Genomic DNA, 57,671 nt, shown 5'->3' on the forward strand with positions numbered 1-57,671 from the left:
AGACAACGGAACCGGAGGAAACCCAGGAGGCGGAACGGGAACAGACAACGGAACCGGAGGAAACCCAGGGTGCGGAACGGGAACAGACAACGGGACCGGAGGAAATCCAGGAGGCGAAACGGGAACAGATAACGGTAAAGTTACTGAAAGTACAACGAATCAAGTAGTACATCAAAAAGCAGAAGTATTAACAAAAAATATATCTAGTGTATTAATAAAAGAAGCAGTAGATACAGTCGAAAGTTATCAAGGTTTAATGAGCCTTTACGAAATGTATTATGGGATTGATTTAAGAACGAAAGATGTAGGTCCTAAGTTAGAAGAGGGAAGTTTAGATGCAATTGCGACGGATCAATCTTTGTACTACGTATTAAATAAACAAAGTTTAATTGATTTAATTTCAAATCTTGTTTCATCAAGTATTACTACAGAAATAAAGCAAGATATGTCAGGTTTAAAACAAAAAATAAACTCTTATCAACAATCTATTACTAGTGCGGATCAAAATTCTATGCTACTAGCGGAGAAATTAAATGGAACGACGCAACAAGCAACTAGTATGAATGAAAATTTAGGAGAGTATTTAAAAGGTTTAGCGAAATGGCGTGAGAATAGCTTAAAGCTAGTTGAAGAGCAGCAAGTATTAACAACAAATCATGCTGGTGAGCAAACAGCTATTTTATCGTTAGATTCTGGTATTAAATCATTAATGATGCAAAGTCAGTCATTGGTCGAAAGTTCGAAGCATAGTTTAGCAACTTCAGACGATGTATATAAAACATTTGATCAAATTAATGGACAAGCAAAAGAAATTCAAGACAGCGGAACGACAATTGTTTCAAAAGCTGATCTATTATTAAATGACTTTACGAAGAAAATGGAAGATGATAAATCATTCTCCAAAAACTTTACGAAAATTTTAGCGAATAGCCGTATTGGAGATCGTCAAAATGAGATGCTATATGACTTTTTAGCTAGTCCAGTTCAAAAGCAAAATGATGGAGTAATTGTAGCAGGAAATGCTTTTACACCGTACTTAATTGTATTAACTTGTTTCATTGTTGCATTATTTACAGCATACGCAATTGCGAATCAAGAAAAGAAACGAATGCAATCAGATCATTTTGAAGAGAAATTCTCATTAATTGATATGAATGTACCAACTACAGTAGTAGCTTTCGGTATATCAATTGTGGAAGGGATTAGTATAGGTATCATTTCTGGGCGTCTTTTAAAGTTCGGTCAGGATCAAAGTTTACTATGGATTGCGTTCATCACATTTATTATGATGGCGTTTGTATTGGTCTCAACCTACTTATTACGACAAATAAAAATGGTAGGAATGTTTATACTATTAGTATTTTTAAGCATGTACCTATTTTTAACTGAGGCAGTTGGAAGTAAAGTAGATCAAATGTCGTCTGTCGGAAAGATACGTCAATTCTCACCGCTTCAGTATATAGAAAGTTTTCTAAATGATTTTATTAGTGGTAAAGATACTGGGAAAGTTATTTTTGTCGTATTGTTTGTAATTGCCATTATTGGATTGGTTAGTAATCTATTTGTATGGCATAAGAAATGGGAGGAAAAAGAAGTAAATGATCAAACAATGGAGCATAGTGGCTAAGTTATCATTTCTCTCTATCCTTTTACTGTTTGTCGCGCTACCGATAAGGAGCGCGGCTGACAGTTATCTTGGTGATGATGGGAAGATTAAGTTTAAAGTGGATCGACTTGAAGAAAGCGACCAAGAAAAAAATAAAAAGGAACATAAAGAAACAGAATTAGATAAAGCATCGATTGAGTTATTTAACAAAGATATTGAGGAAGAAATTGAGAAAAAGAAAAAGAAAGAACAAAAAGATATGGAAGCTTTGCGAGATTCTCTTTTTACAAAAACAAAAGAGAATAATAGTGTTAAAGATACGAAAAATAGTTTGTTTAGCAGTGAATACATTGTCAGAAAAAGTGCAGATGAAGTAGCGAGTAATGAAACAATGAATGAAGAGCCAATTAGTATAACAATAATATTATTATTTGGCGGCGGCATTCTACTTATTTGCATCGGTATTTATACAGTTCTTCGTAAAAGTTGGAGGTAAAGCGATGGCAATACAAACACATATCAATGTGACAGTAGATTTTAGTAAATGGAATGGAAATACATATGATTTGCGTATTCCGAATCATCAATCTATTAAATATTTATTAAAAAACTTATTAGATACGCTAAAGATTGATAATCATGAAGGTTCACATTTTGTAATTAAAGTGAAAAATAAGTCAATTGTTTTAACAGATAATGATCGTTTAATTGATCACCAAATAACAGATGGAGATATTTTGCAAGTTTTATAAAGAATATTTTTTACTTTTAGTTATTTGAAAATAAGTTATTACGGGTTATAAAGAAAAGGAGAAGAGGATAAACATGACGGAAAAAATAATTCAAATTGATGCAATGAACTATCAATTTCAAATAGAAAAAGAAAATTGGAAATTGGAGATGACCAAATCTCAAACACGTATAAAAGACTTCCGTCAATTCGATATAATTACGGGCGAATCATCTGAATTTGTACCATTAACAATAGAAGAAACGGATGATATGTTTACGTTTCTATATCAAGTAGATAAAAAATTATATAAGTGGGACGATCTTAGCCGTTTTGGAAGAAATGAGAAATTAAGACTACTTCGGAATGTTGCGCAGTTTCGTAAATATTTAAATAAACGAATCACGTTCTTTTTACATCCAGACAATATAGTTTTTAATGCTAATTTAATACCAAGTATTATACATAGAGGAATTCGAGATATTGTTCCGCCAACCCCGTTATTAGAAGAGCAATTTTTAACACAATATAAGTGTCTAATTATTGCTTTATTCTCCCAAAAACATAACTTTGATGATTTGTATGCTGGGTTACTAAAAGATGCAAAAGAAACAACATTTGAACAGACCGTTGCTCAAATGGAAAGCTTAGATGCATTACTGCAGTTTCTTGATGACAGCTTTGAGAAGGAACAAACAAAAACAGAAAAAAATATGCAGTTAGTACCTAAAAAAAGCTATAAATCGTTTAAATACTTAGCTTTTTCCTTCATAGCGGCGACAGTTATTTTAGCTGCTCCTTTAATATATTTCACTTTTATAAAATTTCCTTACCAAAATAAATTGTTAGAAGCAAATGCAAGTTTTATAGCAACTGATTATGACAAAGTCATTACGCAATTGAATGAAGAGGAGTTTGAATCATTACCGATTGCATCTAAATATGAGTTAGCATTTGCATACATTACAGCTGAAAAACTAGGTGAAGCTCAAAAGAAATCAATTATGAAAAATATTAGTTTGAAAAGTGATGAAAAGTATTTGCTGTATTGGATGTATAACGGAAAAGGTAATTTTGATAAATCATTAGATTTAGCTAAGACACTTGATGATCCTCAGCTTATTATGTACGGCCTTGTTAAACAAATTGAATCACTGAAAAATAATCCAGATTTATCAGGGGAAGAACGTGATCAAAAGTTAAAAACATATGAGCAACAATTAGATGAATATAAAAAGAAATATGGCAATTCATCAAACGATAAAAATTTGTCGGACACAGAGAAAAAAGAGTAAGCAATTGATGAGACAGTTGAAAAGGAGCAGTGAACACGGATGGAGCAACTATTAGTATTGACTTATGGAGACAAAATATATAAGTGCACATTACATCCAAATGAGCAATCAATAGTGTCGATTGGAAAAGAGTGGACAAATGATATTACGAATCCAAGTTTAGAACAAGAAGTAGAGTTAAAGTGGAATAATGAAGTAAATGCTTGGATGGTACAGGATCAATTAATAGAATTCAATAAGGAAATTGAGATTGGGAAAACAAGAGATGTGAGCTTGAAAATCTTTATATCTATTGTTGGCACAACTAAAGTGTTTGATATTGGAACGAAACATTCTCTTACAGTGAGTCAAAACGATTACGATGATATTTCTATTACCGGGACTAGTGTAGATTTAATGCTATCTCGCGAAACGTTGTACGATTCTTTTAAAGTGAACGTGTATGGCGGGGATGTATTTCATAATTATACGAAGTTAAAAGATAGCGTTATGTTGGAATCAGGAGACGTATTATATTTTGATGGTATTTTATTGGAGATTGGTAGTGAAGACATTCAAGTACTTTCTTCAGAAGATAAAGTGAAATCTGCGTTACCTATTTTAGTAGAATCAGAAAAGAATTATCAAAGTGGTTATCCAGACTATCATCGTTCACCACGTATTATTTACCGTGAACCAGAAGAGAAAATGACAATTGCAAAGCCTTCAAGTATGCCATCAAAACCAACGGAGCATTTAGCAAGAATCATTGCACCTTCACTTGTCATGATTGTCGTAACTGTATTACTTGCTATTTTCATGAAATATGGAATGTTTATTATCGCATCGATTGCGATGACATTAGTAACAATCATTGTTTCTGTCACATCGTATATTAAAAATTTGAAGCAATATAAAGTCGACATTGTTGAACGAGATAAAAGCTATAGAGAGTATATAAAACAAAAAACGAAAGATTTACATGCAGAAAGTGAAAAACAGCGTCACGCATTACATTATCACAATCCAAATGTAGAAGTAATACGTAATATGGCAGTTCAAGTAAATCCTAGAATTTATGAAAAAACAATGTTACATCATGATTTCTTAACATTTAGCGTTGGAACAGGACAAGCTAATACGAGTTTTGAAATTCAATTTAATGAAGAAGAATTTAGTCAAACGAAAGATGAATTAATCGATATAGCACGTGAACTAAGACAGCGTTATCTATCATTGGAAGATGTACCAGTTGTAACAGATTTAATGAATGGACCAGTCGGTTATATTGGCCAACGCTCTTTAGTGTTAGAGCAATTACAATTATTAGTTGCACAAACGGCTTTATTCCATAGTTATTATGACTTGCAGTTTATTACTATTTTTCCGGAAGAAGAAAAAGAAAAATGGGATTGGATGCGCTGGTTACCTCATGGAAGTGTTCGCGATATAAATGTACGTGGATTTGTATACCATGATCGTAGCCGTGATCAAGTGTTAAATAGTTTGTATCAAATATTGAAAGAACGAAAATTAAAACTAGATGAAAAAAGTTCTACTAATGAAAAAATGTACTTTGCACCGCACTATGTCGTTCTCATTACAGATGAAAAACTAATATTAGACCATGTTGTTATGGAATTCTTTAATGATGATCCGAGTCAATTAGGTGTATCACTTGTATTTGTACAAGATGTTATGCAAAGTTTACCGGAGCATGTGAAAACGGTAATAGATATAAGAGATGCAAAACAAGGGAACATCATCTTAGAGCAAGGAGAGCTTGTTAACCGTCAATTTAAACTAAATCACGTACCGAAAGGGTTCAATTTAGAAGATATTTCACGGGCATTAGCACCATTAAATCATTTGCAAAACTTAAAAAATAGTATTCCAGAAAGCGTAACATTTTTAGAAATGTACGGCGTTGAAAAAGTAAAAGAACTGAATATCACAAGTCGTTGGGAGAAAAATGCAGCGCATAAATCTTTAGCTGTACCACTTGGATTACGTGGTAAAGAAGATATCGTAAACTTAAACTTACACGAAAAAGCACACGGACCACACGGATTAATAGCAGGTACAACAGGTTCAGGTAAATCGGAAATTATACAATCGTATATTTTATCTCTAGCAGTCAATTTCCACCCGTACGAAGTAGCCTTTTTACTAATTGACTATAAAGGTGGCGGTATGGCGAATTTATTCAAAAACTTACCGCATTTATTAGGAACAATTACGAACTTAGATGGAGCACAAAGTATGAGAGCGCTCGCATCAATTAAAGCTGAATTACAGAAAAGACAACGATTATTTGGTGAAAATGATGTAAACCATATTAATCAGTATCAAAAACTGTATAAAGAAGGCTTAGTAAGTGAGCCGATGCCGCATCTATTTTTAATTAGTGATGAATTCGCGGAATTGAAGTCAGAACAACCAGAATTTATGAAAGAGTTAGTTTCAACAGCGCGTATCGGTCGTTCACTCGGGATCCATTTAATATTAGCTACGCAAAAACCAAGTGGTGTTGTAGATGATCAAATTTGGAGTAACTCGAAATTCAAACTAGCACTAAAAGTTCAAAATACGTCAGATAGTAATGAAATCTTAAAAACGCCAGATGCCGCTGAAATTACATTACCAGGACGTGCTTACTTACAAGTTGGGAATAATGAAATTTATGAACTATTCCAATCAGCCTGGAGCGGAGCAGACTATGTAGAAAACAAAGAGGATAAAGAACATTTAGACGCAACAATCTATGCAATAAATGATCTAGGACAATATGAAATATTAAGTGAAGACTTAAGTGGACTTGGTAGCAGTAAAGAAGTAATAAGCGTACCATCTGAACTGGATGCTGTTATTGACTACATTCACGATTACGCAGAAATAAATGAAATTGAAGCGTTAGCTAGACCGTGGTTACCACCACTTCCAGAAAGCGTATATTTACAAGACTTACACGCTATTCAGTTCAAAGAAGCATGGACGAAAGAAAAGAAACCATTACAAGCAACAGTTGGTCTACTAGATCAGCCTGAATTACAATCACAAACACCATTAACACTAGATATTGGTAAAGACGGACACGTAGCGGTCTTCTCAAGTCCAGGCTACGGAAAATCAACATTCTTACAATCAGTCATTATGGATGTAGCTCGCCAGCATAGTCCGGAGCATTTGCATGTGTATTTATTAGACTTCGGAACAAATGGCTTAATGCCATTAAAATCCTTACCGCATGTGGCAGACATCATTACATTAGACCAAGTTGAAAAATGCGAGAAATTTCTTCGTCGCATAGAAGACCTATTAAAAGATAGAAAGCAATTGCTAAGTAAATATGGTGTTGCGAGTCTTGAAATGTATGAGAGAGCTAGTAAAGAAGTATTACCAACAATATTAATTACGTTAGATAACTATGATGCTGTTAGAGAAGCTGGATTTGTCGAAGACTTTGAACGCATTATTGCACAAATTGTACGTGAAGGGGCAGCAGTAGGAATTCATTTAATGCTTACGGCTACACGTCAAAATGCATTGAGAGTACAAGTAAATACAAATATTAAACTACAAATTGCTCTATATATGATAGATGAGGCAGAATCTAGAGCTATTGTAGGAAGAACAGAGTTAAAAATTGAAGAATTAGCAGGCCGTGGTTTAGTTAAAATTGACGAACCAACAATCTTCCAAACAGCTTTACCGACAAATGGAGAAGATGTCCTTACTCGAATTGAAAATATACAAGCTGAAGGAAAAGAGATGGATTCCTTCTGGGATGGAGAAAGACCGAAAGCAATTCCTATGGTACCTGAAGTTCTAGAATACAAAGAATTTATTGCATGGCCAGAAACAAGAAGAATTATTGAAGCAGGCAAACTAACATTTGGTGTAGAAACAGAAAGCGTTACACCTCTCGAATTAGATTTAACGGAAGCGTCTAATATTGTTGTAGGGGGAATTAAGAAAGATGAAGTTGAAAATGTAGTTCATCAATTCCTTCAACAGTTAGCAGACAGTGGACACTTTGACCTAGGTTTAATTGATACAAGAACACGCAATTTCTCAAACTATAGAGAGAGCGCTGCTTTATATGTAGCTGAAAAAACAGGAATTGAGAAAACGATTAAACAAGTTACAAATGCTTATAAATCGAGAGAAGCGGCGTTTAAAGAGGAGCAGGAAGCATCAAGTGAAACAGTGAACCCAGCTGAATTTATTAAGAAATTTAAGCCGATTGTAATCGTAATTGCAGATGTAAATGATATTTTAAGTAATTTAGAAGATAGCGATATATATAGTTTAGCGGAATTAATAACAAATGGTGCATTTATGGGCATCCACTTCGTAATTGGCTGTGATGTTGATTCAATTGACAGTCGATACGACTTAGTTTCAAAAACAATAAAAACGCAATCTCATGTTATTTTACTTAGAAAATCATCAGGCCAAATGGTCTTCGATGTATCTAATAAAGATTTAAGTAGTACAAAATTAAATCCATTTGAAGGGTATTTTGTTGAAAATCGTTTTGCCACTAGAATTAAAGTGCCAACTATTTAAGGGGGGATTTGCATGGGGATAGAGGAATTAAATAGTCAAAAATCTGGTTTATTAAGTAGTATAAGTCATCAACAAGGGCAATTGGCTGAATTACAAATGAAACTACGAAGGCTAATAACTGCTAAGGGGAAATTTGTAAATAATCTTGAAGCAATTAAACAAAATCAAGAGCAATTTAAGTCTTTAGAAATAAACGAGAGTAGTTGGAAAGGGCAAAGAGCAACTACTTTTAAAGAAACGTATGAACAACAAGTCATTTCGAATTTGGGGAAGTTTATCGGAGAACTAGGGAGAGTGCAAGAAGACATCAATCAAGCCATACGGCGGCTTGAAAGAGAAATCGCTACATGTGAGTCTAGTATTCTTTCTCTAAGTAGAAGTGTTTCAATGGTTGACGCTAGTATTCAAGTAGAAGTACAGAAGGCGGGGAAATGATAAATGGGGGAAATTAAATTAAATAAAGGGGTATTTGATGCGAAAGTAAGTGATTTGAAAAGTGGTGCTAGTGATTTAGGGAAAACGAAATTTAATGATATGAAGTTGAGTCGTACGAATTTGACTAGATTAACTCAATTTTGTGAAGCAATCGAAATGTTATCTCAAAAGGTGCAGCAATATGAACAGTTATTAGAAAATGATTTAAATAACATACAACAAGCCGGGGAGAAAATAGTCGAACAAGATGAACAACTTGAAAAAAGTTTAAGCAGCATTCCGGGCCATTAATTTTGAAATAGGGGGGATGTAAGGTGGACAAAAATATTGAATTACAGGAAGTGAAAGAACTTCAAACGCGCTTTAATTCAAATGTTGAAGAGTTAAATCAACATTTCGAATCAGTATTACAAAAAATAATGGGTGTTACACAAATTAGCTCTTTTCAAGGGAAAACAGCTGATGGAATTAAAGGGTATTTAGCCATGGTTCATGGGAAAATTATTTCTAGTTATATGGAATCAGCTGAGTTATTAAAAGGTCAATTTCAAAAAACAGTGGAGGATTTCAGTTCTACGGTTGACAGTGATGCAGATGTCAAAATTTACGGAATTTATTTGGATGATGTAAAGAAAAGAATTAATGGATACAATGAAGGGTTTAATCACTCTAATGACGAAGCGAGACAAACGGTAGGATCCATTAGTGATATTATTGCAATTCAATATCCATCATCCTCAGGAATTACGGAAGGATCTGTAAAAAGCCAAAAAGAAATTAGTGACACGCTTGAAAAGTTAGAAACTTATAACAGTCAACAAAATGACCTGCAAGCGTTTCGTGAAATGATGCATGCATTAGACAGTGGAATGAATCAAATACGAACTAATAGTGGAGATTTTTCTAGTAGTTCAATAGAAAAAATTATGTCTAGCAAGTGGTACGGAACCATAAATAATAGCACTACGGGGGGGAGTAATGGAAATTCAGGAGATGGATTGAGCATTGGAGATATTCTTTTAATGCTTGCAACGAAAGGAACAGTTATAACTGGAAAAATGGGATTCGTATTAGGAGCATTAAATTTTGTTCAAAATGCTAAACCTAAACGTACTGATCTTATTGATATTCAAAAAGGTTTCTTAGCGAATGGAAAAATCGCGAATACATGGAGTAAATGGCTTAAAGGGGTAAATTCAGCGTTCTCTGTAGCAAGTTCTAAGAGTCTTTTTGGGAAAGGGCTAAAGGAAATTCCATTAGTCGGGAAGGCAGTTACAACTATGGGGAAAGTTGCACAAGAATTTTCCACAATTGAGAAAGTAGCTGCAAAAGTAGGGAATTTAAATCACTCATTACCTGAGAACAGTATTAAAGCAATTAATGTTCCAAAACATATAATAAAAAATTTGAAACCTTTTGGTATACCGGCGGTATTAATAAACTCTGCATTTGAAGTAGGTGAACTTCATACAGCTCTTAAATCAGACAAAACCGGGGTTGAGCAGGCAACCGACGTCACTTATTCTGTAGCAAAAGTTGCAGGTAATACTTACTTTTCGTGGGCTGGAGGTGTAGGTGGTGTAGAAGCGGGAGGTGCATTAGGTACACTAATTTGCCCTGGTATCGGTACTGCTGTTGGAGCTATTGCAGGTGGAATAATTGGAGCTACTGTAGGAAGTACAGTGTTTAGTAAAGCATTTGAATATATTGCACCACGAAAAAAAATGAAAGAATATGCATCGAATTTTACAAAATCTATAAAAAAATGGTTTGAATAAACTTATTAAAGAAAAGAGGGGAATAAAAGTCTTTTAACTAGACTTTTTAACAGTTATGGAAAAAAAATATACGTTTTCTTTAGAAGAATTAGCATTCCTATTAAATTATAAAGATAATCAACCCTTTGCCAAATCACTATTACAAATAGTTTATGATGAGCTTAAAGAAACGGAAACAGAAAAGATCTTTTTAACAGCAGCACATTCCTTATTAGCAAGGAATTTACTAACATTTGATGAACAAAAACAAGAAGTATTCCCAAAGCCTGATGTAGAAATATTATTTAATATTTTTAATCGTCCATCTATTTCTATTTTATTGCAAAAAATTGATTTTCAAAATGATATAACAATCACTGGTAATATTTATAATCAAGGTGACTTTAATATTTCATATCAAAGTACGAATGGAATTGTACATACAATTAAAAATTTATCAGATTATGAATTGTATGCAGAAGCAAAAAATCTATTGCAAATTGAGATTGAAAAACAAAATATAAATATTGATTTAGAAGAAACTTTACCAAATCATGTAGTACAAGAAATTGGTAATCTTATTACTTTGTCTATTGAAGAGGGGAAAAATATTTTAATTGAGAACGGTGTAAAACCTTCACATGCAGAAGTTTTCCTAAATGATATAAAAACAACAAAAAGTATATACAGTGTTATGCGACTTGATACACAAGACAAAGGTGAGGTTATTTCAGATAAAGGTTTCTTTATTATTGAAACAGCACATACACAATGGATATTATCTCATTTAGAAGATAGTACTATATTTGATTTATCACAACTAGACGATAATAGTACATTTACTTTATCTCAATTATCAAAAGGGAATTTTGAAAATGGAATGAAAACATTATTTATAAGTTAAATAGTAGAGAGAGGAATGTAACGCCTTGGATAAAGATCCTAAAACTGCAAAAACAGAAAAAGGTTTATTTGAAAGTGTAATAGCACCTATTATTGTCGGGATTATGTTTATTTTTTTAATTTTATATAAAGTAGCAGAGTTTCTGGGGAAATGGCTCATTATCTTGTCAATACCGAGCTTTATTGTTACTATGTTTATTTTTTTATATCAGAAAGAATATGGAGGTGTATTGGTTGGTGGGATAGGCTTAATAATAATGCTATCGATGTATTTTGTGTTTGTTAGAAAAAGTAAAAAGGGTTAATTCTATGTTGCAAACTAAAAAAGCTTTTTGTGTGGCGTTAAATTTATCTACAAAAATATAATTATTACATGAACGAAGTGAAAATAAAAAAAGTCTATTAAAAGACAGATAATCACCTATTATTTGTGGTTGATTATCTTCTTTTGTCTGTATATCGGTTTGGCTTTTAATCATTATTTAAAGTATGTCATACACCCTACTGTCCAGCTATACGTATCTGATCTCAGCCCGTTCCTTCATTTTTTATCTTAGAAATAGCATGGGCAGAAAGAGCGATAGTTTAAACATGTCGGGAGATTAAGTAGGAGTTACATGATGATAGGATAAATCAAGAACGTGTTGTGATGTAGAGGCACAAATCAAAATAGATTTATAATACCGAAATTAATAGGAGAATCATATGGAAAAATATTATATTTATGAATCGAAAGTTAAATTAATCAGAAGGTTTTTTTTATTCGTTGTAATTGAAGTTTTGTTGCTTATTTTTGTTATATTCACTTTCTCGTCTGAGGAAGCTTACTATGTAAGGGGGGCTATAGTTGGGATCGGTGCATTAATCATGTTAGTTGCTTTGTGGAAAATATTTAAGAAGATTATGAATAGAACACCAGTAGCCATTTTAGAATCAGAGTATATTACGGTTATTAATGATGCTAAATATCCTGTGAAAATCGCTTTAAAAGATGTAAATAGTATTTTACCCTATAAAATTCGCAGGCAGTCGTTCTTAGGAGTTTTGATAGAGGATGATGTTGAAGAGCAATATATAGCTTCTTTACCAACGAAAGCGCAACGGATGTATCGAATTAATAAGCGTACTGGATTTGTACCGTTTAATATTCATATGAACTTATTAGAAATAGACAGAGAAACATTAGTTGCTAAGCTAGAAGAATATCATATGAACGTTTTAGCTCCAGAAGATGAAGCGCAGTAATATAATAGGAGCAGTAACTTGATTTCATTTTTGAAAAATTTTTTATCTGTTATAAATGAAGCATCTCAAAAGAGATAGTTTTGAATAGTATAAAGCTATATGGTGCCAATAGAACCTTCTCTTTTCATGTAAATGAGAAGGTTTTTATTTTAAATCTACATGATTTAAGTAAAGGTAGTTAAAGGTGGGAAACTTGGATGTGGGATATAAAAGAAGAAGATTTAGATGAATTTAAAATTACATGTAGAAATCGTTTAAGTCCTGAGGCTGCTGTAGGTTTTATGTTAGGTTCAATCATATACACCTCATTAATAATGTTAGGTGTAATTTATGGTTTGGTGAAATTTGGTTGGTCCGTATATCCTAGTTTACTAGATGAAGCAATTATTAAAATAGAGTTATGTTTGTATAGCATACAAATCATTTTTCTTATTGTATATTTATTTCCCAAAACTCGTTTTAAATTGCAAAAGTTACAAGCTATAGTTATATTGCTATATGCACTTCAACTTGCGACTATAGGATTTGTAACAGTAGTTGTTTCGAGTATTTTCGGTTATTCAAATGATCGTGTTACATTGACTTATGGAGCCTTATTATTGTTAGGAGCCTTTATTATTCATATTTTTACAACAATTAATACCTTTAAGCAAGCTAGCGAAGGCGCATTTAGTAAGTGGGAAAATTCAGTTTCATTTTTTAGTAAGACAAAAGATTTATTAATGATTGCCTCTATACTATATGTATTAACTCTCTTAATCTTAATTTATATTAATAATGATTATACGATGGGGCAAATAGGTTGGTATGCCATATTGACCCTTATACTATATTCGGTAGCCATAGGCGCAGCTGAATTCCAATTATTAGCCTATTGTAGATTTAAATTTCCATCATTTTATATTTCGTGGGAGGAACATGAAAGGGAACGTCAGAAAAGACTAAAGCTTTATGAAGAGAAGGAAAAAAGAAAACTAAAGAAATAAAATAAGTTTTGTGTCGAAATGAGGAAAGATGAATGCTTAAAATAAAGGAAGAAGATTTAGGTTTTTTCAAAATTGAAAATAAAAATCGATTAAGTCCGGATTATATAAGAATCTTTTGTGGGGGAGTTTTTGCATATACTTCTATACCCATGCTTATTATGTTTTTAGCTTTTTTGTTGAACGGTGACAAGATTTCTCTAAATCCTTTTGAAAAGATAGTTGTACAAACTGAGGTTAAGTTGTATGTTTTGGAGTTCATTTTTTTAATATTATTCATGTCTAAAAAGATTGCTTTTAAATTACAGAAACTACAAACAATCGTAACTGTATTTTATGCTTTTCAGTTAGCGACATTACCTTTCATAGTTATGGTTGTTGAAGGAATATATGATTTTCCATGTGACAATAAAACATTGGTTTATATCGGTTTAATACTATTAGGAGCAATCTGTACCCACATTGTAGCAACGATCGATGTTTTTAGAAAAGCAAAGCATGGAGGATATAAATTAGAAGGACCGGCTGTCTCATTTTTTACTAACACGAAATTATATTTATTGATCGGAATAACGATCGGTGTAATAGTTCTACTTGTATTAATTTTTTTAAACCTTAATTATACATTTGATGAAATGGCAATTTATGTGACACAAACAATAATATTATATATATTCGCTGTAGTATCAGCAGAATTCGTCCTATTGGTGTATTGTCGCTTTAAATTTCCATCATTTAATATTACGTGGGAACAACATGAAAAGGAACGCCAAGAATTTATAGCAAATAGAAAAAGAATAAGAGAGAAAGAACAAAAGCGAAACAAAAACTGAAAAGAAAGTTATAAATGATACTCGTAAACTTATATTGAAGATAGAATGAATACATTATTCATAAATTAACTAGTAAAGGGAGGAATGTAATATCTTGAATAAAGATTCTAAAGCTGTAAAAAAAGAAAAAGGTTTATTTGAAAGTGTAATAGCACCTATTATTGTCGGATTATGTTTATTTTTTTATACCAGAAAGAATATGGAGGTGTATTGGTTTGTGGAATAGGCTTAATACTAATGCTATCGCTGTATTTTGTGTTTGTTAAAAAAAGTAAAAAAGGTTAGTTTAATATGAAATACCAAAAACATTTATTTACTCTCAGTTTGTCTACAAAAATAGAGTTATTACATGATTTTAGAAAAGATGGTGTAATTATATGTGGAATATAAAAGAAAAAGATTTAGATGAATTTAAAATAACATGTAGAAATCGCTTAAGCCCAGAAGATTCTATGGTGTTTATGTTTGGAGGAATAGTTTATAGTTCATTATTCATGCTTTTTATTTTGGTAGCATTAATTAAGATTGGCTGGGGTTACTATCCAACTCTCTTTGACAAAATAATTGTTAGTATTGAATTAGTGTTATATGGTTTGCAAGTAATCTTTTTCATTCTATATCTAATTCCAAAAGCTCGTTTCAAATATCAAAAGTTGCAAGCATTTGTGATATTATTATTTGCATTTCAGCTAGGAACTATAGGATTCACATTATTTATACTTCCAGAAATTTCAAATTATTCAATTGATCAAATTACATTATTGTATGTGGGTTTATTATTCCTAGGAGCAGTTTTTGTTCATCTGGTGACAACGATTGATACCTTTAAACAAGCAGAGAGTGGAGCATTTAGTATGGATGAAAGAGCAACTTCATTTTTTAGTAAAATAAAAAACAATACAATGATTGGTATTACGATATATGTACTAACCCTTCTTATTTTAATTTATTTTCATAATAATTATGAAACAGGGGTTTTAGTGGGGTATATGGCAGGAACCCTTGTAATGTACACAGTAGCCATAGGTGGAGCAGAGTTCCAATTATTAGCCTATTGTAGATTTAAGTTTCCGTCATTTTATATTTCGTGGGAAGAGCACGAAAAGGAACGTCAGAAAAGACTAAAGCTTTATGAAGAAAAGGAAAAAAAGCAAGCCAAAGAAATAAAATAAGTTTTGATTTCTGAAAATTCGAACGGAATATATAAACAATTAAGGATTGTATAAAAATCGATGCTATTAAAAATTAAAGTATCTTCAATATAATCTGTATGAGTTAATAAATACCGGTAAGTAAAGGTGAACTATATTACTATCAAAATGGGAATGTAATGAACCTAAAAATGCCTAGAGAAATCAAGGGGGTGTCAGTATGAAGTTAAAGAAGAAAGCTAGGATGATGATAGTTCTGTTAATAGTATCAAGTTTATTAAGTGGATGTAGTTTTGGGGAGACGAAGATAGATTATAAGCCATTTGTCAAAGCTTTGGATGAAGGTGACATGAGAAAGGTTATGTCTGCGAGTGATGATGGGTATGCGTATGTGAAACAAAGAGGTATATATAGTACATATGAACAAAAGGAAGATGGAGAGCATAGAAAAACAATCTATCAAACTTCGGAAGGGATATATAATACGAAAGATAAAAGTTTATATGGAAGTACAACACAAGCGGTTACTTCAGCAGTAGACAGCAAAGATAATAAAAAAGAAGGTGTTTATCGTACCAATATTATGTATAAAAATGGACAGGTGAAAAGTCCGGATTCAAATCTGGATGTTTCATACGTAAACTTAATTGTTAATCGTTTAAAAGGAATAGGGAAACTAAAGATGAAGCCCGGAGATGATATAAAAAAGTTTGATCAACCTAGTACAGTTGGATACAAATTAACTGAATTAGAGTTTCAGAGTATCATTAATGATAAGTTGAAAATACAATATGATGAATATGATGGTGGATCGATTGTACTGCATATAGATTCTAAATATGGTTCAGAGCAGATATTGGAAGTAAGTATTGTAGTGGATTATAAGAAGAGGAATGATGAGGGCAAGTTAGTAGAACACATATCGCAAATACATACATCTTTTGATAGTCACCAAGGTAATAATCAGGATGCGAAACAGGAATATATTGATTTTAAAGCACAGTATAATAAGAAGCAGTAATATTAAGGAGAGCATTTGCACGTAATGATAATAGCGACATAAGTGGAATAAATGTTTCATAAATATAGTGGGAAGAATTTGAGGATAAACGCCCCAATTGTTGGAGTAGATGCAACAATTGGGGCGTTTATCTATCTAAATTTAGCTTGAATACATAACATGTTTTAGTTAGAGTCATTGCTCCGCAAGTAGCTTCTTTCTCTTCATAATAACAGTATGAAATTGTGTATAATCTGCTTTTATTGTTAAGTTATAACTATTTCTGCTTATAAAGTACCCCTTATTATCGATACATCGTCCACATCCCAATGTCTTTAAATCCTAGACGTTTATAAATTCGTCCAGCAGCTGGATTGTTATAAAATAAACAAAGTGTTCGGCCTTCTTTCGTAAAGTCTTGAATCATTTTTTGTAGTATGAGTGAAGCGTAGCCATTTCCACGATAATTCGGGTGTGTACATACACCAACTACCATAGCGGATAATGAATTTTCAGCAGAAGTAGAGGCGGATGCGATGATTCCACCGTCTTTTTCAATATAATATGTACGTCCTGTATTTGTTTCGATAGCTTGCCTTAAAATTTTTTCTGATTCATGAGCAGTCGGGAATTCATCGATGCTACTTCTTAATTGCATAATTCGATCTACATCATCTATTGATGCAAGTTTAATCGTTTCATGAATAGGCGTGTCAGGTAAGTTGTTGCCATTTAGACATTCACAAAAATACATATCACTTTTGACACCTAGTTGAATAGCAGGAGAAGTTTCAAATTTTTTTACGATAGTTGACTTACCAGATAGTTTAAGCGGCTTATACGCTGAAAGAAGTGCCTCATAATCAGTGGTAACAAAGTCTTCTTTACTATAGGGTATAAATGAATCGTGGAATCGGAGTAGAATTGATTTTAATGTTCCATTCTCTTTAAATACTCCCCATAATTCTTGAAAATCTGTGTCATAACCGAAAGCTTCAATATCTCCAATAATAAACAAGTTAAGGGCTGCTTCTTCTTTTAGATAAGCGAATACTTGTTCATGATCTTTCTTTGTTAATTTTCGCATCATAACGAATCGACCTCTTTTTTATTTTTCTAAATATTACAACTTAAGTTTTTTGAAATCAATATAAAATTTTATGTTTAGTTCACAAACTTTCGGAAAAACTAGGAAAGATATGACAAAGGAGGTTATGAACGGTGGATCATCCAATTCAAGGGTTAATGAAAGCAGCAATGGAAAATTTAAAAGAAATGGTTGATGTAAATACGATTGTTGGAGAGCCTGTTCAAACGGCTGACGGTGGTGTGGTGTTAACGGTTTCTAAAGTAGCGTTCGGTTTTGGAGCAGGAGGTTCTGATTTCCAAACGAATGATGGACAAAGAGCGAACGGTAACGCTGCATTTGGTGGCGGTAGCGCGGGTGGTGTTTCGATTACACCAGTAGCATTTCTTGTGGTGAATAAAGATGGAGTAAATATTCTTCATCTACAAAATGCGACACATTTAGCAGAAAAAATGATTGAATTAGCTCCACAAACAATTGATAAAATTCAATCGATGTTCCAAAAAGAAGAAAAGAAAGAGGGAAATCATCATCCTCAAAACCCAGATGAAATCCTTTAAAAACGCCTGCTTATGAGCAGGCGTTTTTTCTTGTAATCACTATGTAATAAAACACATGAAATTGTAAATAGTTTTTGAAGTTTTTTCTATGTTTCTAAAATTTTTCATGTTAAAATATGCTATAGAATTGAAACATATAAAACGAAGGTGGCTAGGTGCTTTGTCTGGAGGATCTGACCAAGTAAAGAATATGATATATATTAATGGTAATCGTCGAGGTCATTGTTTTATTACATCAGGAATTACGTTTAAAGAGTTTGCGAGTAACATCCCTTCACCGCTTCATCAAGTGTTGCTTTTGAAGCACAACTTTGAATGGACGGATTTTCATTATCATACTTTATTTGAATATGTTGAGGAAGAAAATATACATAAGTTAATTCAAGCAGAGATTGATGAATTTGATGAATTTTGTTGGGTAGATTTTGATGATGCAAGCGATTTAGATGAATTAGAGCCGAAAGAAATTGCAGAATTATTATATTTGGCTCACAAAAAAGAACCACTTGCAAGAACATTCTTTCCGCTGTTGAAAAATCGATTTGTTTATTTTTCACATGATGACGGATGGTACAACAAAGTGTATTATCGTAGAATTGCTGATTTTGTAGGAATGTTAAGTAAAGTCATTCCGTATAAACTCGGTGCTTTCGGTAAGAAACGTTTTTCTTTCTTCCAAAAATCAAAAATTTTCCCAGCAATTTCAAAAGAATTGATCATGGGACTGATTCCACTAATGGAAGATGGTCTTTACATAGATCTAGCAGGGAAGATTGAGTCAAGAAGAGGTCTTGAAATTCCGGTATATGTAGTTGGTTCGTATGAAAGTACGGATGAGGTGTTAGATAATATCGATGAATTGAAAGAGGAAGCAACAGAAACAGGTTGGCTCATTTTTGATAAGAAAGAACAAGAGTGGCAATGGGTTGTTGACTAAGAAAACTTGGCGTATGAAGTCAAGTTTTCTTGTCATTTGAAAGGAGTACAAATGAAGAAATATTATACAATTGTGGGTATTATAAGTATTATTCTCGTGGCAATATTACTTATAACTTGTCCTAAAGAATCAGATTTTAAAGTGTATGTAGAGGATAAGTATGCGTTGAATTGTAATGAGAGTAGTTTTGAATGCACGCAAAATGTAGATGGTAAAAAAGAAAAACTACAATTTGAAAGTACAGATGCACGAAATGGTGTATTCTTTATGACTGTAAAGCAAACATTTAAAACAGAAGCTGGTGTTTCAAAAGAATATAGCGGAGTAGGAATGTTTGGTACATTTCTTTTTGTTTCAGAGAAGACTTTCTAGTAATAGAAGGTCTTTTTTTTATGCTTATGTTCATATAGATGAAGTAAGACAAGCATAGGAGGGATAGCGATGAAGAACACATGTATCGTTTGCGGTGGTGAGGAGTTTTTTTCCTCAACGTTATATGCACGTACGAAACAAGATTGGGCATATGCACCAAACATGTATCGATTTGAAAAAGTATTTATTGAGCATCGAGATGAAGAAAATTATCCAGTGTTTCAAGAAATTACAGCGAAACATTGTTGTGGATGCGGTCATATTATGTTGTATCATGAATGAACACACCAAGTATAACTTGGTGTGTTTTTTTAAAACGCTGACAAAGCAAGCGGATAAAGTAAAGTAAATAAAACAGAAAAACTACCAAAACCAATTGCTGTATATCCAAGTGTTCTTGCTCCGAAATTGACAGCTAATAGGCCAACTAAAATTGCTAGGGAGCCGAGCGTAACTGGATAAAAAGCAATGGAGAATAACGAAAGAAATAAAGCGACATAGCCTACCATTGTGCCGGTATTTGTACCTTCTATCTCATTTGCAATTTCTTTACGCTTATGTCTAATTGGAATGCCAGCTGGTGATATTTCAGCAGCATACTCTTCGTTTTTTTCACCACTTTTAAAATGATGATTTCTCTTTCTTCGCATGTACATCCCTCTCTTTCAATTGGGTGTATCTATAGTATCTTTCAAAATGAGAAGAGCATGAGTATGAGTTAAACCCAAGTAAAGCAAAAATTGGAGAATACGCATTCCATCGTTAACATATCCATCTCCTATTGAAGATAAAGTGTGGGATTTTTTCCACTAGGACTGATTATCAGCCAGCAACAATTGGATTTTTATGAGCAGTTCTCTCCCATTAACTGATCCGCATCCATTGAATTTTGAGGAAGGTGTCTTACTGCAAGCGGGATAAAACAGGAATTTTGGAAAATGATGTAGAATGAAATGAATGATAATACGTGAAGGTAGGGGAATGTATGACGAAATTTAATTGGCACGAGTCAGCGGAGAAGAAATGGGATAGTAGCGCAGAGTTTTGGAATCAAAATAGTCAGGAAATGTGGGACAGTGGTAGCAGAAGTACAATTATTCCGTTTTTTGAACAATACGTGAAGAAAGAAGCACAAGTGCTCGATGTTGGTTGTGGTGATGGCTACGGTACATATAAATTAAGTCGCGCAGGCTATAAAGCAGTGGGAGTAGATTTATCGGAAGTGATGATTCAAAAAGGTAAGGAACGCGGAGAAGGACCGAATTTATCTTTTATAAAAGGAGATCTTTCTGCATTACCATTTGAAAATGAGCAATTTGAATCAATTATGGCAATTAATTCTTTAGAATGGACGGAAGAGCCATTAAGAGCGTTAAATGAAATAAAGCGTGTGTTAAAGAAAGATGGATATGCATGTATTGCAATTTTAGGACCGACAGCAAAGCCACGAGAGAATAGTTATCCTCGCTTGTACGGAAAAGACGTTGTTTGTAATACGATGATGCCTTGGGAATTTGAACAGTTAGCGAAAGAACAAGGTTTTAAAGTTGTAGATGGCATCGGCGTATATAAGCGCGGAGTAAATGAGAAGATGTTAGGTCAACTACCTACAGATTTGCAACAATCGTTAACATTCTTATGGGTATTTATGTTAAAAAACGTATAAAGAAATGAAAGAATTTTTAGGAGGTAAATAAGTGCAGAAAATACAAAAAACTGATACAATATCATCAGAACCAATTAAAGGGGGACTAGGGTATATGACAACTACTACAACAGTGAAATCCGATATTGAAATCGCACAAGAAGCGAGTATGAAGAAGATTCAAGAAATTGCAGCTGATTTAAATATTTTAGAAGATGAATTAGAGCCATACGGGCATTATAAAGGTAAGTTATCTCTTGATATTTTTAAGCGCTTACAAGATGAGAAAGACGGTAAAGTTGTTTTAGTAACAGCAATTAACCCAACTCCAGCTGGAGAAGGTAAATCAACAGTAACAGTTGGTTTAGGTCAAGCTTTTAACAAAATTGGTAAGAAAACAGTAATTGCACTTCGTGAACCATCTCTTGGACCGACGATGGGATTAAAAGGTGGAGCAGCGGGTGGCGGTTTTTCACAAGTCGTACCAATGGAAGACATTAACCTTCACTTTACTGGAGATATCCATGCGATCACAACTGCCAATAACGCATTAGCAGCGTTTATTGATAATCATATCCAACAAGGAAACACACTTGGAATTGATACGCGTAAAATCGTTTGGAAACGCTGCGTTGACTTAAATGATCGTGCCCTTCGTAACGTAGTAATTGGTCTTGGTGGACCTGTACAAGGTGTACCACGTGAAGACGGTTTTGACATTACAGTAGCATCTGAAATTATGGCTGTGTTCTGCCTTGCAACAGATATTCAAGACTTAAAAGCACGTTTATCTCGCATCGTAGTTGCCTATAACTTTGCAAATCAACCTGTAACGGTTAAAGATTTAGGTGTAGAAGGTGCGTTAACACTATTATTAAAAGACGCATTAAAGCCGAACTTAGTACAAACGTTAGAAAATACACCAGCTATCATTCATGGCGGACCATTTGCGAATATCGCTCACGGTTGTAACAGTGTTATCGCTACAACAATGGCAGCAAAATTAGGTGATTATGTTATTACAGAAGCTGGATTCGGTGCTGATTTAGGCGCTGAGAAGTTTTTAGATATTAAAGCTCGTGCAGCTGGCATTAAACCAGAAGCAGTTGTTATTGTTGCGACGATTCGTGCGCTTAAAATGCATGGTGGCGTTGCAAAAAATCAATTAAAAGAAGAAAATGTAGATGCATTAGCAAAAGGTATGGAAAACTTACAGAAGCATGTTGAAACAATTCAAAGCTTCGGTGTGCCTTTCGTAATTGCAATTAATAAATTCATTACAGATACAGATGCAGAAGTTACATACTTACAAGAGTGGTGTAATGAGCGTGGCTATGCAGTATCCTTAACAGAAGTTTGGGAGAAGGGTGGCCAAGGTGGAGTTGACCTTGCTGAAAAAGTACTAAAAGAAATCGAAAAAGGTGAAAACAACTACGCACCACTTTATGAATTAGAATTACCATTAGAAGAAAAAATTCGTACAATTGCTCAAAAAGTATATGGCGCAAAAGATATTGAATTTGCTCCGAAAGCACGTAAGCAATTAGCTCAATATGAAGGAGAAGGTTGGAGTAACCTACCAGTTTGTATGGCGAAAACACAATACTCTCTTTCTGACGATGCAACAAAATTAGGTCGTCCATCTGACTTTATCGTTACAATTCGTGAGCTAAAACCATCTATCGGTGCAGGCTTTATCGTTGCGTTAACAGGTACAATGTTAACAATGCCAGGTCTTCCAAAACAACCAGCAGCACTTCAAATGGATGTAAATGAAGATGGAAAAGCAGTAGGTTTATTCTAAAAGGTTGTAATTCATCTCGTTTATCTGTAAACTATATATACATCAAGTGGCGCCTTTCCATCGAAAGGCGCCTGTTTTTTGGAGGAAATTATGTTTGATCCAACTGCTTTTGACAATTTAAAAGTAATCGTAGAAGGTGCTGTGTATGATTTTGATCTACATGGAGATATTCTTGTAACAGATCGAAAAGATATGATGGATCTTGCTTCATTAAGTCGTATATATCATATCTCATTTCAATTAACAGAACCGTTTGAACCATTAGTAGAAGCAACATTTTCATTATCTGTGGATGCAAAGAACTTGTCTGGTGAAATACTAGAAGTGCCTCAGTTTACACCAGGTTGTGAAATGAAGCTAGCATTTTCATTCCCGTTAGAACAACCAGAAGTAAAATGCGAAGAAATTGAAACATTAATGCGTTCTATATGGGGAAAAGAAAGAATGATTATGCAGAAAGTTTCATACGAATATAATAAGCAAGCGATTTCATATCATAATAAGGTAGAGGTTCTATTTCAAAAAGCGATTACAGAAGACCATGTTGATGATTTAATAGCTGTTATTTCACACATGATAGAAACGGTGCGAACAATACAGCATTTTCTTCAAAAATAGAGATAAAGGAGAAAAACAAATGATAAAAGATATGCAACCATTTTTACAACAAGCTTGGGAGAAGGCTGGTTTTAAAGAGTTAACTGAAATTCAAAAACAAGCGATTCCAACTCTTTTAGAAGGACAAGACGTTATAGCTGAATCTCCAACTGGAACAGGAAAAACATTAGCGTACTTATTACCACTTTTACATAAAATTAATCCTGAAGTAAAACAGCCACAAGTTGTTGTTTTAGCGCCAACACGTGAACTTGTAATGCAAATTCATGAAGAGGTTCAAAAGTTTACAGCAGGAACTGAAATTTCAGGTGCATCTTTAATTGGTGGTGCAGATATTAAGCGCCAAGTTGAAAAATTAAAGAAACACCCAAGAGTAATTGTCGGTTCACCAGGCCGTATTTTAGAATTAATTCGTATGAAAAAGCTAAAAATGCATGAAGTAAAAACAATTGTATTTGATGAGTTTGATCAAATTGTAAAGCAAAAAATGATGGGCGCAGTGCAAGATGTAATTAAATCAACGATGCGCGATCGTCAATTAGTATTCTTCTCGGCGACAATGACAAAAGCGGCAGAAGATGCGGCACGTGATTTAGCAGTTGAACCACAATTAGTACGTGTAACACGTGCAGAATCAAAAAGCTTAGTTGAGCATACGTATATCATTTGTGAGCGACGCGAAAAAAATGATTACGTAAGAAGAATTATGCATATGGGCGATGTAAAAGCAGTTGCTTTCTTAAACGACCCATTCCGTTTAGATGAAATTACTGAGAAATTGAAATTCCGTAAAATGAAAGCAGCGGCTCTTCATGCAGAAGCAAGTAAACAAGAGCGTGAAGCGACAATGCGTGCTTTCCGCGGAGGGAAATTAGAAATTCTACTTGCTACTGATATTGCAGCGCGCGGTATCGATATTGACGATTTAACACACGTAATTCACCTAGAATTACCAGACACAGTAGACCAATACATTCACCGCTCAGGACGTACTGGACGTATGGGTAAAGAAGGAACTGTCGTATCTCTTGTAACTCCACAAGAAGAGCGCAAATTACTGCAATTTGCGAAAAAACTAGGCATCGTATTTACGAAGCAAGAAATGTTCAAAGGATCATTCGTAGAAACGAAACCGAAAGCACCAAAGAAAAAGAAACCAGCATTTACTGGGAAGAAAAAGCCTAGATAAATGATGGAGAAGGCGTAACTATTTGTAGTTACGTCTTTTTTGTTTGTAAACAAGTGATAATGGGAATTGTATTAGTGTTTTTAATGTGCCTATCATATATATGCTTCTACTGGGAGTATCGAAAAAAGGGTAGTTTATTTATTTGGTTTATACGAGGAAATAATATAAAAAAGTCGAATATTAAAATGATGCGAAATAATAAAAAGAAGGTACACATATGGATAGGAAATTAGGAATGTTTTTGAATACAAAATATATTGAAGTAAACGAAGGAATACAAAAAGCAAGGGAATGGGATTTAGAATATATTCAATTATATGCTATGAATCCGACTTTCAACTTAGCTAACATCTCAAAGATACAATGGAATACATTAAAAGAAAACTTATCTTTTAATGAGATTCAAGTCCCGTCATTAGCAATTAGCTTCGGAGAAAATGGAATAATAGGAACTGAAGCTGAATGTGTAATAGAGAGTTTTAAATATATTACTGATAAAGGGTTAAGGTTAGGAGCTAACATAGTAACAGCCCATATTGGGGAAATCCCTGATGATGAAAATAGTGAGTACTATGATAAAATGCTACGTGTTTGTAATGAAATAGGGGACTTAGCGTTCAGATTTGGAGGATTCTTCGCCATTGAGACGGGATCTGAAAAAGCAATAGTATTAAAACGATTTTTAGAAACTGCAAACTCGAAAGGACTAGCTGTTAACTTTGACCCAGCAAATTTAATAAGTGATGTAAATGAAAATCCGGGAGAAGGTTTATTACTACTAAAAGATTATATAGTACAAACTCATATTAAAGATTGTACAAAGGTGAAAAGCGATAGTTCAAGTAAGTATATTGAAGTCGCAGCAGGGAATGGTGAAGTAGATTTCGATATATTCTTCAAAGTATTAGATAAAATTGGATTCGACGGATATAACATGATTGAAAGAAATGATTATTTTGATGAACTGGATGGGATGAGTCAGTCGATAAATTTTGCAAAGAAGTACATACCAACTCAAAAGGAATAACGATAGTATTTGTAGAAAGCTACATAGAATATAAAAACCATTAGGGGGAAATGTAATGATCCATAAAGTAGGACAAATTATGTTATATGTAAATAATCAAGATGAGGCAGTAAATTTTTGGACGGAAAAGGTAGGGTTTCATGTAGTTGCAGAGGAAGATAATAAGCAAGGAATGAGATGGATTGAAATCGCTCCGAAAAGCGGTGCAGAAACGAGCATTATATTACATAATAAAGAAATTATTTCTAAAATGAGCCCAGAATTGAATCTTGGTACACCGTCCCTAATGTTCTTCTCAGAAAATCTTGATCAATTATATACAGATTTAACAAATAAAAATGTTACTGTTGGAGAAATGGTAACCATGCCTTCTGGTAAAGTGTTTAACTTTGCTGATAGCGAAGGGAATTATTTTGCGGTTATGGAGAAGAACCAATAATAATATTGCTATGTGAAAATCCCCCTCAAATATATTTGAGGGGGATTAAATTTTTGAAGTGGATTTTTCATTAGAGAGTTGTTTAATAAAAAATACTCCTTTTTCAATAGCTGTCTCAATATAGCCAACGATTTGGTCAAACGTAAATACTTGTAAGTCTTCATGCAAATGTTGCTTTGGATACAACATATCTTCAAAAAGATACTTTCGAAAAGCTAAAACGTTTTCTTTAGAAACCTCTTCAATATCCACAATGTGAGCCTCTTGATTGAGAAGAGAGAAAAGCTGTTGTTCTTGATCGTAATGATGAAGCAACTTTGCATTTAACAATTTAAAATCGTTATAGTACAGGGGTGCGATAGTTTCGTCATTCTCTATTCTATTTTTTAGCCAAGGTAGAAAAAATCCACTTAGCCAATTATCATCGGCAATGAGGTGGGTATAATAGCCTAAAATAAATGGGGAATCTATATGTGATTCATATTTATGAAAAAATGAATCATAATCTATTCTTCTCGTATAGTTCTTCGTTGTACCGGCATAAAAATGTGAGGTTCCTTTTTCTTTTTTTGAATGAACAGCATCAGGGGCTACAGCTCCAAGTAAGAAAGAAGTCTTATCGTGAATTGATAGTTTCTCAGCAATACCACTAGCGATAATAACATGCATAATTCGTGATCCCATGAATGCCACCTCTGTTTCCAGTATTCATTTCAGGAAGAGGACTAAACAGTTAGTATTACTTTCCCTGTACTTTTTCTACTTTCGACCCATTCATGTGCTTTCCCTGCATTTTGAAGTGGAAAAGATTTCGTAGCCTTAATTTGTAAACGTCCGTCACGCAAATAACGGAAAACTTCATTTGCAGTTTCTTGGAGCAGTTCAGGACGCTTTTTTCGTGTGGTTCCAAAGCTAAAACCGAGTATAGAGCGGCAACTTGCATGTAAATCTTTCGTTTGAAAGTTACCAATTTCACCGCTAGCATTACCGAAATGAACGAGGCGACCGTAATAAGCAAGGCAGTTTAAACTTCTTTCAGAAACCGTTCCAGAAATAGAGTCTAAAATTACATCAACCCCTTCACCATTTGTCAGTTCATTGACTTTCTCTACAAAATCTTCATCTTGATGACAAATAACATAATCAGCTCCAGCATCTAAAGCAATTTCTTTTTTTGCTTCACTTCCGACAGTGCCTATAACTGTTCCAGCCTCTAATAGTTTAGCAAGTTGAATAGCAGTAGTGCCAATTCCGCCAGCAGCCGCATGAATGAGTACAGATTCACCTTGTTGAAGCCTTGCAACATTTGCGAGTAAATTATAGCTTGTAAAAGATACGATTGGACAAGCGGCTGCAGTTTGAAAGTCAACTTCATGGGGTAATACGAAAGTAAGATTTTCATTTGCAACAACGTATTCTGCGTAAGATCCATTTTGAGGAAAAGCAATGACACGTTGTCCAGGGTGAATATTTTTCACATGAGAACCGACACGTTCTACAATACCAGTGGCATCTATACCTGGAATAAAAGGTAGTGCTTTATTTCCTTTTTTACCATAACGTGATTTAATATCAGCGAAATTTACACTAGTAGCAACAACGCGAATTAAAACTTGATCTTCTGAAATAGCCGGTATATCCAAATCTGTATATTTCATCACTTCAGGACCACCGAACGACGTTACAACGATAGCTTTCATCATATATCCTCCTAAATTTGACTATATAAATTATTTTAAATCTTTATCAGAAATTGGAAAATTATATAATAGTTATGTGTGGTTATAAGTGAAGCTTATGAACTCAATGAATCATAATATTAATTTATATAAAAAAACTTTAAAAAAATCGAACGAAATATGAATTACCTGCCAATATATAGTGTAAGACAAAGGAGGGCTGGAATATGAAGGGTGAAATAGATTACGCACATTTAATCCAATTAACTTTATCAGGAAATAAAGAAGCATATAGCAAGTTGTATGATAAAACGATTCAAGAAGTATATAAAACAGCACATTTTTTAATAGAGGATAAAACGGATGTAGATGATGTCGTTCAAGAAATATACATACAACTATATGAATCGCTTCGTAAGTATGATAGCGAGAAGCCATTTCGTCCTTGGCTAATTGGACTTGCGATTAAACAAATTCACTCTTATAGAAGAAAGAGGTGGATGCGACTACGAATTATAAAAAAAGCAGAAGAGCAAAGAAAGTCAGTGCAAATTGATTTTTCTAACGATGTTGTAAGTAAAATATCAAACCAAAAACTAATTGAACTCATTCATAAATTACCGTATAAATTGAAACAAGTTATTATCTTAAGATACTTACACGATTATTCACAAGAAGAAGTAGCACAAATATTACATATTCCAATTGGTACTGTGAAATCTAGAATTCACGCAGCATTAAAGAAACTACGTCAAAAAGAGCAAGTAGAAGAAATCTTTTTAGGAGAGGTAGGGAATGTGAAATGAGTTTAGATTGTAGAGTTAGAGAATCTATACAAGAAGAATCGAAGGGAATTGTTGCCCCGCCGGAGTTAAAAGAAAAAGTAATTGTTCAGATTAAAATGGATCGCGGAGGGAACAAAAGGAAGAAGCGTCTTATTGCAGGAGTGCTTGCGGCAGCATTTTTAATCCCGACGACTGGTTTTGCGTATCAATCTATTATGGCGGATGGTATATACGGATCTTTCGAGAATTTAAAAAAACATGCCGGAACGATGACATTAGAGGCGTATATGCGTTTTAGTGCAAAATTATCAGAGGCGAAAGATGAAATGGGTACGAAGGAATATGAAGAGTTTACAAAAGAACTAAAAAAATTAACAAATGCAAAACTTACGTACGGAGATTCGAACGGTAATATTGATTATGATCAATTATCACCAGCAAAAAGAGAAGAAATGAAAAAGGTAAGTATGGGTCTTCAGCCATACTTTGATAAATTAAATGGTCATAAGTCTAGTAAAGAAGTATTAACACAAAAAGAGTTTGACCGTTATGTGGAAGCTTTAATGACATATGAAATCGTACAAGTGAAGACAAAATCAACTGGTGGGATGAAAGTAGAAGAAGTACCTGAGGCGTACAAAGAAAGATTTATTAAAGCAGAGCAGTTTATGGAATATGTAAATGAAAAGGTGCAATAATTAGAAAAGCTCATAGCCTTAGCTTTGAGCTTTTTTATTGAAACAAAAAAGAGTGTTCAATTATACTTTTTCATATTTGCATTATCTTTTTGTATAAAACAATCTAAAAGGGAATAACCAGCTATTAAACTAATTATCGTAACAAAAGTTGTATTTATTAGAATAATATTAACTAAATAAGGTAGGTATTCTGCAAGTGGTGAAAAGAGTAGTGCTGGGGAAAAGGAAATGAATAGTGTAGGCACTGTAATAGCAATAAATTTATCCGGTTGAAAGCTCCAGTTTTGTTTACTTGTTTCGCGATTAATAGATTGAAGGAATCGTAATAAAATGCCAACTATAAGAGGGAAGAGTGTAAAGTAGAATAATCTTGGATAAACGTTAAAGTTCACTTGCGTGTCTGTATCTAAATAAAATTGAATTTTTACTCCTACAAATAATAATAAGACGATAAATAATGTAAAGCAGAGGTATAGCATCACTTTTTGCATTATATTCCACCATCCTTTACTCAAAATATATTCAAAAAAAGAAGAGATATACAATAACTACTGTTGTATATCTCTTCTTTTACTGTTAGTTAATAGTGGAGTTTGCTTTTTCTTGCTTCGTGAAATAATCAATAATGCCCATTGCGCTAATTTCTATATCTAGATGTAAAATGTTGTAAACAGAATGATCTGATGGAACGTTTAACTTTGTAAGATGAGAAGATATTTTATCCATTAACAAAGTTTGTAAAGCTTTAGTTGCTTCATCGAAATCATTATACTTTTCAAAGACTTCCTTACCAGTATGAACGAAAATAGGTAGCCAATATTCCAGTTGATTATATACTTCTGTAACATGAGAGGATGCGCCGTAATGACCGAAATAAATAGTATCTACATCCATACTTTGAATATGATTTTTAGAAGCAATCATCGCATCTGGTTGAAATTGTGAAGGGGACGTTGATGGTAGATATAACTCTACATCAACGTCTGCGAGTTCTCTATAATAAATTCCAATTGTATCACCAGTGAAAATCCCGTTTGTTAATGAATCATGAATGCTAATATGGTGCTTCGCATGTCCTGGTGTATCATAAAATGTAAGGGTGCGGTCTTTTGCAATTTTTAACGTATCACCATGTTGTACAATATGAACACGTTCTTCTTCAATTGGAAGAATTGGATCGAAGAGTTTATCGAAATCTTCTTTGTAGACAGCTTTTGCACCCAAAATAAGTTTTGTTGGATCAATCATATGACGAGCACCACGAGAATGCACATATAACGTAGCATTTGGGCACTTTTCCATCATTAAACCAGCAGCCCCTGCGTGATCTAAATGAACGTGTGTAACGATAATGTTTTTAACTGCGTTTAAATCAATATGTAATTGTTGTAAGCCTTCTAAAATATACGGAAGAGAAGGGGCTGCACAAGTTTCAATTAAAGTAATATCGTCACCTAATAAAACGTACGTACCAGTTCGTTCATTATGTTGTAAATCGAAATCATCAATAAGATATAGGTGAGAAGATAATTGCTCTACTTTTTTCATATTTACCACTCCTTATATACTGCATGTTTCTATTATACGCTAAAATAGAAAAAAGGCAGAAAACGAAGCTCGTCTTCTGCCTTTTTGTAATATTATTATTTCGTTTGTTGTTTATTAATAGACATAATGAACAGTCCAACAATCCCGCCTACTAATGGAAGCATAATTTCTCCTGCTAAATTAAAGTAGGAGCTTAAGAATAAACCATTTACATCGATTACCCAGCCAGTAACATACAATAACATCATATATAGTACGAAATAAAACTCGCGATTTGAAATCGTTTCATGTTGTGCAGTTTTCATAATGGACACCATCCTTTTCTTTTATAATGGAATATAAACTGTCACATTTTGTTCACATTTCAATTGTAAAACTTTCCATCATAAAAGTCTAGTAGTATGTGTCGAATTTTGAACGGAAATAAAGCGTTATCATTATATCTTATAAGTACGTAATAAGAGATGTATATTCACGAATGTAGTATAGTATAAACATAGAATGATAGTGAAGAGAGGGGCAAAGACAATGACAGTTTATGATTTTTCAGCTAAAACAATTACCGGTGAAGAAAAATCGTTAAAAGATTACGAAGGAAAAGCACTTCTTATTGTAAATGTAGCTAGTAAATGTGGTTTCACACCGCAATATAAAGGATTACAAGAGGTGTATGATAAATATAAAGACCAAGGACTTGAAATACTCGGATTCCCTTGTAACCAATTCGGAGGACAAGAACCAGGTACAGAAGCGGACATTACTAGTTTTTGTGAATTAAACTACGGTGTAAACTTCCCAATGTTTGCAAAGGTTGATGTGAAAGGTGATAAGGCTCATCCTTTATATACATACATGACAGAACAAGCACCAGGTTTACTCGGTATGAAAGCAGTGAAATGGAATTTTACGAAGTTTTTAATTGGAAAAGACGGGAAAGTAGTAGGGCGTTTTGCGCCACAGACGAAGCCGGTAGATTTAGAGGTTGAGATTGAGAAGGTACTTGGAGAATAATTAGGAGTTTCACTTTATTAAAAAACGTCTCAAAGAACAATGTAGTTCTTTGAGACGTTTTCTTTAAACTCACATTTTCAAGATTAAATAACTGTATCAACGCCATCTGATTTAGGTAGAGAACCTGCTTTTTCCATAAGCACTTCCCATAAGTGTACGGATTTCTTCCATTCTGCTGCAGCCTGCCCCTGTTTATACATAGCGTTCTCATAACTGGCAGTAAGTTGTTGCATATCGGCCGAGTTGTAAAGTGTATCGATATGGAGAGCGTATTCTCGGAATGTTTGACTTTCACCCCGTGGTATGCCAATTCTCGCAAATTGTTTTAAAAGTGCACCGTAAGCTTTTTGATAAACAGCATCATTTTTTCGGTATTTATAGAAATGAATAATAAGAAATGTCCTCCATATCATTCTAGTGGTGAAGAGAATGTATCCCATAATACTAATTAGTATCGTAGAGAGGAATACGTACCACCAAGAAAAACTAGTTTGAGAATTTGTGACCTTTTTAGTAGAAGCTTCTTCTGTATTTTCTATTAAACTTTTAAGTTTTGCTTCATTATTTCGTTGTTGTATTTGCGTGTTATTAGAATTATTTGCTTCGCTATTTTGTGAAATAGGAGCAGGCGTATTATTTATAAAATTATAGGGATTAGTAAATCCTTTTGTTGGTTCGAATGGAATCCATCCGTATCCTGGGAAATATACTTCGACCCAAGAGTGTGCGTTATCGTTCGTGATTGTATAAACATCCTCACCTTCTGCAGAGGCAAGTGTATTGTCAAGATTTCCTTCTGTATAGCCTTTTACCCAGCGAGCAGGAATCCCGGCAGAACGAAGTAGTACAATCATAGACGTCGAAAAATTATTACAGTAGCCGCTTTTTGTATCGAAAAGGAATTGATCTACATAATCTTGGCTTTTGGCAGGGAATAAGACATTCGTTGATTCGTATGTAAAAGAGTTGTCTGTAAAGTAATTTTCAATAGCTAATACTTTATCATATCGGTTGTCTTTATCATTTGTAAGATTGACAGCCAAGTCTTTTACGCGCTGTGGTAATGACTTGGGAAGTTGTGTGTACTTTGTCATAAAATAAGGATTTGTTTCTTGACCTTCATTTGTTTTTACAGCTTTCAAGTTTTCTATGGAAAACTCAGGGATCTCATATGTTACTTTATACGAATGTAAAGTAGTAGAAGAGTCTCCATTCATTGTATAAATTTTTTCTGAAAACGGGTCAACACTGTATGATACATCAGAAGCAGCCTCAACTGATACTAATCCTGCTGGATAGGTAAGGTGAGGGTAACTTTTTTGCATGGTAATTGTTGCCTCAGTCGTTTTCATTTTTGTATTTTGTTCGTACCAGCTTACGACGTCGTTTTTATTTTTAAAAGAAATCTTTTTCGGATTTTCAGAAATTTCCCAGCCTTTTCCTGTATAAAAATCTTTTGTTTCTACTCTCCAATATTGTTTGTTTTGCGTTCGTGCTGTGAAAACAATTGTAGGATCCGCCTTAAAAGGACCGCCTAATCGCGAGTCATCTAAACCATACCCAATTGTAGAAACTTTTTGCTCTTTACTTGCTTCAGATGTGTTGAATTTTAAAAAATCCATTGGGTTTGGCCATTGAGGGCCAAATTTTGGAGCAAAGTATGCAATGGTTGCTAATAATACGATAAATATTGTAAGTGGTCTAAGTAATTTTGAGATTTCTCTAGCATAATTTTGTAAGTGTTCACGTTCTTTTATTCGTTCTACTTGAAGAAGACTAAGCATAAAAAAGCCGATGACAACAGTACGAATAATAGCGTAGTTTGCATTGTATAAATGTAAGTTATGAAAAGTTACGATATAAATAATAGTCAATACAAGGAATAGAAACCCACGTTTTTTATGAATAATCCAAAATGAAGTGAAAGAACTCAAAAACCAAAATGAGAGAAAAAATAAAACCGTCGGAAAAACTGGAGAAATATCTAGTAAATTCCCTTGGAAAAACAGGGAGGAATTTCGAAACATATCAGAAAAGAATGTTGTTAGCCAAGATGGATTTATAAAAGCATTTTTATAATATAGGGAATGAATGATAAATAAGACTGTGACAATTTTTATAGGAATCTGCCACCTCGTTTGAAAAAAAGAGAGAGCGAAGCAAATTCCTATAAATGTTACGAAAATATCTAATCTACCTACATTTGTAATACCTATAAGAGGTCTTAGCCATTCTAGTAAAAGAAGAAATACACATGCATGCATGAAGAATCTGTTCGTATCCCACTTGTATTTTGCTTGTAATATCATCATTTGCTCACCTCAAAAAACACGTTTGTATACCGGTTTTCATAAACCGTGTTTACAAATATTTGTCGTTTTTTTAGAGTTTCTAGTATACTGAGTTCTCGGTGTGAAAGTTGATTCGCTTTTTCTTTCACGACAAAAACCATACATTTTCTATTTCTTATAGCAGCACAATCAGCCGCCTTTTGAATATCGGGAGAAAGATTACTGGTCACGAGTATAACCGTGACGGGCTCATAAATTTTTCTTAGTTCCATGTCTACACTCTGGGAGAGCGGAAATACACTGTCTGCTTGTACTTTTGCTAAATGACAAAGGATTTGTTGTAACTGCGTATCTCCATTGTCTAAAGGGAAAATAGTTTGTTCTTTTCCGATAGACACGAATGATGCTGGTGAATTTTGTTTCAAGACAGCCCTTACAATAGAGGCAGTAAATGTGACGACTGATTCGAATAGAGGAGACTCGTTTCTGTCTATGAATATCATGATATTATGGCTGCGCTGTTGTTCAAACTCTTTTGTCATAATATTGTTTGTTCGTGCAGTTGCTTTCCAATCGATCCATGAAAAGCGATCATCAGGTTTATAGTCTCTGACACCGACAGAGATTGTAGAGTCTTTTGCTGAATTTATATTTGCTGAAAGCGCTCCTTGTTCGAAATGATTTTCCAATTGTCGATACGCTATATCTACATACTGGGGATAGACTAAAAATGTATTTGGAACTGAAAAAGTTGCTTCTTTCTCTATCATGCCGAATAAATCGCCGGTTTTGACACGTACGCTTGAAAAAGTGTGCTCGCCTCTAGGGATTGTGTCAATAACATATTGAAACGAAATATTTCGTTTCAATCCTGGGAAGAGTACTACCTTATTCATCTTTATTTGTTTACAACTTATAAATTGTGGTGGCAGTTCATCTTCTATAACTAAATAAAGTAAGGGAAAAGGAAATTTTCTTTTTATTGTAATCGTGCTTACAAATTGTTCTCCTACTACATATCCATTCTGGTTTGTTATTCGCTTTACTTCAGCGTCCCGTAAAGCGTAGAAGGGGAGTAGTAGCGAATAAAGAGCAATGGGAATTATGCTGTAAAACAAAAACCAACTGACAAACCCGCCTTGAAACATAGCGTACATAAATGTTAAGACTAGGCATAAAGGGAGTAGCGATAACTTCATAACGTGATATAGCGCTCGCAGCATTCGTTTCATCAAGGGTTCATCGCCCTTTGAGTAGGCACGGTAGTTCGTGCAACGATTTTTGCGATAACTTGTTCGCCAGTTATTCCTTCAAATTTTGCTTCCATTTTTAGAATGAGCCTATGCGCTAAAACGTAAGGAGCTAAAAGTTTAACATCGTCTGGAATAACATAATTTCTGCCATGGATAAATGCATAAGCTTGTGAAGCTTTCATTAAAGCAATTGAGCCACGTGGACTTGCACCTAGCTGTATAGAACTGTACGTACGAGTTTGATTAACAAGCTTTACAATGTAATGCTTAATTGCTTTGTCCATACTTACTACCCGTACGCTTTGTTGTAAATAAAGTAATTCTTCTATTGTAGTAATGGTCTGTAATTGAGAGAGTGGATTTGTTTTTTCCATCCGGTTTAAAATTTCAAATTCTTCCTCTGGTGTAGGATATCCCATTTTTAGTTTCAATAAGAAACGATCGAGTTGAGCTTCTGGTAGAGAATATGTTCCTTCATATTCGACCGGATTTTGTGTAGCCATGACAAAGAACGGCTTTGGTAAAGGCCTTGTAATGCCATCTATTGTAATATTGCCTTCTTCCATACATTCAAGTAAAGCAGATTGTGTCTTTGGAGATGTACGATTAATTTCATCAGCAAGTACAAAATTACCCATAATTGGTCCAGGCTTGAACTCAAATTGGAGCTTTTTCGGATTATAAATAGAAACTCCTGTTACATCTGACGGCAATAAATCAGGTGTAAATTGAATTCGCTTATAATCAGCATCAATGGATTTAGAAAGAGCACGTACTAGCATTGTTTTCCCGACACCAGGAACATCTTCTAATAGCACATGACCTTCAGCTAAGAGAGCTGTCAAAACTAAGATGGTTTCTTTTCGTTTTCCGACCATTATTTTTTCAATATTATTGATTATTTTTTCTACAGTGGGATGTAATGAATCAAGCTGGGGCATCGTAATCCTCCTAATGTTATTATCGTTTTCTAATCTATTTAGTGGACATATTTCTAATTCTATTTGTAGATAGTAAAACTTCTACCTTAAATTCTGAGAATATTCAGATTATTTATTTCAATTACATCTAGTATAATTGTTTCCGTAACTAAGGGCAATACAGTAAATAATGATTTGTAGTTTTATGTAAAATCAGACTCGATATAAAATAATAACATTGGGAAAAATTTTTTTACATACAATTTATACTCTTTTCCTTATAGCAGTTTTGAAATAATATCAAAACTCTTTTTCTTTTGCAAAATAGTCGATACCTCAAAATAGCATTCTCCTAATAATTAAGATTAACCATAATCTTCACAACGGAACAAAAGATTTTCTCACAAACTTATTTTCTACTGAATTTTTGACAATCTCTTGAACTGTGCGAAATGTCACATCTGTATTTTACAACCTCTCTTATAGTAAGGGTATGTAAGAGAGACGTATTAAAGGAGTGAACAGTATGAAGAAAAAAACTTCAGCACTAATGAGACGTTTAAAATATTTTTCGCCAATAGATCGTTATAACGATAATCATACACAAGAAACATATGAAGATCGCGAATGGGAAAATGTGTACAGAAAGCGTTGGCAGCATGATAAAGTAATTCGTTCTACACACGGCGTGAACTGTACTGGTTCATGTAGCTGGAATATATATGTGAAAGATGGAATTGTAACTTGGGAAGGGCAGGAGCTTAACTATCCGACTACAGGTCCTGATATGCCAGATTTTGAACCGCGAGGATGCCCACGTGGAGCAAGTTTTTCTTGGTACATTTATAGTCCACTTCGTGTGAAATACCCGTATGTACGTGGTGTTCTTTGGAATATGTGGCAAGAAGAATTGCAAAATAACGAGTCACCATTAGAGGCTTGGAAAAGCATTGTGGAAAACCGTGAAAAGGCACGTACGTATAAGCAGGCGCGTGGTAAAGGGGGATTCATTCGTGCGAATTGGGATGAAGTGTTACAACTCGTTTCAGCTTCATTACTGTACACAGTAATGAAATACGGTCCAGACCGAAATGTTGGCTTTTCACCAATTCCAGCTATGTCGATGCTAAGTCATGCTGCTGGTAGTCGCTTTATGCAACTTATGGGTGGACCGATGCTTAGCTTCTATGATTGGTATGCGGATTTACCACCAGCTTCTCCTCAAATTTGGGGTGATCAAACAGATGTACCAGAAAGTAGTGACTGGTATAACTCTGGTTACATTATGACATGGGGTTCAAATGTACCAATGACGAGAACACCAGATGCACACTTTTTAGCAGAGGTTCGATATAAAGGAACGAAAGTTGTTTCTGTCAGTCCTGATTTCGCTGAATCAACAAAGTTTGCGGATGATTGGATTAGTGTGAAACAAGGTACAGACGGTGCACTTGCGATGGCAATGGGGCACGTAATCTTACAAGAATTTTACGTAGATAATCAAGTGGAATATTTCACAAAGTATGCGAAGCAATATACTGATTTTCCTTTCTTTGTCACATTGAAACAAAAAGGAGATCAATTCGTTGCTGATCGGTTCTTAAATGCTTCTGATATTGGACGAGAAACGAAGTTAGGGGAATGGAAACCTGTTCTTTGGAACGAGAATACGAATGATTTTGCAACACCTCACGGCACAATGGGGTCACGTTGGGATAATGAAAAGAAATGGAACTTGCGTTTAGAAGATGAAGAAACAGGTGAAAAGATTGATCCACGTCTTTCTTTACTTGGAATGGAAGAAGCGATTGGAACTGTACAAATTCCGTACTTCTCTGATGATGGAAACAAAGTATTAGAACGTACGATTCCAGTGAAAAAGGTTATGACAGAAGAGGGCGAAATGTTCGTTACAACTGTATACGACTTAACGTTAGCAAATTACGGTGTGAACCGAGGGCTTGGCGGACAAGAACCGAAAGACTTCAATGATGATATACCGTTTACACCTGCATGGCAAGAGAAAATGACAGGAGTAAAACGTGAGCTTATTATTCAAATCGCTCGTGAGTTCGCACAAAATGCTGTTGATACGAATGGTCGCTCAATGATAATTGTCGGAGCAGGTATTAACCATTGGTTTAACTCTGATACGATTTATCGCGCCGTTTTAAATCTTGTTCTTCTCGTTGGAGCACAAGGTGTAAACGGGGGTGGTTGGGCTCATTATGTTGGTCAAGAAAAATTAAGACCAGCAGAAGGATGGCAAACAATCGCGATGGCAAAAGATTGGCAAGGTCCACCGAAATTACAAAACGGTACATCCTTCTTCTATTTCGTAACAGATCAATGGCGTTATGAAGATACACCTGTTGGACATTTAGCGTCACCAGTTGAAGGTAACTCTCGTTATCAACATCACGGTGATTACAATGTATTAGCCGCACGACTTGGCTGGTTACCTTCTTATCCAACATTCGAGAAAAATGGAATTGAATTATATAAAGAGGCTGTTGCTGCTGGTGCAACAACGCAAGAAGAAATCGGAAAATATGTTGCACAAAAATTAAAAGAAAAAGAACTGAAATTTGCGATTGAAGATCCAGATAACAAAAACAACTTCCCGCGCAACTTATTCGTATGGCGTGCGAATTTAATTTCGAGTTCTGGTAAAGGACATGAATATTTCTTAAAACATTTATTAGGTACAACAAACGGGTTAATGAATGACGACAGTGATTCATTACGACCAGAAGAAATAAAGTGGCATGAAGAAGCGCCAGAAGGAAAGCTTGATTTACTCATTAATTTAGATTTCCGTATGGCTGGAACAGCACTGTATTCTGATATCGTCTTACCTGCTTCAACTTGGTACGAAAAACACGATTTAAGCAGTACAGATATGCATCCATTTGTACATCCATTTAATCCGGCAATCGGTTCACCGTGGGAAGCGCGCTCTGACTGGGATATTTTCACTTCACTTTCTAAAGCTGTGTCAGATTTAGCGAAGAAAATTGATCTTGAACCAATGAAAGAAGTTGTTGCAACACCACTTCTTCATGATACACCGCAAGAATTAGCGCAACCACTTGGCAAGATTAAAGATTGGAGTAAAGGTGAATGTGAACCAATCCCGGGTAAGACGATGCCACAAATTCACGTTGTTGAAAGGGATTATAAAACGATTTATGACAAAATGACTGCGCTTGGACCAAATGCCGGAAAACAACCGATTGGTACGAAAGGGATCTCTTGGTCAGCAGAAAAAGAGTATGAGCAATTAAAGAGCAAATTAGGAGTCGTTCGAACGGATTCTATCGCGAAAGGTTGTCCAGACATCAAAGAAGCAATCAATGCTGCTGAAGCGGTATTAACACTATCTTCTACAACAAACGGTCATATGGCAGTAAAAGCATGGGAAGCACTTGAAAAACAAACAGATTTAAAACTACGTGATTTAGCGGAAGAACGTGAAGAAGAATGCTTTACATTCGAACAAATTACAGCACAACCGAAAACAGTAATTACTTCTCCGGCCTTTACAGGTTCAGAAAAAGGTGGACGACGTTACTCACCGTTTACAACAAATGTGGAACGTCTCATTCCTTGGAGAACGATAACTGGTCGACAATCTTTCTACTTAGACCATGACATGATGAAAGAATTTGGTGAAACGATGGCAACATTTAAACCAATTCTGCAACATAAACCGTTCCGTAAATCACGACCTGAAGTAGAAGGGAAAGAAATTACATTAAACTATTTAACACCGCATAATAAGTGGTCGATTCATAGTATGTACTTCGATTCATTACCGATGTTAACGCTATTTAGAGGTGGTCCAACTGTTTGGATGAATAAAGAGGACGCTGCTGAAGCGGGTGTTGCAGATAATGATTGGATTGAGTGCTTTAATCGTAACGGTGTTGTTGTAGCGCGTGCTGTTGTAACGCACCGTATACCGAGAGGAATGGCATTTATGCATCATGCGCAAGATCGTCACATTAACGTACCTGGTACGAAATTAACAAGTAATCGCGGGGGAACGCATAATAGTCCAACTCGAATTCACGTAAAACCGACACATATGATTGGTGGATATGGTCAATTAAGTTATGGATTTAACTATTATGGTCCAACTGGGAACCAGCGCGACTTAAACGTTGTAATTCGCAAACTGAAGGAGGTAGATTGGCTTGAAGATTAAAGCACAAGTCGGAATGGTAATGAACCTAGATAAATGCATCGGCTGTCATACTTGTAGCGTAACATGCAAAAACACCTGGACAAATCGTCCAGGTGCTGAATATATGTATTTCAATAACGTAGAAACGAAACCAGGTATTGGTTATCCGAAACAATGGGAAGATCAGGAGAAATATAAAGGCGGCTGGGAATTGAAAAATGGTGAAATTCAGCTAAAATCCGGTTCGAAAATGAAACGTCTTATGAATATTTTCTACAATCCAGATCAACCAACGATTGATGATTACTTTGAACCTTGGAACTATGATTATGAAACGTTAACAAATAGTCCGCAGCGTAAGCATCAGCCAGTTGCTCGTCCGAAATCAGCAATTACAGGCGAATTTATCGACAAAATTGAATGGGGTCCAAACTGGGAAGATGACTTAGCAGGCGGACATATAACTGGATTGCAAGATCCAAACGTAAAGAAAATGGAAGAAGAAATTAAAACAGATTTTGAAAACGTCTTTATGATGTATTTACCACGCATATGTGAACATTGTATGAATCCATCTTGCGTATCATCTTGTCCATCTGGTGCGATGTATAAGCGTGAAGAAGATGGAATTGTTCTTGTAGATCAAAATGCATGTCGCGCATGGAGATTCTGCTTATCATCTTGTCCATATAAAAAAGTGTATTTTAACTGGCAAACGAATAAAGCTGAAAAATGTACAATGTGCTTCCCACGTATTGAAGCTGGTATGCCAACAATTTGTTCAGAAACATGTGTAGGACGTATCAGATATATTGGAGTAATGCTATATGACGCTGACAAAGTAAAAGAAGCAGCTTCTGTTGAAGACGAAAAAGATTTATATGAATCTCAGCTTACTGTTTTCCTAGATCCAAATGATCCAGAAATAGCAGCTGAAGCGAAAAAACAAGGCATTCCTGAAGAATGGATTAAAGCAGCACAACAGTCACCTATCTATAAAATGATTATCGATTGGAAAATTGCTCTGCCTCTTCACCCGGAGTATCGTACAATGCCGATGGTTTGGTATATCCCTCCGCTTAGCCCAATTATGAACATGGTGGAAGGGAAAGGTAGTAACTGGCAAGCAGAAGAGGTTTTCCCTGCAATTGATAATATGCGTATTCCAATTCAATATTTAGCGAATTTACTCACTGCAGGGGATGAATCACACATTCGTCTTACATTGAAAAAAATGGCTGTTATGCGAACACATATGAGAGCACTGCAAATTAATAAAGAGCCAAATGAAGCTGTATTAAAAGAACTTGGTTTAACGAAACAGGATGTAGAAGATATGTATCGTCTTCTTGCCATCGCGAAATATAAAGATCGCTTCGTTATCCCGACATCTCACCGTGAACAAGTGGCAGATTTATATAGCGAACAAGGAAGCTGTGGTTTATCATTCACAGGTGGTCCAGGCTCTTGTATGACAATTTCTTAAATAAAGGGGGCAGAAAATTATGAGACAAAGTTTACAAACAGCTTTTTCTTGTTCTTCTTTTCTTCTCTCCTATCCTGAACTAGGGTGGAGAGAAGCTGTAACTGAATTGCAAGAAGAGGTTGAAACAATAGAACAGGAAGACGTTAAAGCGTCACTTACAGCCTTTATAAAGCAAGTGCTAGATAAAACGAATGATCAACTCATTGATAGTTACGTATATACATTCGATTTTGGTAAGAAAACAAATATGTATCTTACTTATATGAACAATGGTGAACAACGAGAAAGAGGTATTGAATTACTAGAGTTAAAACAACATTATAAAAAATCAGGTTTTAGCGTAACAGATAAAGAACTACCTGACTATTTACCACTTTTACTTGAGTTTTTTGCAAATGCAAATGAGCAAGACAGTGAACCAATTATGAGTAAATACACGGAAAATATACAAGCATTACACGTTCAATTAAAAGAAGCGGGTAGTATGTATGAACCAATTCTTGCGTCTGTGCTACTCGCTATCGAAACATGGGGTGTACAGACAAATTAGAAAGGAGCGTTGTCAAAATGATGGATCAATTTCTTTGGGTATTGTTTCCCTATATCATTTTTGCAATCTTTATCGGTGGACATATTTTTAGATACAACTATGATCAATTTGGATGGACATCAAAATCTAGTGAACTATTAGAAAAGAAGATGCTCCGACTCGGAAGTCTATTATTCCACTTTGGGATCATGTTCGTAATTGGCGGCCATGTTATGGGGATTTTAATTCCAGAAGCTGTATATCGTTCAATAGGTATTTCTGAGCATATGTATCATGTAGTAGCAATTAGTTTTGGGCTTCCGGCAGGTGTTGCTTCTATTATCGGTTTAATTATATTAACGTACCGCCGTGTAACAGTAAAGCGTATCATTGCAACGAGTACAAAGGGAGATTATATTGCGCTTATTTTATTACTTATCGTAATGCTAGCAGGACTTTCTTCAACATTTTTAAATATCGATTCAAAAGGATTTGATTATCGTACAACGATTGGCCCTTGGTTCCGAAGTCTCTTTATTTTCCAACCGAAAGTTGAATATATGATGGAAGTACCAGTATGGTTTAAAATTCACATTCTCGCAGGGATGGGGCTTTTCGCGGTGTGGCCATTTACAAGACTTGTACATGTATTTAGTGCCCCAATTAAATATGTAAGCCGTAGTTATGTGATTTACAGAAGACGTATTCCTAATGAGTTGAAAAAATAATACTGCTGTAAACGGATAGGAGCTAATGGTTAAAACGAAACGAGGTCTAATATGGAAGGCCTCGTTTTTGTTTACATAGGGAATAAACGTTAATAAGTAGTTTAAATTGAAAAAAGATTAGCATCTAAATAAGATGCTAATCAATGCTACAAACAGAAGCAGAGCAATCTTCACAAGCAATTTCACATTTTAAAAATTGTAAATCGTGGATTGTAATCTTTCCTTTATGAATTGAAATTGTACCTTGCTTTTTTAATTCATTTAACATTCGATTTACACTTTCACGTGAAGTTGCACAGAAATTAGCGAGTTCTTGATTCGTTAATGGTAAATCGATGAGAATACCATTTTCTTTTAATACACCGTAACTATTTGTCATTCGTATAAGAGTAGAGTACAGGGCACCTTTTTTGCCGTGTAATACTAAATCTCGGAACTTCGTTTGCATTCTTCTTAAATGTTCACTAATCCATTTCATAAATTCAAATACAAGAGCGGGTTTTTGGAGTAATGCTTTTTCTAACGCTTCACGTTTTATTACACCTACTTCAACATCTTCAAGACATTTTGAGTTTAATAAATATTTTGCATTATCCGTGAACAATGTTAATTCTCCAATAATGTCATATTCCGAACAAATTCGAAGTGTTAATTCTTGTCCGTCAGCACTAAGTTTACTAATTTGTACTTTTCCTGAGTGAATGATATAGAGTTCTGTTGCCTCCATACCTTCTTGAAAAATAAAACTACCTTTTTTTATCTGCATTTTATATTCAACAGATGCAAGTAATTCTTTTAAATCTTGAGATAATGTCATACTGTTTGCCACAGTGATCACCTTTCTTCTTATAAGCAATACATTTCCTATTTTGAGTGTAAGTATGATGAAAATGCAAGAGCTATTTAAAAATAAATTGAAATTTCAATGACCGTAAGGAGGAGTGGCTAAAGATGTGAACAAAATGCGAACGGATTTGTGAAAATTTTTTGAATGGGGAAAGTGATGTGAGAAAAGTCACATTGAATATGTAGCTTCTTTTTTATAATGAAGGCAAATAAAAAAATGAAAGCTTACTAAGGATTGCAGCAGAAAAGAAGGGATATAGATGCACGAGAACATGAAAGATTCTTTAAAGCGGCCACTTCAAGATTTACGTATTTCAGTTATTGATCGTTGTAATTTTAGGTGCACATATTGTATGCCTGCTGAAGTGTTCGGACCTGATTATGCTTTTTTACAGGAAGAGTGTTTATTAACATTTAATGAAATAGAAAGGTTAGCGAGATTATTTATAAGTATGGGAGTTAATAAAATTAGGCTTACTGGCGGTGAACCTTTATTGCGTAAAGACTTACCGAAGTTAATTGCAAGACTTACAAATCTAGAAGGCTTAAAAGATATTGGACTCACAACAAACGGAATTCATTTAGCAAAACAAGCTAAGGCGCTAAAAGACGCGGGATTAAAACGTGTAAATATTAGTTTAGATGCGATAGAGGACCATGTCTTCAAAAAAATTAACGGAAGAAATGTAAGTACAAAACCTGTACTGAAAGGAATAGAAGCAGCAAATGCTGCTGGATTAGAAGTAAAGGTAAATATGGTCGTAAAAAAAGGGATGAATGATAGTCAAATTCTTCATATGGCTCGTTATTTTAAAGAACAAGAAATTCAGCTCCGTTTCATTGAGTTTATGGATGTAGGCAGTACAAACGGATGGAATTTTGAAGAAGTCATTACGAAGGAACAATTAATAGAGAAAATTAATCGTGTATATCCAATTGAGCCCGCTCAGCCTCGTTATTTTGGAGAGGTTGCGAAATTGTATCGATATGTAGGGAGTAATGCAGAAGTTGGATTTATTACTTCTGTTTCTGAGTCATTTTGTTCTTCTTGTACGAGAGCTCGTATTTCGGCAGACGGCAAGTTTTTCACGTGCCTATTTGGAGCGAAAGGAACGGATTTGCGAACGCTTCTTCGAGAAAATATTTCTGATGCATCACTATTAAAAATTTTAAATGATACATGGAGATATAGAACAGATCGATATTCAGATGAAAGAACGGTTGAGAATACAAGTAAACGTCCAAAAGTTGAAATGTCTTACATTGGTGGATAGTGAAAGAAGGATTTCTTATGCAAGAGCGTTATTCAAGACAAGTGTTGTTTTCTGGAATTGGTGAAATGGGACAAAGAAAAATAAGAGAAAAGCATGTGCTCCTAATCGGTGCGGGTGCGCTAGGAGCTGCGAATGCAGAAGCACTTGCTAGGATGGGAATTGGGAAATTGACAATTGCTGATCGTGACTACGTCGAATGGAGTAATTTACAGCGGCAGCAGTTATATACAGAAGAAGATGCGCAGCAGTGTAAACCAAAAGCAATTGCAGCAGCAGAACATGTAAGAAAGATTAATTCTGAAGTGGAAATTGTACCAGTTGTAACAGATGTCACAATGCGAGAAATAGAAGAGTTAACAAAAGATGTGGATCTCATATTAGATGCGACTGACAATTTCGATACGCGTCTACTTATAAATGACATTTCACAAAAAGAAAATATACCTTGGATATATGGCGGATGCATTGGGAGTTACGGTGTAACGTATACAATTCTTCCTGGGAAAACACCATGTTTTCGCTGTCTAATGGATCATCCTATGGGCGGTGCAACATGCGATACAGCCGGAATCATTCAGCCAGCTGTACAAATGGTCGTTGCTCACCAAGTTACAGAGGCGATGAAAATATTGGTGGGTGATTATGAATCATTAAGAGGGACGATGTTGTCATTTGATATTTGGAACAATCAATATCTCTCATTAAAAGTAAATAGACAGAAGAAAAGTACATGTCCTTCTTGTGGGAAATCACGAACGTATCCAAGCTTAATATTTGAAGCGCAAATGAAAACGGAAGTGTTATGCGGACGGAATACAGTTCAAATCCGTTCAGGAATAAAGAGAAATCTTAATTTAACCGAAATTCAAAAACGATTACAAAAAAGTGTACTTGTCCAAAAAACGCCTTACTTACTATCATTTCTAATTGATGAATATCGTTTCGTTTTATTTACAGACGGTAGGGCATTTATTCATGGAACAAATGATGTGAAAATAGCAAAACGATTATACGCAAAATATATAGGATGAACAGAAAGAGAGTTGCCCCTTATTAAAACGAGGTGAAAAAGAATGTTAGAAAAACGTATACCAATTCCAGTGGCAGAAGCAGTTGCACGTGTAATGGAATATGCTTACCAAGGTGAAATGGAAAAGGTTTCTCTTATAGAAAGCTACGGTAGAACACTTGGAGAAGATGTTATTGCAGATCATGATGTTCCGCATTTTGATCGCTCTCCGTACGACGGGTTTGCGATTCGAGCGGAAGATACAAAAGAAGCGAGTAGTAGTAACCCCATTCAATTTGAAGTAATTGGCGAAATTGGAGCAGGCTTTGTTTTTACAGAAGAAGTGAAAGAATTTCAAGCTGTCCGTATTATGACAGGTGCCGCAATTCCGGAAGGGTGTAATGCGGTTGTTATGTTAGAGCTAACGGAAGGATTTGAAGAAAACGAAAAGATTTATATGGTATTAAAACGCTCTTTCTCTTCTGGCGATAACATTTCTTTTAAAGGAGAAGATGTAAACCAAAATAGCATCCTTGTGAAAAAAGGGACTGTTATTAATCCTGGAGTAGCAGCGCTTCTTGCTACGTTTGGTTATAGTTCCGTACATGTTATAAAACAGCCGGTTATTGGAATTGTAACAACAGGAAGCGAACTGCTTGAAGTACATGAACAATTAAAGCTAGGGAAGATTCGAAATAGTAACTCTTATATGATTGCTGCTCAAATTGAACGAGCCGGCGGAGTTGTACAGTATTATGGGCAATTCGCTGACGATTTAGAGACGTGTTATAACACTGTAAAAAAAGCGATGAAAGAAGTCGATATTTTAATTACAACTGGTGGCGTTTCGGTAGGAGATTATGACTATTTACCTGCTATTCATAAGAGGTTACAAGCTAATGTACTTTTTAACAAAATAGCGATGCGACCAGGAAGTGTGACAACTGTAGCTGAGGTAGAAGGAAAACTACTATTTGGTTTATCTGGTAATCCTTCTGCTTGTTATGTCGGATGTGAGTTATATGTTCGACCAGTCATTGGAACATATTTGCATAGGAAAGATCCACACATTTATCGTGCAGAAGCAATTTTACAAAAAGACTTTTCGAAAGCAAATCCGTTTACTCGTTTTGTAAGAGGGAGAGTGGAATTTGTAGATGGTCAATTACAAGTTACACCAGTTGGTTTAGATAAATCTAGCGCAATTTCTTCACTTGCAGAAGCGAATGCATTTATCGTTTTGCCGGGGGGAACGAGAGGATTTGAAGCCGGAATAATCGTTTCGGTACTGTTATTAGAATCAAACGTCGGAAGTGAGTGGCCGTGGGATGAACCGCTTCGATCATATAAATAATAGAAAATAGATTGCTAACTTATACAAAGATAAGAGGTGCAAAATGACACATACGTATTATGAAGTAATTGATACACCTATTTCAATTGAGGAAGTTACAAACAAAGTAATTCGTCGTGAGTGTGGCGCAGTTACTACTTTCGTTGGTACTGTTAGAGAATTTACGAAAGGGCGTCGTACGCTACATTTAGAGTATGTAGCATATAAAACAATGGCAGAAAAACAACTTGAGAGAATTGGTACTGAAGTAGGAGAGAGGTGGTCTGGGACATTTGTCGCCATTACACATCGCATTGGTACATTACAAATTTCTGATCTTGCTGTTGTCGTCGCTGTTTCTACACCACATCGGAAAGCAGCCTATGAGGCGAACGAATATATTATGGAGCGTATAAAACAAATCGTTCCAATTTGGAAGAAAGAATTTTGGGAAGATGGTGAATCATGGGTTGGTGATCAGTTAGAGAATGTAGCATATGAGAATGGTGAGCCTGAAGAGGAGATGAGAATATGATTGAAGTACTATTATTTGCACATTTACAAGAAGAAGTAAGTAAGCCAGCATTACAAATCGATTGTGAAAATATTACAGTTGCTGAACTAAAGAAGGTACTCATTAAGAAATACAACGTAGCGATTTCAAATGAAATCATGGTGGCTATAAATGAAGAGTATGCAAATGAGAATGACATCATTCAAACTGGTGATACTGTGGCGATGATTCCGCCAGTAAGTGGTGGTTGATTCTTTTCGACCTAATCATGTTACGACGTGATTAGGCTGGAGAGAATGAATATAACTATGCATACATAGGAGGGAACAGGATGAAAAGTCCTAATTTTCAATTAAGTTTACAAACTTCTAATCTAATTATTGGTTTTATGGTATGGGTCATTTTATCATCATTAATGCCTTATATTAAAGTGGATATCCCATTAACTGCGGGGCAAATTTCTATGGTCACAGCAGTACCCGTTATTTTAGGTTCTGTTCTTCGCATTCCAATTGGTTATTGGACAAATCGTTTCGGAGCAAGAAAATTATTCTTTATTAGTTTTATTCTATTATTACTTCCTGTCTTTTATATTAGTGTTGCCAATTCTATGATGGATTTAATTATTGGTGGATTATTTGTAGGAATCGGTGGTGCTGTATTCTCTGTAGGAGTAACTTCTTTACCAAAATACTTTCCGAAAGAGAGTCATGGTTTTGTAAATGGTATTTACGGTGTCGGTAACGCCGGAACAGCAATTACTTCATTTTTAGCGCCTGTTATCGCAACTTCAGTTGGCTGGAGAACGACAGTACAATGTTATTTAGTTTTACTTGCAGCATTTGCACTTATGAACTTTTTATTAGGTGATCGTAAGGAGAAAAAGGTGAATACACCATTAATGGAACAAATGAAAGGTGTATATAAAAATGAGAAACTTTGGTTTTTATGTATCTTTTACTTTTTAACATTCGGATCATTTGTCGCATTTACAGTATACTTACCAAACTTTTTAGTATCTCACTTCGGATTAGAGAAAGTAGATGCTGGTATGCGAACTGCAGGATTCATCGTACTCGCAACAATTATGCGTCCGATTGGTGGTTGGCTCGGCGATAAGTTTAATCCATTTAAAATATTAATCTTCGTATTTATCGGTTTAACACTTTCAGGTATTATTTTATCATTCATGCCTAGTATGAACGTGTATACATTTGGTTGCTTACTAGTCGCATTTTGTGCAGGCATTGGTAATGGTACAATCTTTAAACTCGTTCCAATGTACTTCTCAGAACAAGCAGGTATTGTAAATGGACTCGTTTCAGCTTTAGGTGGACTAGGAGGGTTCTTCCCGCCCCTAATTTTAACATTACTATTCCAACTAACAGGCCATTATGCAATTGGATTTATGGCATTATCAGAAGTCGCACTTGCTTGTTTAATCATTACAGTGTGGATGTATAGTCAAGAAAAGCTGTTAGTGATGTTAAAGAATCATTAATAAGGAAAAAGAACCATCCCAAAGTATTTTGGGATGGTTCTTTTAGTAATAGGCTTCAACATGTTTTTATTGATCTCTCAATAAACGCTTATTTTCTATAAGAATGTGCTTTTAAAATGAAGATGTCAAAAGTTATTCAATTAAAGGGCAGATTAGTTAAGGAAATCTTAAATCTATTCTAAAGATCGAACTCATTTTTAGAATGCAAATATTTAATTGAATCGGGATGTTTAGATGAAAAAAATATAAGTCCACTCAAGATAAACAAGTATCAGGTGTGTTAGGTAGTTTAAGCGACAAGTATAGGATTGATGCAAGTATCCTTCGCATAGTAACTGCATTATCAGATTTTTTTAGGGCCAAATTTTTTGGTAAGGTTAATGGATATTGTGAAAAAGTATACTTAAAATAAAGAAGATAGTTTAGGTCAATAAGATAAAATTATGAATTTGTATAAATAATCCATAATTTTCTTTATGAGTTATATTTGGTATGTTAAAGAAAAGAGAGGAGAGGGGAAATGAAATAAGAATTTTTGATGCACATTTTCATATTATTGGTTTAAGTTTTCTGATTATTGAGAATTGAAGGGGTTTCCGACTAATTAAATGTGATTCATATTTAGTAAAGTGTTTAATCCAACTAAAATATATTTAGAATGAGGTTTTAAATGTTTGTTTTTATTATACTAGACGTAATATTACCAATATTAATATTAATGCTGATTGGTGCAATCTTACAAAGAAAGTTCCAATTTAACTTAAAGCAGCTTTCTACACTTATTACTTATTGCTTAATGCCAGCGGCTGTATTTGTGAATATATATGATATTAGTATAGAGACAGGTTTGTTGCTCCAAATAATATACTATTTAATGCTTTATAGTCTGAGTCTGATCATAGTAAGTCATTTCATTTCAAAAACATTAAAGTTAGAAAAAGGAGAAAGTGCAGCTCTACAAAATAGCATTTCGTTAATGAATTCCGGTAATTATGGGTTACCAGTAAGTCAATTGATTTTCAGTCACAATCCAGTGGGGGTTTCCATTCAGATTTTTATTGTGATTTTCCAGAATCTTTTAACTTATTCATATGGGATATATAACTTACTATCAGCAACAAAAACAATCGGAGGTATTATTCAATCATTTCTAAGACTGCCTGTATTTCATGCGCTCGTATTAGGGGTTCTCTTTCAATCTTTTAAAATTCAAATACCTAATTCTATCTTGCTACCTCTTAATCAGCTTGCGAATGGTTTTGTTGCAATAGCACTCATATTGCTAGGGGCGCAATTATCCAACATTAAACTTAATTTTTTCCATCGAGTCATAACATGGGCTTTAATTGGAAGGTTACTGATGGGACCATTATTAGCACTTGCTGTAATATACATACTAAACATCGATGGTATTGTTGCACAATCGTTATTTATTGCAAGTTCTTTTCCTACTTCAAGAAATACATCAACCATTGCTATGGAATATCAAATAGAGCCTGAATTACATGCACAAATCGTTTTATTTTCAACAATTTTCAGCATTATTACAGTAACTGTCGTTATTTATTTATCATATATTTTGTTTTGAATATACGTGCAAAAACGAAAAGATTTGAGGCGGTAAATGATGGACAGAAGTCCTATAGATCTGAGAAGAAAGCAGTCTTTCATATATTGGGTGTCGTTTACAATTGTACCATGTTTCAAAATCTAGTGACTTAATTCAAAAAAAGAAACTTATTAGGGTTTATTTCGTATGGAAATCTTTAAAGTATTTACATATAGACTTGCGAAAAAAAGACACAATCTCGCTTATAATTAAAGTTATATGAGCTTAGGGTGATAGCGATGGGGTGGGAGTGTCAAGTAAGAATTTTATGCATAATTGCCACTAAGGGAGATGATTAAAAGTTGAGTAAACAGAATATCAGCACAATAGTTTCAGGAGATTTGATTGTTACCCATCTAATTGGCCAGATTAATACAGAGGATGTGTATGAATGGTTTAATGATTTTGAGCAGGTTTGTCAGCAATTTATTTCTGAGGGTCGGAAATACAAATTGTTGGTGGATAGAAAAGGGTATACCCCAAATCATTTTTCTGTTCAAAAAGTATGGAAAGATAAGTTCTTCAATGAAACCATTTTGAATCATAGTAAGGCAATTGCATTTCTTCTTGAAGAAGGAGAGATACTGAAGTATTTACAACAATCCAATACAAAAGAATCCGTGGAGTTTTTTGATGATTATGAACAAGCGCTAATTTGGTTGAATGAATATCCAATATAAAAACTGAATAGAAAGAGTTGCTCGTAATGTTACACTTGTCATGAAATTTATTTGTTTACAAGTTGCAAACACCATTTATTTTCTTCATAGATTGCTTGTGAAATAAAAGAACGGAACTACAACAAAAAGAACAAACGTCCCCTAAAAAACGTTTGTCCAAAGGTAATTACTATTTTAACTAAGAAATAGATTACAATTTATGTGTACGAGAAATCTTTTTTATAAGTTTAGGCAATATAGATGTTAGTTCTTGCTTCAAACGCTTCGTAAATGATGGATCTTTACCAGAAGTTGAAATAGTGACAACATAATCATTATTTCTTATAACGCCAGGTGTGTGAAAAGATGATTCTGTACCATCACTTACAACGTTAACCCACTGGAAATCATGAGCGGCCTGTTTGACCCTCATATTTACAGCGTGTTGATTTGTAGCTGCATAAATAAGGTGAGCATCTTTAATATCATCATTACTAAAAGCTTTTTGCTTCCAAGTAATATAAGAAAGTTCCTTCATTTCCTCGCAAATTTCTGGGCTGACAACAGTGACGAAAGCGCCTGTATCTTTTAATCCAGACGCTTTTCGATATGCAATTTTACCTCCACCAATGATAACAACCACTTTATTTTGTAGATTAAACATAAGAGGGTACATGTTATACATATATGCATTCCTCCATTCGTTCTAACAATGTTAGTTTCATATATGTATCAAACTGAAGACAGTTACAAGTCGTAACATGATTGTATTTTTTTGTATGCAATTCAATTTTTTGAAGTAATAATCCGGTAAAGAGAAGGTATGGCATGACATATACATGGGACGCAGTCGATGTTATAGCCTTGAGCTCAACAGCAAAAGAGGGAGTTCCTTTCGTTAAAAAGGAACAGGATACTGGCATACCAAGTTTTCGTTCGATGGCTGCTCCGATTTGTTGTAACTCATGTATCGGTTGTGTATCACTACTGCCTCGTCCTACGAGTAAAATACTACTATTTTGCATTGGCATAGCTTCACGTATTCTTTTCACTACAAGTTCCACCATATGTGGATGTGTACTAAAAGGAGGTACAACTGAAAATGTTATTTGTGGATATTTCTTTTGTAGTTGTTCTATTTCAAAAGGAATATCACGTTTATAGTGAGCTGCTGCAAATAATAAAACAGGTACAATCATTATTTCAGTTGCGCCCTCTAGTAATGTTTCTGTAACTGCATCTGAAATGGTAGGTGTCGTTAGTTCTAGGAAAGCAATTTTTTGAATTCTTTCGTTACGTTCTTTTATAACAGATTGAACAAAATGAATGAATTGTTCATTACCTTCTTGTAGCCGGCTCCCATGCCCAACATATATAATTCCTTTCATCGCAGCACCAAATCTTTCTTCATAATCATGTTTTGTAATTGCTCATCTACATGATGAAATCCAACTTTATTCGCATAGTGTAAAGTTGGAACGTCGGTATACGAGAAAGGGAGAGTAAGGATATCGATAAAGCCAAGTCGTTTTATTTCTGATAAAAATGTATCAATTGAGGCACGCCCTTCAAACACAATGCTTCCCCATGAGAATTCAGAAAGCATACGAGAATGAACTTCATCGAAGCGATGGTCAATAGTATACGCATGAGTCATCATATAAGAACCGGCACCAATTTTTTCTTGTATAAAAGCAATTCGGTTAATATTTCGTCCTAAATAAACTGTTGTATTGGAAGAGAACTCTGCTTGTTTACTTAGTAGCCCATATTGCATAAGTTTTTCTTGAGTGGCAACGTTCATATGTTGTAGTTGCGCTTGTAAAGAACGAATATCTTTTTGGTGTTTACCACATGATTGCATCAATATTTCTACACTTTCAGCTGAACAAAAAACAAGACGATTAACGTTAAAAATTTCATTGATTTGTTCAAGTGTTAATGTGTATTCTACCTTTTTGAAAGTAGGAATTTGATATATTTCTGCACCGGCTTCTTGTAACTTTTGCTTCATTGAATTTGTTTTATTCGTTGCAGATGCAAATAAAACTTTTTTCTCATGTAATGGTTTACGTTCTTTCCAAGCGATCTGATCCCGTAAGGAAACGACATCACCAACAATTGTCATAGAAGGATTAGAAATATTTTCGTTTTTGACAATAGAAACAATGGTAGACAGTGTCCCTGTGACAACGCGCTGTTTACCAGTTGTACCCCATTCAATGACTGCTACTGGCGTATCTTCTTTTTTTTCTGCTTGTAGTAAGTTTTCACAAATTGTAGGTAAGTTTTCTATACCCATGTAGTAGGCAATTGTGTCGCTATTGTGAGATGAATTATATTTTCCATGGTCGGTTAAAGGACCTTTTGCATGTCCGGTTAATAAAGTGACGCTATTACTGTAGTCACGGTGGGTGAGGGGAATACCTGCATAGATACTAGCGGCGATGCTAGATGTAATACCTGGTACAATTTCATATGGAATATTTGCTGATGCTAAAGTCTCTGCTTCTTCACCAACACGGCCAAAAATAGATGGATCTCCGCCTTTTAAGCGGACTACGATTTTTCCTTCTTTCGCAAATTGAAGGAGGTGTGCGTTAATCATTTCTTGACGCATAGTATGATTCTTTGGCATTTTTCCGCAATAAATAAGTTCACATGTTTCTTTTGTATAATTAAGAAAGGAAGGGTTTAATAAGCGGTCATATAAGACGATATCTGCACGATTTAAGCACTCTATCGCTTTTTTTGTAATAAGCCCTTCATCACCTGGTCCTGCACCAACTAAATATACATATCCGTTCATATTCGCACCTCGTCTATTTTTATTTAAAAGGAAGCCAGGGGAGGCTTCCTTTTGTAAATTACATGTATATATAAATATCCCCGTCAATAACTTCTACTTCATACGTTTGAATACAACCATCATCAGGTTTTTGAACTTCACCTGTTAGTAGTGAAATTTTCCAATCATGTAGTGGACAAAAGACGAATTCTCCAGATACAATACCTTCCGCTAATGGCCCGTTTTTATGAGGACAACGATTTTCTACAGCTCGAATATCGCCATTTGAAAGGCGGAATAGGGCGATAGACATACCTTTCATTTGTACCTCTTTACCGATTTGAATAGGAAGGTCTTCTGCACGCATAACTTTTATTTTTTCTTTCGTTTGTATCATATAGATCACAGCTCCTTATTTCACAGTTTCTACTTCATACATCGCTTTTAATGATTTCGTTTCTAGTGCTTGTCCCCATGCTTCTTTATATGTGCCACGAGCTTTTTGGAAACGTTCATTTAACTTAGTGACCATATTTGCATCTTGCAGTATTTCCTTTATGTGATCGAAGCCTAATCGTTCTGTCCAGTAGGCAGTACGCTCTCCGTAAATACCAGTTTCACGATAATATTGCATGTAAGCTGTAGCGATGCGAAGGACATCATCTTCAGTAGGGACAATCATTACAAAATCAGCTTCGCGTACTTCCGTACCACCATTTCCGCCAATATAAAGTTGGTATCCATTTTCGACACAAACAACGCCAAAATCTTTCGTCAGTACTTCCGCACAGTTACGCGGACAGCCCGTTACACCCATCTTCATTTTATGAGGTGTATCTACCATTTCTAATGATTGTTCAAGCAACATACCAAGTCCTAATGAATCTTTCGTACCGAAACGGCAGAAACGAGAGCCAACACATGATTTTACATTACGAAGAGATTTTGAATACGCATATCCAGAAGCCATATTTAATTCAGCCCATACGTTAGGTAAATCTTGTTTCTTAACACCGTATAAGCCAATTCGGCTCGCACCTGTAATTTTCACAAGTGGAACATCGTACTTTTTCGCAACTTCAGCAATTTTCATTAAATCATCTGCTGTTGTAACGCCTCCGTACATACGTGGAATAACAGAGAAGGTACCATCGTGCTGGATGTTACCATTCATTCTTTCATTCACGAAACGGGATGATTTATCATCTTCATATTCTTCTGGAATCGCCATACGTAAATAGTAGTTTAAAGCAGGACGACATTTCGAACATCCATCTTCATGTACAAAACCAAGAACGTTTCGTACTTCTTTTGGAGATTTTAAACCTTTCTCATGAATGGCCGCTACGACTTCATCACGTGATAAAGGTGTACATCCGCACATACCGGTAGACTGCGCAGAAGCATCAAAAGCATCTCCAAGTGTATGAGATAAAACTTGTTCTACAAGCGGACGACATTTACCACAAGACCCTGCGGCTTTCGTACAGCCTTTAACTTCTTCAAAAGTCTTTAACTCTTGTTCTAAAATGGCGTGAACGATTGTGCCTTTCGTAACACCATTACATCCGCAAATTGTGTCATCCGCACTCATAGTAGCAACGTCAAGTTCACATTCTTCACCAGCTTTGTGAAGAAGAGAAGCGGCTGTATATTCTTGTATATCTTCTTCTTTCTTTAACATGCTAAAGAGGCGTGTTCCGTCAGCTGTGTCACCATATAAAACGATACCGATTACGTTATTGTCACGAATTAATACTTTTTTATAGGAACGTTTACATTCATCAAAGATTGATATTGCTTTCGTTTGAGCATCTTCATAAATTTGACCAGCAGAGAATAAATCACAACCTGCAACTTTTAATTGCGTACCGACGATACTGCCCGAATATCCATCAGTTTGTAAATTTGTTATATGTTTTGCTAATATCGCACCTTGTTCATAAAGAGGAGCAACAAGTCCATATGCGATACCGTCATGCTCTGCACATTCTCCAACTGCATAAATGGACTCATCATTTGTTAGCATATAGTCATTGACTACAATACCGCGATTTACAATTAAACCAGCATCTTTTGCTATTTGCGTATTTGGGCGTATTCCGACAGCCATTACGACTAAATCACAATCTACAACTTCACCGTCTTCAAATTGAATGCCCTCAACATGGTCTGTACCAAGAATTTTTACAGTTTTCTTTTCCGTTAAAAACTTCATGCCTTGTGCTTCTAAATCTTCACGCAGAAGAGCAGCTGCTTTCGTATCTAGTTGTTGCTCCATTAAGCTAGGCATTAAATGAACAACATGTACGTCCATTCCTAAATCAATTAGACCTCTTGCGGCTTCTAAACCGAGTAATCCGCCACCAATAACAACGGCCTTTTTCTTTTCTTTAGCGGTATCTATCATAAATTGTGTATCTTCAATAGTTCGAAATCCTGTTACACCAGAAAGTGCGGAACCTTCAACAGGTAAAATAAAAGCACTAGAACCTGTTGCGATAATGAGCTTGTCGTATGTAAGAGTACGCTTCTTTTCTGTAATAATAATTTTTTCTTCTCGGTTAATACTTTGAACTCTTTCATTCGTATACAAAGTTATTTCGTTTTCTTCATACCAACTGTATTCATTCATAATGATATCTTGCATATTTGTTTTGCCTTGTAAAACATGAGAGAGCATAATGCGGTTGTAGTTTGGATGCGGTTCATCTCCAAAAATAGTAATCTCATATGAATCACTATCATGTTTTAAGATTTCTTCCATACAGCGAATGCCAGCCATACCATTTCCGATCATAACTAAACGTTTTTTCATTTTCGTTTCCCCTTTTTATGTGAAATATTGAACAAA

At 34.8% G+C, this 57,671-nt stretch carries 55 protein-coding genes and 3 pseudogenes; 42 read left to right on the forward strand and 16 right to left on the reverse strand.

Annotated elements, in window-relative coordinates; genetic code table 11:
* From AC22L0_RS06475 to AC22L0_RS06550, 16 genes and pseudogenes are all read left to right on the forward strand, one after another.
* A pseudogene (locus AC22L0_RS06475) lies at positions 1-1,627 on the forward strand (type VII secretion protein EsaA); the annotation flags it as partial.
* Positions 1,599-2,102, forward strand: coding sequence for a type VII secretion protein EssA (gene essA, locus AC22L0_RS06480; protein ID WP_000595658.1), 504 nt, complete (start codon positions 1,599-1,601; stop codon positions 2,100-2,102). The pseudogene AC22L0_RS06475 and the gene essA, both read left to right, overlap by 29 nt.
* A gap of 4 nt (positions 2,103-2,106) precedes the next feature.
* Positions 2,107-2,358: an EsaB/YukD family protein gene (locus AC22L0_RS06485; RefSeq protein WP_001007571.1), complete on the forward strand. Its 252-nt coding sequence runs from the start codon at positions 2,107-2,109 to the stop codon at positions 2,356-2,358.
* Between the two features lie 73 nt (positions 2,359-2,431).
* Positions 2,432-3,631 carry a type VII secretion protein EssB gene (gene essB, locus AC22L0_RS06490; RefSeq protein WP_000136611.1) on the forward strand — a complete coding sequence of 400 codons (1,200 nt, stop codon included), beginning with the start codon at positions 2,432-2,434 and terminating at the stop codon, positions 3,629-3,631.
* A 39-nt stretch (positions 3,632-3,670) separates the two neighbouring features.
* A complete protein-coding gene (gene essC / locus AC22L0_RS06495) occupies positions 3,671-8,182 on the forward strand; it encodes a type VII secretion protein EssC (RefSeq protein ID WP_087967963.1) in 4,512 nt (1,503 codons plus the stop codon).
* 12 nt (positions 8,183-8,194) lie between these two features.
* Positions 8,195-8,617: a YwqH-like family protein gene (locus AC22L0_RS06500; protein WP_487272173.1), complete on the forward strand. Its 423-nt coding sequence runs from the start codon at positions 8,195-8,197 to the stop codon at positions 8,615-8,617.
* Between the two features lie 3 nt (positions 8,618-8,620).
* Positions 8,621-8,908, forward strand: a complete 288-nt coding sequence (locus tag AC22L0_RS06505) for a TIGR04197 family type VII secretion effector (RefSeq protein ID WP_003193397.1) — start codon at positions 8,621-8,623, stop codon at positions 8,906-8,908.
* A gap of 23 nt (positions 8,909-8,931) precedes the next feature.
* The gene (locus tag AC22L0_RS06510) at positions 8,932-10,395 is read left to right on the forward strand and encodes a T7SS effector LXG polymorphic toxin (RefSeq protein WP_087967961.1); all 1,464 of its coding nucleotides are present in this window, start codon (positions 8,932-8,934) and stop codon (positions 10,393-10,395) included.
* Positions 10,396-10,450: 55 nt separating this feature from the next.
* Positions 10,451-11,278, forward strand: a complete 828-nt coding sequence (locus AC22L0_RS06515; protein ID WP_003193393.1) for a hypothetical protein — start codon at positions 10,451-10,453, stop codon at positions 11,276-11,278.
* Positions 11,279-11,303: 25 nt separating this feature from the next.
* Entirely contained in the window at positions 11,304-11,582 is a 279-nt protein-coding gene (locus AC22L0_RS06520; RefSeq protein WP_003193391.1) for a hypothetical protein, read from the forward strand.
* A 400-nt stretch (positions 11,583-11,982) separates the two neighbouring features.
* Positions 11,983-12,522, forward strand: a complete 540-nt coding sequence (locus AC22L0_RS06525; RefSeq protein WP_003193390.1) for an STM3941 family protein — start codon at positions 11,983-11,985, stop codon at positions 12,520-12,522.
* A 197-nt stretch (positions 12,523-12,719) separates the two neighbouring features.
* The gene (locus AC22L0_RS06530) at positions 12,720-13,508 is read left to right on the forward strand and encodes a hypothetical protein (protein WP_006923827.1); all 789 of its coding nucleotides are present in this window, start codon (positions 12,720-12,722) and stop codon (positions 13,506-13,508) included.
* A 32-nt stretch (positions 13,509-13,540) separates the two neighbouring features.
* The gene (locus tag AC22L0_RS06535) at positions 13,541-14,338 is read left to right on the forward strand and encodes a hypothetical protein (RefSeq protein WP_006923828.1); all 798 of its coding nucleotides are present in this window, start codon (positions 13,541-13,543) and stop codon (positions 14,336-14,338) included.
* 94 nt (positions 14,339-14,432) lie between these two features.
* A pseudogene (locus tag AC22L0_RS06540) lies at positions 14,433-14,623 on the forward strand (hypothetical protein).
* A gap of 92 nt (positions 14,624-14,715) precedes the next feature.
* Positions 14,716-15,510: a hypothetical protein gene (locus AC22L0_RS06545; RefSeq protein WP_140160757.1), complete on the forward strand. Its 795-nt coding sequence runs from the start codon at positions 14,716-14,718 to the stop codon at positions 15,508-15,510.
* 199 nt (positions 15,511-15,709) lie between these two features.
* Positions 15,710-16,510: a DUF3952 domain-containing protein gene (locus tag AC22L0_RS06550; protein WP_087967959.1), complete on the forward strand. Its 801-nt coding sequence runs from the start codon at positions 15,710-15,712 to the stop codon at positions 16,508-16,510.
* Between the two features lie 283 nt (positions 16,511-16,793).
* On the opposite strand, the gene AC22L0_RS06555 is transcribed toward AC22L0_RS06550, so the two are convergent.
* Entirely contained in the window at positions 16,794-17,579 is a 786-nt protein-coding gene (locus tag AC22L0_RS06555) for a GNAT family N-acetyltransferase (protein ID WP_086389014.1), read from the reverse strand.
* Between the two features lie 131 nt (positions 17,580-17,710).
* Between AC22L0_RS06555 and ytfJ the strand changes: the two genes are divergently transcribed.
* The 4 genes from ytfJ (at position 17,711) to AC22L0_RS06575 (ending at position 19,727) form a co-directional block, all read left to right on the forward strand.
* Positions 17,711-18,136, forward strand: coding sequence for a GerW family sporulation protein (gene ytfJ, locus AC22L0_RS06560; protein ID WP_000349986.1), 426 nt, complete (start codon positions 17,711-17,713; stop codon positions 18,134-18,136).
* A 160-nt stretch (positions 18,137-18,296) separates the two neighbouring features.
* A complete protein-coding gene (locus AC22L0_RS06565; RefSeq protein ID WP_000014087.1) occupies positions 18,297-19,073 on the forward strand; it encodes an oxalate:formate antiporter in 777 nt (258 codons plus the stop codon).
* Between the two features lie 51 nt (positions 19,074-19,124).
* Complete coding sequence (locus tag AC22L0_RS06570) at positions 19,125-19,445, forward strand: hypothetical protein (protein WP_000761171.1); 321 nt, start codon at positions 19,125-19,127, stop codon at positions 19,443-19,445.
* A gap of 69 nt (positions 19,446-19,514) precedes the next feature.
* On the forward strand, positions 19,515-19,727 hold the full coding sequence (locus AC22L0_RS06575; RefSeq protein ID WP_000798747.1) for a hypothetical protein: 213 nt from the start codon (positions 19,515-19,517) through the stop codon (positions 19,725-19,727).
* Between the two features lie 29 nt (positions 19,728-19,756).
* Here the strand turns inward: AC22L0_RS06575 and AC22L0_RS06580 are convergent, their stop codons facing one another.
* Positions 19,757-20,095 carry a hypothetical protein gene (locus tag AC22L0_RS06580; protein ID WP_001253202.1) on the reverse strand — a complete coding sequence of 113 codons (339 nt, stop codon included), beginning with the start codon at positions 20,093-20,095 and terminating at the stop codon, positions 19,757-19,759.
* Between the two features lie 335 nt (positions 20,096-20,430).
* Between AC22L0_RS06580 and AC22L0_RS06585 the strand changes: the two genes are divergently transcribed.
* From AC22L0_RS06585 to AC22L0_RS06610, 6 genes are all read left to right on the forward strand, one after another.
* Positions 20,431-21,111, forward strand: a complete 681-nt coding sequence (locus tag AC22L0_RS06585; protein ID WP_087967957.1) for a class I SAM-dependent methyltransferase — start codon at positions 20,431-20,433, stop codon at positions 21,109-21,111.
* 94 nt (positions 21,112-21,205) lie between these two features.
* Positions 21,206-22,894 carry a formate--tetrahydrofolate ligase gene (locus tag AC22L0_RS06590; RefSeq protein ID WP_087968094.1) on the forward strand — a complete coding sequence of 563 codons (1,689 nt, stop codon included), beginning with the start codon at positions 21,206-21,208 and terminating at the stop codon, positions 22,892-22,894.
* 90 nt (positions 22,895-22,984) lie between these two features.
* On the forward strand, positions 22,985-23,512 hold the full coding sequence (locus tag AC22L0_RS06595; protein ID WP_000460219.1) for a hypothetical protein: 528 nt from the start codon (positions 22,985-22,987) through the stop codon (positions 23,510-23,512).
* Positions 23,513-23,531: 19 nt separating this feature from the next.
* Positions 23,532-24,701, forward strand: coding sequence for a DEAD/DEAH box helicase (locus AC22L0_RS06600; protein WP_087967954.1), 1,170 nt, complete (start codon positions 23,532-23,534; stop codon positions 24,699-24,701).
* Positions 24,702-24,918: 217 nt separating this feature from the next.
* A complete protein-coding gene (locus tag AC22L0_RS06605) occupies positions 24,919-25,728 on the forward strand; it encodes a sugar phosphate isomerase/epimerase family protein (protein ID WP_087967952.1) in 810 nt (269 codons plus the stop codon).
* 55 nt (positions 25,729-25,783) lie between these two features.
* Entirely contained in the window at positions 25,784-26,167 is a 384-nt protein-coding gene (locus tag AC22L0_RS06610; protein WP_046946376.1) for a VOC family protein, read from the forward strand.
* 45 nt (positions 26,168-26,212) lie between these two features.
* Here AC22L0_RS06610 and AC22L0_RS06615 read toward each other — a convergent pair whose 3' ends face one another.
* On the reverse strand, positions 26,213-26,851 hold the full coding sequence (locus AC22L0_RS06615) for a zinc dependent phospholipase C family protein (protein WP_000535630.1): 639 nt from the start codon (positions 26,849-26,851) through the stop codon (positions 26,213-26,215).
* 41 nt (positions 26,852-26,892) lie between these two features.
* On the reverse strand, positions 26,893-27,867 hold the full coding sequence (locus tag AC22L0_RS06620) for a quinone oxidoreductase family protein (RefSeq protein ID WP_025966789.1): 975 nt from the start codon (positions 27,865-27,867) through the stop codon (positions 26,893-26,895).
* 206 nt (positions 27,868-28,073) lie between these two features.
* Here AC22L0_RS06620 and AC22L0_RS06625 point away from each other — a divergent pair, with 206 nt between their 5' ends.
* Together AC22L0_RS06625 and AC22L0_RS06630 are read left to right on the forward strand one after the other, a co-directional pair.
* A complete protein-coding gene (locus tag AC22L0_RS06625; RefSeq protein ID WP_000675563.1) occupies positions 28,074-28,652 on the forward strand; it encodes a sigma-70 family RNA polymerase sigma factor in 579 nt (192 codons plus the stop codon).
* Positions 28,649-29,329: a DUF3600 domain-containing protein gene (locus AC22L0_RS06630; RefSeq protein WP_087967950.1), complete on the forward strand. Its 681-nt coding sequence runs from the start codon at positions 28,649-28,651 to the stop codon at positions 29,327-29,329. Before AC22L0_RS06625 ends, AC22L0_RS06630 begins: the two co-directional genes overlap by 4 nt.
* 56 nt (positions 29,330-29,385) lie before the next feature.
* Here the strand turns inward: AC22L0_RS06630 and AC22L0_RS06635 are convergent, their stop codons facing one another.
* The 3 genes from AC22L0_RS06635 to AC22L0_RS06645 all read right to left on the reverse strand — a co-directional run bounded on the left by AC22L0_RS06635 (position 29,386) and on the right by AC22L0_RS06645 (position 31,182).
* Positions 29,386-29,820, reverse strand: a complete 435-nt coding sequence (locus AC22L0_RS06635; protein ID WP_001174543.1) for a hypothetical protein — start codon at positions 29,818-29,820, stop codon at positions 29,386-29,388.
* Positions 29,821-29,905: 85 nt separating this feature from the next.
* The gene (locus tag AC22L0_RS06640) at positions 29,906-30,877 is read right to left on the reverse strand and encodes an MBL fold metallo-hydrolase (protein ID WP_087967947.1); all 972 of its coding nucleotides are present in this window, start codon (positions 30,875-30,877) and stop codon (positions 29,906-29,908) included.
* A 95-nt stretch (positions 30,878-30,972) separates the two neighbouring features.
* A complete protein-coding gene (locus AC22L0_RS06645) occupies positions 30,973-31,182 on the reverse strand; it encodes a DUF3925 domain-containing protein (RefSeq protein ID WP_000844984.1) in 210 nt (69 codons plus the stop codon).
* Between the two features lie 223 nt (positions 31,183-31,405).
* Here AC22L0_RS06645 and bsaA point away from each other — a divergent pair, with 223 nt between their 5' ends.
* Complete coding sequence (gene bsaA, locus AC22L0_RS06650; protein ID WP_000219434.1) at positions 31,406-31,888, forward strand: glutathione peroxidase; 483 nt, start codon at positions 31,406-31,408, stop codon at positions 31,886-31,888.
* Positions 31,889-31,971: 83 nt separating this feature from the next.
* On the opposite strand, the gene AC22L0_RS06655 is transcribed toward bsaA, so the two are convergent.
* Genes AC22L0_RS06655 through AC22L0_RS06665 form a run of 3 tightly spaced genes read right to left on the reverse strand, consistent with a single transcriptional unit; the run spans position 31,972 to position 36,373 of the window.
* Entirely contained in the window at positions 31,972-34,200 is a 2,229-nt protein-coding gene (locus AC22L0_RS06655) for a transglutaminase TgpA family protein (RefSeq protein WP_487272174.1), read from the reverse strand.
* The gene (locus AC22L0_RS06660) at positions 34,197-35,411 is read right to left on the reverse strand and encodes a DUF58 domain-containing protein (RefSeq protein WP_487272175.1); all 1,215 of its coding nucleotides are present in this window, start codon (positions 35,409-35,411) and stop codon (positions 34,197-34,199) included. The genes AC22L0_RS06655 and AC22L0_RS06660 overlap by 4 nt, the downstream gene beginning before the upstream one ends.
* Positions 35,411-36,373 (reverse strand): AAA family ATPase, encoded by a 963-nt coding sequence (locus AC22L0_RS06665; protein ID WP_098944595.1) that lies wholly within the window; start codon positions 36,371-36,373, stop codon positions 35,411-35,413. Before AC22L0_RS06665 ends, AC22L0_RS06660 begins: the two co-directional genes overlap by 1 nt.
* 505 nt (positions 36,374-36,878) lie before the next feature.
* Here AC22L0_RS06665 and AC22L0_RS06670 point away from each other — a divergent pair.
* Genes AC22L0_RS06670 through narI form a run of 4 tightly spaced genes read left to right on the forward strand, consistent with a single transcriptional unit; the run spans position 36,879 to position 43,284 of the window.
* Positions 36,879-40,562, forward strand: a complete 3,684-nt coding sequence (locus AC22L0_RS06670; protein ID WP_087967938.1) for a nitrate reductase subunit alpha — start codon at positions 36,879-36,881, stop codon at positions 40,560-40,562.
* On the forward strand, positions 40,552-42,027 hold the full coding sequence (gene narH / locus AC22L0_RS06675; RefSeq protein ID WP_087967936.1) for a nitrate reductase subunit beta: 1,476 nt from the start codon (positions 40,552-40,554) through the stop codon (positions 42,025-42,027). The genes AC22L0_RS06670 and narH overlap by 11 nt, the downstream gene beginning before the upstream one ends.
* Positions 42,028-42,046: 19 nt before the next feature.
* The gene (gene narJ, locus AC22L0_RS06680; RefSeq protein WP_087967935.1) at positions 42,047-42,577 is read left to right on the forward strand and encodes a nitrate reductase molybdenum cofactor assembly chaperone; all 531 of its coding nucleotides are present in this window, start codon (positions 42,047-42,049) and stop codon (positions 42,575-42,577) included.
* Positions 42,578-42,594: 17 nt separating this feature from the next.
* Positions 42,595-43,284, forward strand: a complete 690-nt coding sequence (narI, locus tag AC22L0_RS06685; protein ID WP_087967933.1) for a respiratory nitrate reductase subunit gamma — start codon at positions 42,595-42,597, stop codon at positions 43,282-43,284.
* A 136-nt stretch (positions 43,285-43,420) separates the two neighbouring features.
* On the opposite strand, the gene AC22L0_RS06690 is transcribed toward narI, so the two are convergent.
* A complete protein-coding gene (locus AC22L0_RS06690) occupies positions 43,421-44,113 on the reverse strand; it encodes a Crp/Fnr family transcriptional regulator (RefSeq protein ID WP_000013866.1) in 693 nt (230 codons plus the stop codon).
* 277 nt (positions 44,114-44,390) lie between these two features.
* Here AC22L0_RS06690 and moaA point away from each other — a divergent pair, with 277 nt between their 5' ends.
* The 9 genes and pseudogenes from moaA (at position 44,391) to AC22L0_RS06735 (ending at position 52,050) form a co-directional block, all read left to right on the forward strand.
* Positions 44,391-45,404 (forward strand): GTP 3',8-cyclase MoaA, encoded by a 1,014-nt coding sequence (gene moaA, locus AC22L0_RS06695; protein ID WP_087967930.1) that lies wholly within the window; start codon positions 44,391-44,393, stop codon positions 45,402-45,404.
* Positions 45,405-45,421: 17 nt separating this feature from the next.
* A complete protein-coding gene (locus tag AC22L0_RS06700) occupies positions 45,422-46,435 on the forward strand; it encodes a molybdopterin-synthase adenylyltransferase MoeB (RefSeq protein ID WP_087967928.1) in 1,014 nt (337 codons plus the stop codon).
* Between the two features lie 42 nt (positions 46,436-46,477).
* Positions 46,478-47,767, forward strand: coding sequence for a molybdopterin molybdotransferase MoeA (locus AC22L0_RS06705; RefSeq protein ID WP_087967926.1), 1,290 nt, complete (start codon positions 46,478-46,480; stop codon positions 47,765-47,767).
* A 43-nt stretch (positions 47,768-47,810) separates the two neighbouring features.
* The gene (locus AC22L0_RS06710) at positions 47,811-48,281 is read left to right on the forward strand and encodes a molybdenum cofactor biosynthesis protein MoaE (protein WP_487272176.1); all 471 of its coding nucleotides are present in this window, start codon (positions 47,811-47,813) and stop codon (positions 48,279-48,281) included.
* Positions 48,278-48,511, forward strand: a complete 234-nt coding sequence (gene moaD, locus AC22L0_RS06715) for a molybdopterin converting factor subunit 1 (protein ID WP_000573682.1) — start codon at positions 48,278-48,280, stop codon at positions 48,509-48,511. The genes AC22L0_RS06710 and moaD overlap by 4 nt, the downstream gene beginning before the upstream one ends.
* Before the next feature lie 80 nt (positions 48,512-48,591).
* Positions 48,592-49,761 carry a nitrate transporter NarK gene (gene narK, locus AC22L0_RS06720; protein WP_487272177.1) on the forward strand — a complete coding sequence of 390 codons (1,170 nt, stop codon included), beginning with the start codon at positions 48,592-48,594 and terminating at the stop codon, positions 49,759-49,761.
* A 238-nt stretch (positions 49,762-49,999) separates the two neighbouring features.
* Positions 50,000-50,128 (forward strand): annotated as a pseudogene (locus tag AC22L0_RS06725) (PspC domain-containing protein); the annotation flags it as partial.
* 303 nt (positions 50,129-50,431) lie between these two features.
* The gene (locus tag AC22L0_RS06730) at positions 50,432-51,349 is read left to right on the forward strand and encodes an AEC family transporter (protein WP_087967924.1); all 918 of its coding nucleotides are present in this window, start codon (positions 50,432-50,434) and stop codon (positions 51,347-51,349) included.
* Positions 51,350-51,672: 323 nt separating this feature from the next.
* Positions 51,673-52,050, forward strand: a complete 378-nt coding sequence (locus AC22L0_RS06735) for an STAS/SEC14 domain-containing protein (protein ID WP_000043362.1) — start codon at positions 51,673-51,675, stop codon at positions 52,048-52,050.
* A gap of 190 nt (positions 52,051-52,240) precedes the next feature.
* Here the strand turns inward: AC22L0_RS06735 and AC22L0_RS06740 are convergent, their stop codons facing one another.
* The 5 genes from AC22L0_RS06740 to nirB are packed head-to-tail and all read right to left on the reverse strand — an operon-like array spanning position 52,241 to position 57,635.
* Positions 52,241-52,714, reverse strand: a complete 474-nt coding sequence (locus AC22L0_RS06740; protein ID WP_087967923.1) for a precorrin-2 dehydrogenase — start codon at positions 52,712-52,714, stop codon at positions 52,241-52,243.
* Complete coding sequence (locus AC22L0_RS06745; protein ID WP_087967922.1) at positions 52,707-53,417, reverse strand: sirohydrochlorin chelatase; 711 nt, start codon at positions 53,415-53,417, stop codon at positions 52,707-52,709. Before AC22L0_RS06745 ends, AC22L0_RS06740 begins: the two co-directional genes overlap by 8 nt.
* The gene (locus tag AC22L0_RS06750; protein ID WP_087967920.1) at positions 53,414-54,838 is read right to left on the reverse strand and encodes a uroporphyrin-III C-methyltransferase; all 1,425 of its coding nucleotides are present in this window, start codon (positions 54,836-54,838) and stop codon (positions 53,414-53,416) included. The genes AC22L0_RS06745 and AC22L0_RS06750 overlap by 4 nt, the downstream gene beginning before the upstream one ends.
* Positions 54,839-54,896: 58 nt before the next feature.
* The gene (nirD, locus tag AC22L0_RS06755) at positions 54,897-55,214 is read right to left on the reverse strand and encodes a nitrite reductase small subunit NirD (protein ID WP_000616692.1); all 318 of its coding nucleotides are present in this window, start codon (positions 55,212-55,214) and stop codon (positions 54,897-54,899) included.
* 15 nt (positions 55,215-55,229) lie between these two features.
* Positions 55,230-57,635: an NADPH-nitrite reductase large subunit gene (gene nirB / locus AC22L0_RS06760; protein ID WP_087967918.1), complete on the reverse strand. Its 2,406-nt coding sequence runs from the start codon at positions 57,633-57,635 to the stop codon at positions 55,230-55,232.
* Positions 57,636-57,671 lie beyond the last annotated feature (36 nt).

The sequence above is a fragment of the Bacillus sp. LQ01 genome (genome assembly GCF_057624735.1).

What these genes read in the sequence shown, in the direction of transcription:
- AC22L0_RS06750 (WP_087967920.1), bottom strand. Translation starts at nt 54,838, where the DNA reads ATGAACGGATATGTATATTTAGTTGGTGCAGGACCAGGTGATGAAGGG.
- AC22L0_RS06535 (WP_006923828.1), top strand. Translation starts at nt 13,541, where the DNA reads ATGCTTAAAATAAAGGAAGAAGATTTAGGTTTTTTCAAAATTGAAAAT.
- AC22L0_RS06645 (WP_000844984.1), bottom strand. Translation starts at nt 31,182, where the DNA reads ATGAAAACTGCACAACATGAAACGATTTCAAATCGCGAGTTTTATTTC.
- AC22L0_RS06595 (WP_000460219.1), top strand. Translation starts at nt 22,985, where the DNA reads ATGTTTGATCCAACTGCTTTTGACAATTTAAAAGTAATCGTAGAAGGT.
- narK (WP_487272177.1), top strand. Translation starts at nt 48,592, where the DNA reads ATGAAAAGTCCTAATTTTCAATTAAGTTTACAAACTTCTAATCTAATT.
- AC22L0_RS06545 (WP_140160757.1), top strand. Translation starts at nt 14,716, where the DNA reads ATGTGGAATATAAAAGAAAAAGATTTAGATGAATTTAAAATAACATGT.
- AC22L0_RS06625 (WP_000675563.1), top strand. Translation starts at nt 28,074, where the DNA reads ATGAAGGGTGAAATAGATTACGCACATTTAATCCAATTAACTTTATCA.
- AC22L0_RS06590 (WP_087968094.1), top strand. Translation starts at nt 21,206, where the DNA reads ATGACAACTACTACAACAGTGAAATCCGATATTGAAATCGCACAAGAA.
- AC22L0_RS06745 (WP_087967922.1), bottom strand. Translation starts at nt 53,417, where the DNA reads ATGAAAGGAATTATATATGTTGGGCATGGGAGCCGGCTACAAGAAGGT.
- AC22L0_RS06555 (WP_086389014.1), bottom strand. Translation starts at nt 17,579, where the DNA reads ATGATGCGAAAATTAACAAAGAAAGATCATGAACAAGTATTCGCTTAT.
- AC22L0_RS06630 (WP_087967950.1), top strand. Translation starts at nt 28,649, where the DNA reads ATGAGTTTAGATTGTAGAGTTAGAGAATCTATACAAGAAGAATCGAAG.
- nirB (WP_087967918.1), bottom strand. Translation starts at nt 57,635, where the DNA reads ATGAAAAAACGTTTAGTTATGATCGGAAATGGTATGGCTGGCATTCGC.
- moaA (WP_087967930.1), top strand. Translation starts at nt 44,391, where the DNA reads ATGCACGAGAACATGAAAGATTCTTTAAAGCGGCCACTTCAAGATTTA.
- AC22L0_RS06635 (WP_001174543.1), bottom strand. Translation starts at nt 29,820, where the DNA reads ATGCAAAAAGTGATGCTATACCTCTGCTTTACATTATTTATCGTCTTA.
- AC22L0_RS06585 (WP_087967957.1), top strand. Translation starts at nt 20,431, where the DNA reads ATGACGAAATTTAATTGGCACGAGTCAGCGGAGAAGAAATGGGATAGT.
- AC22L0_RS06705 (WP_087967926.1), top strand. Translation starts at nt 46,478, where the DNA reads ATGTTAGAAAAACGTATACCAATTCCAGTGGCAGAAGCAGTTGCACGT.
- AC22L0_RS06505 (WP_003193397.1), top strand. Translation starts at nt 8,621, where the DNA reads ATGGGGGAAATTAAATTAAATAAAGGGGTATTTGATGCGAAAGTAAGT.
- AC22L0_RS06655 (WP_487272174.1), bottom strand. Translation starts at nt 34,200, where the DNA reads ATGATGATATTACAAGCAAAATACAAGTGGGATACGAACAGATTCTTC.
- essC (WP_087967963.1), top strand. Translation starts at nt 3,671, where the DNA reads ATGGAGCAACTATTAGTATTGACTTATGGAGACAAAATATATAAGTGC.
- moaD (WP_000573682.1), top strand. Translation starts at nt 48,278, where the DNA reads ATGATTGAAGTACTATTATTTGCACATTTACAAGAAGAAGTAAGTAAG.
- AC22L0_RS06740 (WP_087967923.1), bottom strand. Translation starts at nt 52,714, where the DNA reads ATGTATAACATGTACCCTCTTATGTTTAATCTACAAAATAAAGTGGTT.
- AC22L0_RS06485 (WP_001007571.1), top strand. Translation starts at nt 2,107, where the DNA reads ATGGCAATACAAACACATATCAATGTGACAGTAGATTTTAGTAAATGG.
- AC22L0_RS06660 (WP_487272175.1), bottom strand. Translation starts at nt 35,411, where the DNA reads ATGAAACGAATGCTGCGAGCGCTATATCACGTTATGAAGTTATCGCTA.
- AC22L0_RS06580 (WP_001253202.1), bottom strand. Translation starts at nt 20,095, where the DNA reads ATGCGAAGAAAGAGAAATCATCATTTTAAAAGTGGTGAAAAAAACGAA.
- AC22L0_RS06700 (WP_087967928.1), top strand. Translation starts at nt 45,422, where the DNA reads ATGCAAGAGCGTTATTCAAGACAAGTGTTGTTTTCTGGAATTGGTGAA.
- narJ (WP_087967935.1), top strand. Translation starts at nt 42,047, where the DNA reads ATGAGACAAAGTTTACAAACAGCTTTTTCTTGTTCTTCTTTTCTTCTC.
- AC22L0_RS06615 (WP_000535630.1), bottom strand. Translation starts at nt 26,851, where the DNA reads ATGGGATCACGAATTATGCATGTTATTATCGCTAGTGGTATTGCTGAG.
- narI (WP_087967933.1), top strand. Translation starts at nt 42,595, where the DNA reads ATGATGGATCAATTTCTTTGGGTATTGTTTCCCTATATCATTTTTGCA.
- AC22L0_RS06605 (WP_087967952.1), top strand. Translation starts at nt 24,919, where the DNA reads ATGGATAGGAAATTAGGAATGTTTTTGAATACAAAATATATTGAAGTA.
- AC22L0_RS06665 (WP_098944595.1), bottom strand. Translation starts at nt 36,373, where the DNA reads ATGCCCCAGCTTGATTCATTACATCCCACTGTAGAAAAAATAATCAAT.
- AC22L0_RS06525 (WP_003193390.1), top strand. Translation starts at nt 11,983, where the DNA reads ATGGAAAAATATTATATTTATGAATCGAAAGTTAAATTAATCAGAAGG.
- essA (WP_000595658.1), top strand. Translation starts at nt 1,599, where the DNA reads ATGATCAAACAATGGAGCATAGTGGCTAAGTTATCATTTCTCTCTATC.
- AC22L0_RS06515 (WP_003193393.1), top strand. Translation starts at nt 10,451, where the DNA reads ATGGAAAAAAAATATACGTTTTCTTTAGAAGAATTAGCATTCCTATTA.
- AC22L0_RS06640 (WP_087967947.1), bottom strand. Translation starts at nt 30,877, where the DNA reads ATGAAAAAAGTAGAGCAATTATCTTCTCACCTATATCTTATTGATGAT.
- AC22L0_RS06610 (WP_046946376.1), top strand. Translation starts at nt 25,784, where the DNA reads ATGATCCATAAAGTAGGACAAATTATGTTATATGTAAATAATCAAGAT.
- AC22L0_RS06550 (WP_087967959.1), top strand. Translation starts at nt 15,710, where the DNA reads ATGAAGTTAAAGAAGAAAGCTAGGATGATGATAGTTCTGTTAATAGTA.
- AC22L0_RS06570 (WP_000761171.1), top strand. Translation starts at nt 19,125, where the DNA reads ATGAAGAAATATTATACAATTGTGGGTATTATAAGTATTATTCTCGTG.
- AC22L0_RS06670 (WP_087967938.1), top strand. Translation starts at nt 36,879, where the DNA reads ATGAAGAAAAAAACTTCAGCACTAATGAGACGTTTAAAATATTTTTCG.
- AC22L0_RS06730 (WP_087967924.1), top strand. Translation starts at nt 50,432, where the DNA reads ATGTTTGTTTTTATTATACTAGACGTAATATTACCAATATTAATATTA.
- AC22L0_RS06710 (WP_487272176.1), top strand. Translation starts at nt 47,811, where the DNA reads ATGACACATACGTATTATGAAGTAATTGATACACCTATTTCAATTGAG.
- AC22L0_RS06575 (WP_000798747.1), top strand. Translation starts at nt 19,515, where the DNA reads ATGAAGAACACATGTATCGTTTGCGGTGGTGAGGAGTTTTTTTCCTCA.
- AC22L0_RS06530 (WP_006923827.1), top strand. Translation starts at nt 12,720, where the DNA reads ATGTGGGATATAAAAGAAGAAGATTTAGATGAATTTAAAATTACATGT.
- AC22L0_RS06500 (WP_487272173.1), top strand. Translation starts at nt 8,195, where the DNA reads ATGGGGATAGAGGAATTAAATAGTCAAAAATCTGGTTTATTAAGTAGT.
- AC22L0_RS06620 (WP_025966789.1), bottom strand. Translation starts at nt 27,867, where the DNA reads ATGAAAGCTATCGTTGTAACGTCGTTCGGTGGTCCTGAAGTGATGAAA.
- AC22L0_RS06600 (WP_087967954.1), top strand. Translation starts at nt 23,532, where the DNA reads ATGATAAAAGATATGCAACCATTTTTACAACAAGCTTGGGAGAAGGCT.
- bsaA (WP_000219434.1), top strand. Translation starts at nt 31,406, where the DNA reads ATGACAGTTTATGATTTTTCAGCTAAAACAATTACCGGTGAAGAAAAA.
- essB (WP_000136611.1), top strand. Translation starts at nt 2,432, where the DNA reads ATGACGGAAAAAATAATTCAAATTGATGCAATGAACTATCAATTTCAA.
- nirD (WP_000616692.1), bottom strand. Translation starts at nt 55,214, where the DNA reads ATGATACAAACGAAAGAAAAAATAAAAGTTATGCGTGCAGAAGACCTT.